63 protein-coding genes, 1 tRNA gene and 2 pseudogenes (2 of these 66 only partly in view) are annotated in these 55067 nt (G+C 57.5%); 43 read left to right on the plus strand and 23 right to left on the minus strand.

The annotated features are described in order from the left end of the window. Positions 1-595, minus strand: partial view of a hypothetical protein gene (locus N6H05_RS19450; protein ID WP_284111245.1) — the 5' portion only. 155 nt of this gene lie to the left of the window's left edge; the window shows 595 of its 750 coding nt (coding positions 1-595); it begins with the start codon at positions 593-595; its stop codon lies off the left edge, out of view. Positions 596-686: 91 nt separating this feature from the next. On the opposite strand from N6H05_RS19450, the gene N6H05_RS19455 reads away from it, so the two are divergent. From N6H05_RS19455 to N6H05_RS19575, 25 genes are all read left to right on the plus strand, one after another. Further along, positions 687-1229 (plus strand): hypothetical protein, encoded by a 543-nt coding sequence (locus N6H05_RS19455; protein WP_284111246.1) that lies wholly within the window; start codon positions 687-689, stop codon positions 1227-1229. Continuing rightward, on the plus strand, positions 1226-2602 hold the full coding sequence (locus N6H05_RS19460) for a terminase large subunit domain-containing protein (RefSeq protein WP_284111247.1): 1377 nt from the start codon (positions 1226-1228) through the stop codon (positions 2600-2602). The genes N6H05_RS19455 and N6H05_RS19460 overlap by 4 nt, the downstream gene beginning before the upstream one ends. 55 nt (positions 2603-2657) lie before the next feature. Next, positions 2658-4034: a phage portal protein gene (locus N6H05_RS19465; protein ID WP_284111248.1), complete on the plus strand. Its 1377-nt coding sequence runs from the start codon at positions 2658-2660 to the stop codon at positions 4032-4034. After that, entirely contained in the window at positions 4024-4734 is a 711-nt protein-coding gene (locus tag N6H05_RS19470; RefSeq protein WP_284111249.1) for an HK97 family phage prohead protease, read from the plus strand. The genes N6H05_RS19465 and N6H05_RS19470 overlap by 11 nt, the downstream gene beginning before the upstream one ends. A gap of 130 nt (positions 4735-4864) precedes the next feature. Then, positions 4865-6076, plus strand: coding sequence for a phage major capsid protein (locus tag N6H05_RS19475; protein ID WP_284111250.1), 1212 nt, complete (start codon positions 4865-4867; stop codon positions 6074-6076). Between the two features lie 111 nt (positions 6077-6187). Next, positions 6188-6763 (plus strand): DnaT-like ssDNA-binding protein, encoded by a 576-nt coding sequence (locus N6H05_RS19480; RefSeq protein WP_284111251.1) that lies wholly within the window; start codon positions 6188-6190, stop codon positions 6761-6763. 2 nt (positions 6764-6765) lie between these two features. Continuing rightward, the gene (locus N6H05_RS19485; protein WP_284111252.1) at positions 6766-7086 is read left to right on the plus strand and encodes a hypothetical protein; all 321 of its coding nucleotides are present in this window, start codon (positions 6766-6768) and stop codon (positions 7084-7086) included. Beyond that, positions 7083-7427: an HK97-gp10 family putative phage morphogenesis protein gene (locus N6H05_RS19490; RefSeq protein ID WP_284111253.1), complete on the plus strand. Its 345-nt coding sequence runs from the start codon at positions 7083-7085 to the stop codon at positions 7425-7427. Before N6H05_RS19485 ends, N6H05_RS19490 begins: the two co-directional genes overlap by 4 nt. Next, complete coding sequence (locus N6H05_RS19495) at positions 7424-7786, plus strand: hypothetical protein (RefSeq protein ID WP_284111254.1); 363 nt, start codon at positions 7424-7426, stop codon at positions 7784-7786. Before N6H05_RS19490 ends, N6H05_RS19495 begins: the two co-directional genes overlap by 4 nt. A 60-nt stretch (positions 7787-7846) precedes the next feature. After that, positions 7847-8326, plus strand: a complete 480-nt coding sequence (locus N6H05_RS19500) for a phage tail tube protein (protein WP_284111256.1) — start codon at positions 7847-7849, stop codon at positions 8324-8326. Positions 8327-8399: 73 nt separating this feature from the next. Beyond that, a complete protein-coding gene (locus tag N6H05_RS19505) occupies positions 8400-8822 on the plus strand; it encodes a hypothetical protein (RefSeq protein ID WP_284111257.1) in 423 nt (140 codons plus the stop codon). A gap of 68 nt (positions 8823-8890) precedes the next feature. After that, positions 8891-9055, plus strand: a complete 165-nt coding sequence (locus tag N6H05_RS19510; protein ID WP_284111258.1) for a hypothetical protein — start codon at positions 8891-8893, stop codon at positions 9053-9055. Between the two features lie 38 nt (positions 9056-9093). Further along, entirely contained in the window at positions 9094-9879 is a 786-nt protein-coding gene (locus N6H05_RS19515; RefSeq protein WP_284111259.1) for a hypothetical protein, read from the plus strand. Between the two features lie 78 nt (positions 9880-9957). Continuing rightward, complete coding sequence (locus tag N6H05_RS19520) at positions 9958-11307, plus strand: IS1380 family transposase (RefSeq protein ID WP_502958942.1); 1350 nt, start codon at positions 9958-9960, stop codon at positions 11305-11307. Positions 11308-11548: 241 nt separating this feature from the next. Next, positions 11549-13762, plus strand: a complete 2214-nt coding sequence (locus N6H05_RS19525; RefSeq protein WP_284111260.1) for a hypothetical protein — start codon at positions 11549-11551, stop codon at positions 13760-13762. Continuing rightward, positions 13759-14094, plus strand: a complete 336-nt coding sequence (locus N6H05_RS19530; RefSeq protein WP_284111261.1) for a hypothetical protein — start codon at positions 13759-13761, stop codon at positions 14092-14094. Before N6H05_RS19525 ends, N6H05_RS19530 begins: the two co-directional genes overlap by 4 nt. Positions 14095-14611: 517 nt before the next feature. Further along, complete coding sequence (locus N6H05_RS19535) at positions 14612-15121, plus strand: phage minor tail protein L (protein WP_284111262.1); 510 nt, start codon at positions 14612-14614, stop codon at positions 15119-15121. A gap of 7 nt (positions 15122-15128) precedes the next feature. After that, entirely contained in the window at positions 15129-15914 is a 786-nt protein-coding gene (locus N6H05_RS19540; RefSeq protein WP_284111263.1) for an NlpC/P60 family protein, read from the plus strand. Continuing rightward, a complete protein-coding gene (gpJ, locus tag N6H05_RS19545) occupies positions 15904-18855 on the plus strand; it encodes a TipJ family phage tail tip protein (protein ID WP_284111264.1) in 2952 nt (983 codons plus the stop codon). The genes N6H05_RS19540 and gpJ overlap by 11 nt, the downstream gene beginning before the upstream one ends. A gap of 3 nt (positions 18856-18858) precedes the next feature. Beyond that, a complete protein-coding gene (locus N6H05_RS19550) occupies positions 18859-20871 on the plus strand; it encodes a phage tail tip fiber protein (RefSeq protein ID WP_284111266.1) in 2013 nt (670 codons plus the stop codon). After that, a complete protein-coding gene (locus N6H05_RS19555) occupies positions 20871-21239 on the plus strand; it encodes a hypothetical protein (RefSeq protein WP_284111267.1) in 369 nt (122 codons plus the stop codon). Before N6H05_RS19550 ends, N6H05_RS19555 begins: the two co-directional genes overlap by 1 nt. Continuing rightward, on the plus strand, positions 21236-21391 hold the full coding sequence (locus N6H05_RS19560; RefSeq protein WP_161626747.1) for a hypothetical protein: 156 nt from the start codon (positions 21236-21238) through the stop codon (positions 21389-21391). The genes N6H05_RS19555 and N6H05_RS19560 overlap by 4 nt, the downstream gene beginning before the upstream one ends. A gap of 32 nt (positions 21392-21423) precedes the next feature. Then, a complete protein-coding gene (locus tag N6H05_RS19565) occupies positions 21424-25266 on the plus strand; it encodes a hypothetical protein (RefSeq protein ID WP_284111268.1) in 3843 nt (1280 codons plus the stop codon). Positions 25267-25995: 729 nt separating this feature from the next. Then, the gene (locus N6H05_RS19570; RefSeq protein WP_284111269.1) at positions 25996-26979 is read left to right on the plus strand and encodes a collagen-like domain-containing protein; all 984 of its coding nucleotides are present in this window, start codon (positions 25996-25998) and stop codon (positions 26977-26979) included. Positions 26980-27046: 67 nt separating this feature from the next. Next, positions 27047-27454 (plus strand): hypothetical protein, encoded by a 408-nt coding sequence (locus N6H05_RS19575; protein ID WP_284111271.1) that lies wholly within the window; start codon positions 27047-27049, stop codon positions 27452-27454. Here N6H05_RS19575 and N6H05_RS19580 read toward each other — a convergent pair. Then, positions 27451-27873 carry a hypothetical protein gene (locus N6H05_RS19580; RefSeq protein ID WP_284111272.1) on the minus strand — a complete coding sequence of 141 codons (423 nt, stop codon included), beginning with the start codon at positions 27871-27873 and terminating at the stop codon, positions 27451-27453. The two genes, N6H05_RS19575 and N6H05_RS19580, sit on opposite strands and share 4 nt — an antisense overlap. Positions 27874-28524: 651 nt before the next feature. On the opposite strand from N6H05_RS19580, the gene N6H05_RS19585 reads away from it, so the two are divergent. From N6H05_RS19585 to N6H05_RS19595, 3 genes are all read left to right on the plus strand, one after another. Continuing rightward, on the plus strand, positions 28525-29376 hold the full coding sequence (locus N6H05_RS19585) for a hypothetical protein (RefSeq protein WP_284111273.1): 852 nt from the start codon (positions 28525-28527) through the stop codon (positions 29374-29376). Between the two features lie 134 nt (positions 29377-29510). Continuing rightward, positions 29511-29798 (plus strand): hypothetical protein, encoded by a 288-nt coding sequence (locus N6H05_RS19590; protein WP_021227442.1) that lies wholly within the window; start codon positions 29511-29513, stop codon positions 29796-29798. 227 nt (positions 29799-30025) lie between these two features. After that, the gene (locus N6H05_RS19595) at positions 30026-30700 is read left to right on the plus strand and encodes a hypothetical protein (RefSeq protein ID WP_284111274.1); all 675 of its coding nucleotides are present in this window, start codon (positions 30026-30028) and stop codon (positions 30698-30700) included. A gap of 51 nt (positions 30701-30751) precedes the next feature. On the opposite strand, the gene N6H05_RS19600 is transcribed toward N6H05_RS19595, so the two are convergent. From N6H05_RS19600 to N6H05_RS19610, 3 genes are all read right to left on the minus strand, one after another. Further along, positions 30752-30925, minus strand: a complete 174-nt coding sequence (locus N6H05_RS19600) for a hypothetical protein (RefSeq protein WP_284111276.1) — start codon at positions 30923-30925, stop codon at positions 30752-30754. Between the two features lie 13 nt (positions 30926-30938). Next, a complete protein-coding gene (locus N6H05_RS19605) occupies positions 30939-31346 on the minus strand; it encodes a lysozyme (RefSeq protein ID WP_284111277.1) in 408 nt (135 codons plus the stop codon). Positions 31347-31439: 93 nt separating this feature from the next. Beyond that, complete coding sequence (locus tag N6H05_RS19610) at positions 31440-31802, minus strand: DUF2958 domain-containing protein (protein ID WP_284111278.1); 363 nt, start codon at positions 31800-31802, stop codon at positions 31440-31442. Between the two features lie 319 nt (positions 31803-32121). Between N6H05_RS19610 and N6H05_RS19615 the strand changes: the two genes are divergently transcribed. The 3 genes from N6H05_RS19615 to N6H05_RS19625 are packed head-to-tail and all read left to right on the plus strand — an operon-like array spanning position 32122 to position 33242. Further along, the gene (locus N6H05_RS19615) at positions 32122-32292 is read left to right on the plus strand and encodes a hypothetical protein (RefSeq protein WP_284111279.1); all 171 of its coding nucleotides are present in this window, start codon (positions 32122-32124) and stop codon (positions 32290-32292) included. Positions 32293-32304: 12 nt separating this feature from the next. Further along, positions 32305-32991: a hypothetical protein gene (locus N6H05_RS19620; protein ID WP_284111280.1), complete on the plus strand. Its 687-nt coding sequence runs from the start codon at positions 32305-32307 to the stop codon at positions 32989-32991. A gap of 59 nt (positions 32992-33050) precedes the next feature. Next, complete coding sequence (locus tag N6H05_RS19625; protein ID WP_284111281.1) at positions 33051-33242, plus strand: DUF6771 family protein; 192 nt, start codon at positions 33051-33053, stop codon at positions 33240-33242. Between the two features lie 21 nt (positions 33243-33263). On the opposite strand, the gene N6H05_RS19630 is transcribed toward N6H05_RS19625, so the two are convergent. Next, complete coding sequence (locus N6H05_RS19630; RefSeq protein WP_284111282.1) at positions 33264-34094, minus strand: TIR domain-containing protein; 831 nt, start codon at positions 34092-34094, stop codon at positions 33264-33266. Between the two features lie 209 nt (positions 34095-34303). On the opposite strand from N6H05_RS19630, the gene N6H05_RS19635 reads away from it, so the two are divergent. Next, positions 34304-35128 (plus strand): IS5 family transposase, encoded by an 825-nt coding sequence (locus N6H05_RS19635; RefSeq protein WP_284110047.1) that lies wholly within the window; start codon positions 34304-34306, stop codon positions 35126-35128. Between the two features lie 93 nt (positions 35129-35221). Here N6H05_RS19635 and N6H05_RS19640 read toward each other — a convergent pair. Then, positions 35222-35833: pseudogene (locus tag N6H05_RS19640) on the minus strand (phage portal protein); the annotation flags it as partial. 169 nt (positions 35834-36002) lie between these two features. Here N6H05_RS19640 and N6H05_RS19645 point away from each other — a divergent pair. Then, on the plus strand, positions 36003-36617 hold the full coding sequence (locus tag N6H05_RS19645; protein WP_284111283.1) for an energy transducer TonB: 615 nt from the start codon (positions 36003-36005) through the stop codon (positions 36615-36617). Between the two features lie 236 nt (positions 36618-36853). Further along, positions 36854-37576, plus strand: a complete 723-nt coding sequence (locus N6H05_RS19650; RefSeq protein WP_284111284.1) for a tetratricopeptide repeat protein — start codon at positions 36854-36856, stop codon at positions 37574-37576. 60 nt (positions 37577-37636) lie between these two features. Here the strand turns inward: N6H05_RS19650 and N6H05_RS19655 are convergent, their stop codons facing one another. From N6H05_RS19655 to N6H05_RS19700, 10 genes are all read right to left on the minus strand, one after another. Next, positions 37637-37975 (minus strand): hypothetical protein, encoded by a 339-nt coding sequence (locus tag N6H05_RS19655; protein WP_188084443.1) that lies wholly within the window; start codon positions 37973-37975, stop codon positions 37637-37639. 134 nt (positions 37976-38109) lie between these two features. After that, a complete protein-coding gene (locus N6H05_RS19660; RefSeq protein WP_284111286.1) occupies positions 38110-38538 on the minus strand; it encodes a nitroreductase family protein in 429 nt (142 codons plus the stop codon). Continuing rightward, a complete protein-coding gene (locus tag N6H05_RS19665) occupies positions 38535-38741 on the minus strand; it encodes a nitroreductase family protein (RefSeq protein WP_284111287.1) in 207 nt (68 codons plus the stop codon). Before N6H05_RS19665 ends, N6H05_RS19660 begins: the two co-directional genes overlap by 4 nt. 423 nt (positions 38742-39164) lie before the next feature. Further along, on the minus strand, positions 39165-39626 hold the full coding sequence (locus N6H05_RS19670; protein ID WP_284111288.1) for a hypothetical protein: 462 nt from the start codon (positions 39624-39626) through the stop codon (positions 39165-39167). A 132-nt stretch (positions 39627-39758) separates the two neighbouring features. After that, positions 39759-41066: a DNA-packaging protein gene (locus N6H05_RS19675; RefSeq protein ID WP_284114277.1), complete on the minus strand. Its 1308-nt coding sequence runs from the start codon at positions 41064-41066 to the stop codon at positions 39759-39761. A gap of 174 nt (positions 41067-41240) precedes the next feature. Further along, positions 41241-42557 (minus strand): M28 family peptidase, encoded by a 1317-nt coding sequence (locus N6H05_RS19680; RefSeq protein WP_284111289.1) that lies wholly within the window; start codon positions 42555-42557, stop codon positions 41241-41243. A gap of 55 nt (positions 42558-42612) precedes the next feature. Continuing rightward, positions 42613-42819: a hypothetical protein gene (locus N6H05_RS19685; protein ID WP_284111291.1), complete on the minus strand. Its 207-nt coding sequence runs from the start codon at positions 42817-42819 to the stop codon at positions 42613-42615. Continuing rightward, complete coding sequence (locus N6H05_RS19690) at positions 42816-43385, minus strand: hypothetical protein (protein ID WP_284111292.1); 570 nt, start codon at positions 43383-43385, stop codon at positions 42816-42818. Before N6H05_RS19690 ends, N6H05_RS19685 begins: the two co-directional genes overlap by 4 nt. A gap of 27 nt (positions 43386-43412) precedes the next feature. After that, on the minus strand, positions 43413-43751 hold the full coding sequence (locus N6H05_RS19695; RefSeq protein WP_284111293.1) for a hypothetical protein: 339 nt from the start codon (positions 43749-43751) through the stop codon (positions 43413-43415). 185 nt (positions 43752-43936) lie between these two features. Continuing rightward, complete coding sequence (locus N6H05_RS19700) at positions 43937-44344, minus strand: hypothetical protein (protein ID WP_284111294.1); 408 nt, start codon at positions 44342-44344, stop codon at positions 43937-43939. Between the two features lie 191 nt (positions 44345-44535). On the opposite strand from N6H05_RS19700, the gene N6H05_RS19705 reads away from it, so the two are divergent. Then, a complete protein-coding gene (locus N6H05_RS19705; RefSeq protein ID WP_284111295.1) occupies positions 44536-45231 on the plus strand; it encodes a hypothetical protein in 696 nt (231 codons plus the stop codon). Positions 45232-45519: 288 nt separating this feature from the next. Here the strand turns inward: N6H05_RS19705 and N6H05_RS28315 are convergent. The 3 genes and pseudogenes from N6H05_RS28315 to N6H05_RS19725 form a co-directional block, all read right to left on the minus strand. Beyond that, positions 45520-46310: pseudogene (locus N6H05_RS28315) on the minus strand (IS5 family transposase). Positions 46311-46531: 221 nt separating this feature from the next. Then, the gene (locus N6H05_RS19720; protein WP_284111296.1) at positions 46532-47173 is read right to left on the minus strand and encodes a glutathione S-transferase family protein; all 642 of its coding nucleotides are present in this window, start codon (positions 47171-47173) and stop codon (positions 46532-46534) included. 118 nt (positions 47174-47291) lie between these two features. Further along, complete coding sequence (locus N6H05_RS19725; protein WP_284111297.1) at positions 47292-47744, minus strand: DUF6265 family protein; 453 nt, start codon at positions 47742-47744, stop codon at positions 47292-47294. 101 nt (positions 47745-47845) lie between these two features. Here N6H05_RS19725 and N6H05_RS19730 point away from each other — a divergent pair, with 101 nt between their 5' ends. The 4 genes from N6H05_RS19730 to N6H05_RS19745 all read left to right on the plus strand — a co-directional run bounded on the left by N6H05_RS19730 (position 47846) and on the right by N6H05_RS19745 (position 50534). Continuing rightward, positions 47846-48838: an agmatine deiminase family protein gene (locus tag N6H05_RS19730; protein WP_284111298.1), complete on the plus strand. Its 993-nt coding sequence runs from the start codon at positions 47846-47848 to the stop codon at positions 48836-48838. 88 nt (positions 48839-48926) lie between these two features. Further along, positions 48927-49259: a DUF2501 domain-containing protein gene (locus N6H05_RS19735; protein ID WP_284111299.1), complete on the plus strand. Its 333-nt coding sequence runs from the start codon at positions 48927-48929 to the stop codon at positions 49257-49259. A gap of 68 nt (positions 49260-49327) precedes the next feature. Next, positions 49328-50176 (plus strand): N-carbamoylputrescine amidase, encoded by an 849-nt coding sequence (gene aguB / locus N6H05_RS19740; protein WP_284111300.1) that lies wholly within the window; start codon positions 49328-49330, stop codon positions 50174-50176. A 31-nt stretch (positions 50177-50207) separates the two neighbouring features. Then, a complete protein-coding gene (locus tag N6H05_RS19745; protein ID WP_284111301.1) occupies positions 50208-50534 on the plus strand; it encodes a YnfA family protein in 327 nt (108 codons plus the stop codon). Here N6H05_RS19745 and N6H05_RS19750 read toward each other — a convergent pair. Then, entirely contained in the window at positions 50531-51196 is a 666-nt protein-coding gene (locus tag N6H05_RS19750) for a uracil-DNA glycosylase (protein ID WP_284111302.1), read from the minus strand. The two genes, N6H05_RS19745 and N6H05_RS19750, sit on opposite strands and share 4 nt — an antisense overlap. 23 nt (positions 51197-51219) lie before the next feature. Between N6H05_RS19750 and folK the strand changes: the two genes are divergently transcribed. Then, positions 51220-51729, plus strand: a complete 510-nt coding sequence (gene folK / locus N6H05_RS19755) for a 2-amino-4-hydroxy-6-hydroxymethyldihydropteridine diphosphokinase (RefSeq protein ID WP_284111303.1) — start codon at positions 51220-51222, stop codon at positions 51727-51729. A gap of 41 nt (positions 51730-51770) precedes the next feature. Continuing rightward, a tRNA-Lys gene (locus tag N6H05_RS19760) sits at positions 51771-51846 on the plus strand. A gap of 381 nt (positions 51847-52227) precedes the next feature. On the opposite strand, the gene N6H05_RS19765 is transcribed toward N6H05_RS19760, so the two are convergent. Next, a complete protein-coding gene (locus N6H05_RS19765) occupies positions 52228-52545 on the minus strand; it encodes a 2Fe-2S iron-sulfur cluster-binding protein (RefSeq protein WP_284111304.1) in 318 nt (105 codons plus the stop codon). A 24-nt stretch (positions 52546-52569) separates the two neighbouring features. Beyond that, a complete protein-coding gene (locus N6H05_RS19770; RefSeq protein ID WP_284111305.1) occupies positions 52570-54036 on the minus strand; it encodes a phosphotransferase family protein in 1467 nt (488 codons plus the stop codon). A 208-nt stretch (positions 54037-54244) separates the two neighbouring features. Between N6H05_RS19770 and N6H05_RS19775 the strand changes: the two genes are divergently transcribed. Then, positions 54245-54475, plus strand: coding sequence for a biotin/lipoyl-containing protein (locus N6H05_RS19775; RefSeq protein WP_284111307.1), 231 nt, complete (start codon positions 54245-54247; stop codon positions 54473-54475). A gap of 65 nt (positions 54476-54540) precedes the next feature. After that, on the plus strand, positions 54541-55067 hold the 5' portion of the coding sequence (kce, locus tag N6H05_RS19780; protein ID WP_284111308.1) for a 3,5-dioxohexanoate:acetyl-CoA acetone transferase. It continues 406 nt past the right edge of the window; only the first 527 of its 933 coding nucleotides appear in the window; it begins with the start codon at positions 54541-54543; the stop codon falls past the right edge of the window.

Consider the following 55067-nt stretch of genomic DNA (forward strand, 5'->3'; position numbering starts at 1 on the left):
GGGCTATGCCAGCTTCATAGAACACATTGGGATTTTTGCCCGTGAAGTCGCACACCACAATATGAGAACGGAAAATTAGGCTGAAAATGTCCTGTATGAGAACTGAGTGGTCCCAGATGTCTTTCGCGCGCTGTGCGCGGAAACCTGTTTTTATGCAGGCGTCGTTGATGGCTTCAAAGACAGGCTCCATTGCGCTGGTAAATGGACACATCACCGCAACGAGGTCACGTTCGAGGCCACTGTCAGGCAATTCAAAAACGCTGGGGTGGAAGATCACTGGCCGCGACTTGCTGGGCGCTGTGGACACGTTGATACCTTCAATTTCGTAGCGATCGCCAACAAATTCCTCAATGATCGCTAGGTTATCAATGTCACGCTCAACGATGGTGTTGAGGACCGTATGGGCGCAGCCCTCGTAATCCTCGTCGCCAAAACTCAGAGATCGCAATAGCCGTGGATGGCCTGTCACCGTATCAAGGGAAGCCGTGTGCGCGCCTAAGGTCTGCCAGTCTCCGTGAGTGAATTCCTTTACGATGACCTTCGCAATCGAAAGAAGGCGTTTGCGGTCGTTAGTCGATAACCCCTGATTAAACACAGTCCCACCCGTCTGAAATAACCTGTCGCACGGTGTCTAACGGCAAGTGCCTCGTCATTCCAGTAAGATGGCTGGTCCCGCTAAATACGGGATGAGTGACAAAGACGACCCCCGCGCCATTGAGCGCCGCGCCCTACGAAACAGCCCAAAATCGCCCCTCTCAGCGCCATATGAGCGCGATCCCCTCCACACATACATTGAGGACGAGGAAAGCGGCAGAGAGCTTATCAGCGCAATTCTGGAAGACCCTGTTGCGCCAGCCGTTCCCCATGTGCGCCTACATACGCCGTCAGCGTGGAAGAACGAGGCTGAGGATATTGTCGTGTCAGTCCGCAAGAAGATCAAAGCGGCCTATGTCAGCGGCATCAGCCGTGAGGAATTTGCTGAGAGGCATGTCGAAACCAGCTTGGATATCGCCCTCATGGAACTGCTCTACGGGGACATGAAGAGCAAGGACCGTGCAGCCAATGCGATCAAGGTCGAAGAAGCTATCCTCAAAAAATATGAAGCTGAAGAGAAGCGCATTCAGCACCTTGAGAAGATGGAATTGGCTCAGGCTAAGACGCTTACCAAAGCGCTGAACGTCATAGACCTACAGATTGAGCAGATGAACAAGGAGAAACCTATCGAGTGAATTTATTAGAACAACGTAAGAAAGTTAAGAAGTGGATCAAAGCGCAGATATTCAACGGCCTTGATGGTCAAGCGATCATAGCAGCCGCCTTGCGGCTCTCATCAGACCTACATCAAGCCGTCCTATACGAACTACAAGACCCAGCTTTTACCCTGCGACCAAAGCAGGAAATGCCAGATGGCGACTGGTATATTTGGTTCCTCCGCACTGGACGCGGCTTTGGCAAAAACCATGCGGCATCAGCCGCGATCAATAAGCTGGCTCGCTATGTTTTTCCCGGTCAACAGGGTCTCATAGTCGCCGCCACCCACAAGGACTTTTACGCCACCATCTTCAATGGGCCATCTGGCTTGAAAGCGCTGGCCGCACCTGATTTCCAGCCGGTCTACAGTGAACGAAAGCTGGAAGTGCAATGGCCTAACGGCTCAACCGCCGTGGTCCGCACTGGTGACAACCCAGAAGATATCCGTGGTCTGTCCGTGCCGTGGGCATATGCCGACGAGCTTATCAAATGGCCAAAGGGCGAAGTCAGTTGGGGGAACATACAAAACTGCGTCCGTGAAGGCGCAAACCCCAAGATCATCCTCACTTCCACCCCGCTGCGTGGCGCTGAATGGCTCAAGAAGGTGGAAGAGCTACCAGATACCATCGTCACCACAGGTGGCAGCAGCGAGAACAAGAACCTCCCAGCGACATTCTTCCGTGGTCAACGTGCAAACCTCTCAGACAAGAAATTCGCGGAAGAGGCACAGGGCGAATGGGTCGGAGCAGACGAGTTCCTTTGGACCAAAGAGGAACTGGAGTTTGTCACCCGCGATCCTCAGGTGTCATTGCGCGCCTTCGCTGAGACAATGGACGAGCGCATGATTTCCATCGACCCTTCTGGCGGTGGCCGCGATGAAAACGGCATTATCCTGCTTGGCCGCAAAGGCGACGATCTTTGGGTGCTGGGCGACTTCTCATGCAAAGGGAAAGCATCTGTATGGCGTGAAGAGGTCATCCATGTTTGGCGCACCTATTGCCATGCTGGCGACCGCGTTCTTGTCGAAACCAACGCAAACCAAGGCATCGACGAATATCTGATGGATGGCGAACCCCAAATGTGGGTTGAGGGCATCCAGCAAACGGCCAAAGCCAGCAAGAAGGACCGCGCAGAGCAGGCGCAGGCATTATACGAGCAAGGCCGTGTCCAGCACTTTGGTCGCTTTCCTGAACTTATGCAGCAGATGGTGGACTTCTATGACGTCCTCCTTGATCGCAATGCATCACCTGACCGTGTTGACGCTCTCTCCACTGGCTTGCGTGAGATAGCCAAGCCACGCGCATTCATTGGCCTTGGCTTCTCAATCCCCAATGTCAGGTTCCGAGTCTAAGCGAAGCACCAACCAATCACTTAGCTAAATACTGGAAAATATATTCCGGGACTAAATGATGGGTTTATTCGACTTTATAAAAGGCGGTGCTGATGACTTCATAAAACGAAATATCGAAGCGGTATCATCTGAGCAGAAAAGCTATGATTATGCCGCTTTCGAGCTACAGAATGATCTAGCATACGACATATCAGCGCTGTTTTCACCAGCCAGCACGAAACCAAACTGGACCAAAGCCAGCAACTTCGCGGATCGCGCCAACAAGTTCTATTTCCAATGCTCTGTTAGCCGCGCCTGCATCGAAAAGCGCGCTCAAGGTATCGCAAACATCGACCTGCTTGTGACGGGCAAGGCCAGCACCAAAAAGCTGCTGCAATCCCCCAATCCAACCGACAAGACCCTCTCAAACGCCCTGCGCGTATGGGAAACCAGCCTGTCGATCGGCGGCGACCTCTACCTGTTCTATGACCTCAGGAACCCGTTTGAGCCGTATATATGGGCATTGAGGCAGGATCTCGTTTCCAACAATGTGAAGAAGCAGCAATACGAGTATCGCCCCGCCAGATTGAGCGGCAAAGATACGCCGCCGCAGCTTATCTTCCAATATGACTCCCTTGGAAACACTATCCGCTGCCTCGAACTGAACGGCACCAGCTACAAAGGCGTTGACGGCTATCTCCAGCGCATTGCGCACCATAACCCGCTGTCAGCCACAGAAGGCGCAGGAGCAGGCGACAGTGCGCTTCGTTCTGTCGATATTTGGCTCATCATCGAGGAATTGATTGCCACCAAGTTTGGCAACGGCGGCGCAAAGGGCGGCCTCATCACTGCGCCTACCATCAGGACGCAGAAGGATATGGCTGACGCTCAGCATTTCCTTTCCCAGCTTAATGACCAGAAAAACATCAATGTGCTGGCCAACGGCATGGAGTTCGTCAGCACCCAGCTCACCTTTGGCGAACTTGACGTTATCAACGTCCGTGCTGCGCAGGCCGCGTCCATCCAAGATGCATTCAAGGTTCCTGGGGTTCTGCTGAACAGCACCACGCAGACGACCTACGCAAACATGCGCGCAGGCGACAAGATATTCTACCGCACATTCATTGGCCCAGAAGCCCATTGGCTCGTCGGCCAGCTTGAGTGGGGCATCCGCAAATACATCGACGCCACCGCCACGCTGAAGGTCGATGAAACGCAGATCGACCACATACAGGACGATCAGCTTCAAATGGCCAAGGACATGGCTTCCATGGGCTGTTTCACGGCCAATGAAGTGCGCGCCATCTTGGGCAAGCCGCCCGTTGATGATGGCAACGAGCTTATGAAGCCAATTGCTGCGCAGAATGGTCAGCCAGAGGAAAAGCCCAAAGGGCCAGTAGGTTTCAACGCAGATTCAGGAGACAGAGGAGACGCAAACACGAATGACAAATGATATCAGGTTTAAGGAGTTTAGAATTGACTCCTTTGATGCAGAGAAAGGAATTGTAGAAGGTTACGCAAGCAAGTTTGGCAACGTCGATCAGGTTGGTGACGTTGTTGAGAAAGGCGCTTTTACAAAGAGCATCCAGCAAGGCGCTAGTCGCGTCCGCTTCCTATGGCAGCATAACAAACAAGAACCAATCGGCGTAATCCAAGAGATACGCGAGGATGACCACGGCCTTTATATCAAGGCTGAGTTTGCCAACACGCAACGCGCTCAAGAGACCCGCGAACTTATGAAAATGGGTGCGCTGGATTCCTTCTCCATTGGCTACCGCGTCCCCAAGGACAAGATCGTCGTGGAGCAGACCAAAGAGGGTCAAATCCAGCGATTGAAGGAAATCCACCTCTTTGAGGTCAGTGTCGTCACGTTCCCATGCAACGTGGAAGCGCGCCTGACAGGCATCAAGAGCAGCTTGGAAGGCCGCTTTGCGGACCTGCCCCTAGAGCAGCAGAAATCCGTCTCAGACTATATCGAATTCCTCGTCGCCAAGCAGATGGATGACGCAGCGAATGACGATGACATTGCCGTCGTTGAGCCTGAGGCAGAGCCAGAATTGTCGCTCAACGAGCCAGAAAGCGAAGCTGCCAAGGCGGCAGCGGAAGCCGTGCAGAGCGAATTGGACCGCCTGTTCGCGATCCTGCGCAAATAACGGCAACTCTGAACCAGCCTAATAAATAACTCGTAGCCCACTCATTAGCTGAGCAGGGAGAAGGACTCTTATGTGAACAGCCAAGCGCATTCCTTGGGTCAACTAAAAAATAATAAGGAGAGACTCAAGAATGAGCGATTTAACACCTGAACAAATCAAGGCTCTCACTGATAGCGTTGAAGCGCTACGCACTGAGACAGAAAGCAACATCAAATCAAGTGATGCTGTTACACAAGAGAAAATCAGCAAGATCGAAGCATCTGTTTCAGATTTGCTTGCTGCTAAAAATGCACCAAACGTCGATTCCATCGAAGAATCAGCAGATTTGGTTAAAGAAGCAATCGGCATGTGGTTCAAACATGGTGACGAAGTGCTTCAACGTGGCGAAGGCCGTGACATGCTTATCAAAGCAGTTGGCGACCAAGTTTCCCTTACCGTTGCCACAGAAGGCGGTAACGTGCTTCCAAAGATATTTGGCGGTTTGATCGACACCCTGTTGCGCCAATCAAGCCCATTGCGTGGCGTTTCCCGCGTCATCCAATCAGGTATGAACTACGTTCAACCAATCAAATTCAACGGCGGCACTGCTGCAACCAGAGCTGAATTTGGCGCGATCCATCAGACTGTTGCTCCACAATTCGACACCATCACCTTCACCAACTTTGAAGTGAATGCTGAAGAAAAGGCGACCCATTGGGCGCATGAAGGCGATGCAATCATCAACTTGGTTGACGTTATCACTTCAGACGTTGTTTCAGCTATCGCGGAAAAAGAGTCAGAGTTGTTCCTTGTTGGCATGACTCAAAACCCACTCGCAACCGGCGGAACTATCCGTAATGGCTTGCTCTCACAAACCAAATTGGTGACTGGCGTGAATGAACGCACCTCAGTTTTGGGTTCATTGGCAGGCGTTGAAACTGCATCAGCTACAGAAATAGACTTCACCGATTTTGCAACCGCACGTTCAACCTTGGCAAACCGCTACAACGGCACTTGGATGTTCGGCAAGCAAACCGAATTGGCTTTGATGACCCTCAAGGACTTGGATGGCCGTTATATCTGGTCAATGGGCGACGTGAAGAGCGGCACCACTGGCGCTATCTTTGGCGACAGCTATGTCATTTCAGACTTCATCCCAACCTTCGCAGATGGCGAAGACGTGCCATTCGCAGTGTATGGCGATTTCAGCCGTGGCTATGTCATTGCTGACGCAAGCCCGCTTCGCTGGACCGTCGATAACCTCACTGACAAGGTGTTCGTGAAATATCTCGCACGTCGCAGAACTTCATCCTCAGTGGTTGATTTCGGCGCATTGCGTGGCCTCTACAAAAAGGCAGCTTAATCCCTCAGGATAGCAAGGAAACAGGGGCTTTGGAGGCAACTTCAAAGCCCTTTTCCGTGAGCAGCAGGCGCGTCCGCTAAATACTGGAAACAGTCACAGGAACGCGCGGGGATGCCTATCGAAACCACAGGAACCAACCAAAATTCATATCTCACCATCGCAGAGGCAAATGCCATTCTGCTCTCCGTCCATGCCAGCTTTATGGAGGTCGGCACTCAGCTAGACCCCAATACGGATGAGCCATATCTCATCGAAGCTGCCCGCGATTTGGACCAGCTATTCGCGTGGGCAGGCCGTCCAGCAACACCAGACCAAAACCTAGCATGGCCGCGCAAGGGCGTCATTCGACCTGGCTATAGGCAGATGGGCGAACCTCAGTGGAGCATTCCAGCCTCTGACGAGGATTTCTTGCTCTACAAGATCATGTTCCTGTCAGGCTCCAGCGCCGCGCCAACCATCCCAGACGATGTTGTGCCATTGGAGATTAGGGAGGCGCAGGCACTTATCGCCGCGCTGCGCAAAAACGGCTCCAACCTTGTCTCAGATACCCAAGGCGATGCCCAAGGGCTGCAACTGCCGGGCGGATTGAAAATCGCCTACGTCAACGCGATCCGCGAAGCTGCTGATATCCATAAGCGCACTGCTCAATTCGGCGCGTTCGTTGGACAGCCAATTGTGGGGGCATAATCATGGCCCTGCAAAAGACGATCCTCAACGCTATCAAACGCAACGGCAAACCTGCAACAGTCACTTGGCAAGCCAGCACCGCATTGGATCAACGTGCGCCAAAGAAAGGCACTGTCGAGACATATGCCTACGAGGCGACCGTCAAAGTCGTCACTCAGGCTGGTGCCACTGCATATGAGAAGCGCATCTACCTGCCTGCTTTAGACCGCTCCATCGTGGGCGCGACGATCACCATCGGCTCTGCCAGTTGGAAGGTCATCACAGCCAACGTCTATGAGGCTGGATCACGCGGCGCATTGATGCAGGAGGCGTCCGTGAAATGACGATCAAGCGCATCGACGTGATGATCCGCCGCGCCAAGGATATCAGGACAGCAATGGAGCAGGATGCCTTCATGGGCGCTGCTGAGGATTGGGTAGAGCAAGACGTTGTTCCTGCTGCCCGTTCCATTGCTCCTGTGGCCTCAGGCGAGTTTCGTGACTCTATCGGCGGCGCGGTGAACCAAAACCAGATCAGCATCTACGCAGATGCTCCACACTCAAAATGGGTGGAGGAAGGCACCAGCAAGATGCCTGCCCGTCCAACGATCAAGCCAGCCATTCAGAAAATGCGCTCCAAGCTGCTCGCTCGTGTCCGCGCAAAGCTCAGGGAGATGACCAAATGACCTTAGACGATTTTACCACAACCATAGCGGACGCGATCAAGGCCGACCCTGAGTTTCGTTCAATGAACATGCCGTTTCATCTGGGCATTCCGCCTGCGGATCAGGTGGGCAAACCTATGGTGCCGTGCGTCACTTTGGACGGCCTTCTTTGCATTGATGACAAGCTAGGCTCTTGGACTGGAAACCTGAACCTATGGGGCGATGATATGTCGCTCTCATTCCTGAAACTAAGTCAGCGCTTCTTATGCATCCTTGATCGAACAGGTGTTGTTCAAACAAGCGGATTTCTAAGCAGACCTGAACCTGAGAATGCAATCAACCGCTCACTCTACCCAGTGAGATTCTACATTACCGCCTAATATAAACGGCTTTCTGGCTTCTCCATAAATAATCGAAAGCATAATATGGAGGATTCCAGAATGGCCTTATTCAAAGGTAAGAACTTAAAGTTATTCATTGCAAATGTAGCATCGCCAGAGGATGACGCTGATTATGTGATGGTCGGAACTGAAAACGAAATCACAATCGGCATTAAGTCAGACGTGGAAAGCTACAACACAAAATCATATGACGTTGTAAAGGATGCAGGCCCACGTCAGGTCACAATCAAAGGGACTGCTGAAACAGTCGTTGAGAACGATCCTGGCCACAATGCCTTGCTCGCTGCCGATGGTGAAACTGTGCGCTTCCAAGTCCGTGACGTTAGCGGACGTGCGAAGGAGAATATCTCAGCAGGCAACGACCCGCTCGATAAAATCTACATCGAAGGCGCATTCCTCGTCTCAGAAACTGAGGAAAAAGCATCCGCGACAGGCTTGGTTGAATTTACCTTCACCCTCGAAAGCTCAGGCACTTACGAACGCAATTTGCCAGCAAGAGCATACGAACCGGGCGCATAAGCTAAATACGTGAGCAGAGGGCGGCACTGGATTCCTCCTTGTCGCCCTCCAATAACAATAAGGATGCTCACGTATGAATTTTAAAGACCGTATTGGCGCAGCCACATTCTCATTGAGAGATAAAGAGAGTGGCAAAACCTACACGATGAAACTGCAAGCGAACTTCATCAATCTCAAGAAGTTTGAAGCCGCGACAGGCACCGACAATCCTCTCTACTATGCAGCAATCAACGCAAATCAGATGACTGCACCAGTGGAAATTCTATTCAATTTCATGATCGACTTTTATGATGCGGAACAGCCATCCAAGTCTCTCAAGGACCAGATGGACCGCGACAATATCATGGGTTGGCTCAAAGGCGCTGATGATCTCAATGAAGAAGCGCTGAAAGAACTCCAAAATGCCATCTGCACCATAATGGGCGTTGAGTATGAAAAGCTACTCGCTGAGGCTGAGAAGAAATCTAAAAAAAAGGCGGACGACGAAGCAGCTTAACGTCAGGCAGTGACATTGCCTACACGACGCTGATTGAACTTGGCATCCAGCCCAGTGAAATCTGGGACATGACTATCGTTGAATACCTGATGATCGTTCTCCGCAAATCAGAACTCATGGAAGACGCAGAGAATGAGAGATTGGGTATTACCGACTTTGGCGATGATTTAGCCGCCCTAGATGCCGCCTTTGCTAAAGCTGAGGCAGATGCCGCGAAAGCCGCATCGAAATAGCGCTTCCATAAATAAGAGAAAAAGGAGCGCGCTTATAGGTGGCAGAAGACAGGTTAGAGTTTAATTTGGATGGTGATGCCTCAGGTGCCATCCGACAGCTAAATCAATTCATATCAGCAGCGGAAGGAGCCGAAAGACGGGCTTCCACTGCTTCCAACACAATCCGCAATGCGCTCGGCTCGATCAACAATGTTAGGGTCAGAGCCGCATTCCTTGGCAATCTGCCTACTGAATCTCAGCAGGCGACCACGGCGCTCAACGGCACCCGTCAGGCGCTCCAATCCATCACTGGCATTAGGCCGCAGTCTGACCCGCTAGGCTCACTTCCAGAGGATGCCCGCGAAGCACAGGCGGAATTAGCCCGCCTTCGTCGTGAACTTGAGCAGATTAGAAGCCAGCGCATTGGCAATCCGCTCGGCGATATAAACCCAGCACCAGTTAACCGCGCTAGTGGCGCATTAGGCACTCTCCGCACCAATGCCGTGGATGCTGCTGCCAGCATGAACCCGCTTGGCGGGTCTATCATGTCCCTTGGCTCAGGTGCCGTTGCGGGCGCTACTCTTGCTGTTGGCGCGGCCATTGTTGGTGTTGGTGCTGCTGCACTCAGCGCTGGCGCAAAGGTCGAATCCTACAAGGCCAGCCTAACCACTGTTGTTGGTGATGCTGATCGCGCTGGCGTGGCGTTTCAGGCGCTTGCCCGCTTTGCGCAGGACACTCCGTTTTCCTTGGACCAAGCCATTGAGGGCTTCGTCAAGCTGAAGGCGCTGGGCCTAACCCGTCTTATTCACCGACGGGGGCCTGAAGGGTTGGCGGGAGTGGCATAAGCCTCTGATCTGAATTAGGAACTGGGTGTCTACGCCGGCCCTGCTGCAGGGCAGAAAATGCCACAGGCCACACCCGCCATGAAAGACGATATCGCAACTTCATTCCGATTCCCAGCGGTCGGCGGGAAGAAGATCACAGCCGCGTTTGACGGTGGCCGACTGACCTCGGACGGCGGCGTTCTGCTGCTTGCGCAGGCCGAGCGCGCGATGGGGCTCTGCCGGCGGCTTGCGGGTTGCATTGCCGATCCGCGTGACCCGACGCGGGTGATCCATCGCCTCGATGACATCCTACGTGCCCGGGTGTTCGCGATCGCGTGCGGCTATGAAGATGCCGATGATCTCGACGCCCTGCGCGACGATCCGGGCTTCCGCCTGGCGCTGGGCAAGTTGCCGGGATCGGGCGCGGGGCTTGCCAGCCAACCGACGATGAGCCGCTGGGAGAATGCTCCGACCACGCGTGAGCTGGCCAGGATGATGGCCGAGATGATCGGCGTCTACTGCGCCAGCTATCCGGCTCCACCAGTGGCGGTGACGCTGGACATCGATGACACCTGCGATGTCGTGCACGGCTATCAGCAGTTGTCCTTCTGGAACGGGCATCACGGTGAGCGCTGCTTCCTGCCGATCCATGTGTACGACACCGCGACCGGTCGTCCGGTCGCGATGCTGCTGCGCACCGGTAAGACGCCGTCAGGCGCCGAAGCTGCCGGCCACATCCGGCGCCTGGTGCGTCATATCCGCCGGTACTGGCCAGAAACGCACATCACCTTCCGCGGCGACGGGCATTATGGCCGCCCCGAAGTCATGGCCTTCTGCGAGGCCCACCGCGTCGATTACGTGTTCGGCTTGCCGACCAATGCCGCGCTACGTGCTGATCCGGTCATCGTTGCCATCGCAGACGCCTGCGCGGTCAAGCGGGCCACGGCCCAGTATCCGGTCCTGCGCAACTATGCCGAGACGCACTACGGCGCAAAGAGCTGGAACTGCCAGCGCCGCGTCGTCGCCCGGATCGAGGCCAGCACGCTGGGCATGGATATCCGCTACGTCGTCACCTCGCTGACCGAAGGCTCGGCCGAGCATATCTACGACACGCTTTACTGCGCGCGCGGCCAAGCCGAAAACCTGATCAAGCGCCACAAGGCTCAACTCGCCAGCGATCGCACCTCGTGCCGCTCAGCCAATGCCAATCAAATGCGCCTCATCCTACACACCGCCGCCTACTGGCTGTTGTGGCGCGTCCAGCAGGCGATCCCCAAGACCACCGCGCTGGCCACGGCCGAGTTCGCAACGCTACGCTTGCGGCTGCTCAAGGTGGCTGCCCGCGTCATCGAAACCTCCTCGCGTATCCGTCTCGCCTTCGCGTCAGCCTGCCCGGAGGCCGACGTGTTCAAAGCAATCGCCACCAGTCTCCGGCCAGCACCGACATAGCCAGTGCGGCAGTGCCGCCGAAAGCCCGAGCCCTCGTCCATCAACCTCGAAAAGCCCTTTGCTCCTGCTGCGGTGAAAAACGCCGGCGCTGGCGCTCGCCCAGATCACGCGGCAACCGACCCACCAAACCCGAAATACCCCAGTGCAGCGGGCTCATGAATAAGCCGGGCTAACTCCATCTGAGGCTGCTCTCACCAGCTACGGCAACACCGCCGCAGCCATGGGCAAAGACCTCAATCAGATGATCGAGGCTGTCGCTGACGCATCCACGGGCGAGTTTGAACGCCTCAAGGAATTCGGCATCAAATCCAAGCAGGAAGGTGACAAGGTAAAGTTCACTTTCCAAGGCGTCACCACTGAGGTTTCCAAGAACGCCGCTGACATTGAAAAATACCTACAGGGCATTGGTAACAACCAGTTCGCGGGCGCAATGGAGCGCCAGACGGCGACATTGGCAGGCGCATGGGCTGGCTTAACTGACCAGATTTTCCTCGCGTTCGCTGCCATAGGCGAAGGTGATTTCAGCAAGTCTATTGCTGATATCGTCAATGGGCTGACCACTGGCTTGGCGTCCGCAACGCCTATGTTGCAGGGCATTGGCTCCGTTTTCGGCGGCATCGTTGATATCGCCTCTGAGCTTGTCTCAGGCATCATCAGTGTGTTCGATGCATTCAGCGGTGGCGATGAAAGCCTCACGCTGCTTCAAACCCTAAGCCTGACATTCAATCTCGTCGGTGAAGCCGCATCAGTCGTAGCCACATTGATTGGCGAGTATTTCGGCGCACTTAGTTCCGTCATCAGCACGGTAGTTAGCACCGTTCAAAGCCTCTTTGGTGGTTTGTGGGATTGGCTCGGCCTGTCGAGCATCCAGTCCACGCAATCTATGGGACAGGCTTTCATGGGTATCTTGCGAGCCGTCAGGGTTGTCGCATTAGATATTCCCAAGCTGTTCAGGGCGGCTTTCGCGTCCGTTACAGGCATATTCCAAGAGATTGGTGGCCGTATTGCGTCATTCCTCAGCGGCAATTTCACCGCGTTCGACGGCGTGGGTGCTGCACTGCAAAGGCAGATGGGCATTGCCAGCAGCGCGATCAAAGAGACGGCGGCAGAAGCAGCGAAGGTCTATAGCGATGCCCGCGCCAATCAGGCGGCGTTGGATCGCATGTCAGGCCGCAACAAGGGCAAGACTGCCAGCCTAGATAGCGTCGGCGCGACACCGACACCGACAACCAAAGATACCCCTGCCAGCGATGCAGCATCCAAGAAGCAGAAGGCAGCGGATGACGCAGCCAAGAAGGCGAAGAAGGAAGCCGAAGAGGCAGCGAAAAAATACAACGACACCATCCGCGCGCTGAACGACAGCATATTGCAGTTGAGCGAAACGGAGGAAGAGAAGGCAGTCAGGGACGCATTGGTCCGTGCTGGCCTCCCACGCGACATATCCTTGACCAACGAAAAGGCCGCAGCCGTGGTCAAGCTGGTGAAAGCCCTGCAGGGTGGCCAGCAATCGAAGGGAATGCGCGACGAACTCACGGCGCTTGAGCAGAAATACAACGACATGCGCCTCAGCGAAGAGGACTTGTATGTCGCAGAGGCTCGCCGCCGTGCTGGCATCAAAGACGGGCAAAACCTCACTACTAGTGAGATTAAGGCGTTCGATGACAAGACCCGCGCCATCTACCGTCAGATTGAAGCCCTCAAGGCAGTCGACAAACTCAAGCAGTTGGACAAGTCGATTGGGCAGGAGGAGCAAGATACAAAGCTACAGCTTCTTGAACAGGTAAATCCAAATCAGGCTCAGCAGCAACGCGACGTTGCACAGATTCAGCAACGCGCTCAGGCATTGCGTGATGAAGCAAAAGCATCTGGCGCTTCAAATGAGGAAATCCAAAAGCGCATTGAACGTATCAATGCCTTGGAGCAATCCCAGCTTGAGAATGTCAGCATCACGGCCCAGCTTGAACAGGCTGACCAGTTGCAGGGCGTCCTATCGAACATATGGGAAGACCCGCAACGTGCGATGCAGGACTTCTTCCAGAGCTTCCTACAGAACATAGCTAAAGCCATCATCCAGTCCGTCATATTGGGCGATAAGATGAACTCGCTTGGCGGCAGCGGCGGCATAGGCGGCTTGCTCACTGGCGCGATTACAGGCGCACTTGGCTTTGGTGGTTTCCGCGCTGGCGGTGGCTCAGTCAACGGCGGCACAGCCTATATGGTTGGTGAGCGTGGGCGCGAGTTATTCGTGCCGAACTCTGCTGGCAGGATCGTCAACAGCCGCGATTTGGGCGCGATGGGCGGCAGCAGCGTGTCAGTCGGCGGCACCTCAATAAATATCTACGGCACGGCAAACGACAATAGCGTCCAGCAGATGAAGTCGCAGTTGGATGCCTACAAGCGTGACATTCGCAATGAGATCAGAACGGAATTGAGCAGGAGCAAGCGTATTGGATGACAGCATTACCACAACAAGGATATTTGATAGTTCCGATTGATTGGCAAGGTTCAGTTAAAAAGATCAGCATGGAAACGGGTGCGCTCAAAATGAGTGGCACCGTTGGTATCAGGCCATGGACTGAATCAGCTAACCTCACTTGGATTTTGCCAAAAGCTGATGCCTTGGCTTTGCTCAATGAACTGAAAGCAGGCTTCTTCAATGCAGTGTATCAATACACCTGCAACATTAGGGGCGAAATCAATCTGCGCCCTACGGAAAGCTATGCCATCCAAGAGCGTGAAGATGGCAGGAACCTCATCACATTCAGCATGGGATTTGATGTCGTATAAAATAAATAGCTGACAAAAAATGCTGCTCGCGGATCACAACTCCCAGCAGCACTAACAGAAGGAACCTGTCAGCTATGACTATTTATGTCACGAAATTATACAAGTCCGAGTATCAAGCTCTTAACAACGCCAAAGGCAGATGCCATCGCACGAACCATCCTCAATACCAAGACTACGGTGCCAGAGGAATTTCTGTTTGCGATGAATGGCGCGGCAAAAACGGCTTTGCGAACTTCCTTGATAGCATTGGGCCTAAACCATCCCCTGATCTCACTTTAGAGCGCATCGACAACGATAAAGGCTATGAGCCAGACAATGTAAGATGGGCTACAAAGTCAGAACAGCGTCGCAATCAACGCAAAAGACGCCCCATATCAAACCAGACGAGAGACAGACTAAGAAGTGCCCTCACTGGCAGACCTTCCCCCTTGAGAGGCAGAAAACAAAGTCCTGAATTAATTGCGAAGAGGTTTGCGAGCCGCAGAAGGGCGTGATGTAGCTTTCTCATAAATACAGTATGAGTAATCTACATAAATCGACCTTCAACCAGCTTGTCGAGTTTCTGGAAATCGACCTCACGGCCTTTGGCGATCAGCCATATTATTTCTGCAACAGCAGCACCTATGCGGGGGCAACGCCTGTTCAGGGCTTAGTCGCTTGGGACAATAGGCAATGGGTTCCAGTGCCGTTCGTATCGTCAGGCTGGCAGGATGGTGGTGAAAATCTCGTCCGTCCGTCGATCAGCATCCCAGACGTAAACGGCCAGCTTTACGTGACGCTGCGCCAATATGAATTTGCCACAGGGGCGCCAGTGACCCGCTATCAGGCGCTCTATCAGGACGTTGTTTCAGGCAATCCATATGCGGCGTTCAGCGAGGCGCGCTATCTGCTCAACTCAGCATCAGGCAATGGCAGACAGCTTGATATCGAACTGGCGACGCACGTTGATTTCCAAATCGCCAAAATCCCCAGCTTCAAGATGACCCGCGAGCATTACCCAGGATTAGGATCGCAGTTGCTTCGCTAAATATGTGATGAAGCACCTCATCACAGACGCGCAATGGGCCGCGATCAGGCCCGTTTTCCTCAAAGCATATCCGCGTGAAGCAGTCGTTGCCATTTGGGATGACGGCACATGGGAAGAGATAGCCAACATCGCGGACGGCGTTGATGGCGCATTTGAGTTCAAGCTGTCGCATGAGGATCAAGCCAGACTGCTCAAGCGCAGGCCGCGGCTGTTTCTGCATAGCCATCCCAACGGCAACCCAGAGCCTAGCGACAGGGACACAGAGAGCCAGATTGCTACCGGCTGGAATTGGGGAATTGTCGCAGTGCGCGGCAATCCTGATACTCGCCCTGTCAGCGTCTATGACGCGGCGTTCCCTGAGATATGGGGACCAGATGCCCCACAGGGCGCATTGCTTGGCAGATCGTTTCTTTGGGGCGTTCGCGACTGCTGGACGCTTTGCATGGACTGGTATGCAGCGCACGGCATCAAGCTAGATCCCATTCCGCGAGTGAGGCAACCGGGCGCACACCATCATCATGCGCGTGGGCAAGATCCGTTTGCATATTGGCCACCGCATTTGGGCTTCAAGCGGATCGAACGCCATGAGCGCCGATATGGCGACTTAGCCCTGATGCACTGGCGCAGCGCAACGGCGAACCACTGCGCCATCTATCTGGGTGAAGCCACATACCTGCATCAGCCAAACATGAAGCTGAGCGAGCAATGGATAATGAACAATGAGGAATCGCTGCTGTCACGTTGGGCAGTCAGCTTCTGGAGACATAAGGAGAGACTGATGGATGCTAGTTAAGGTTCATCTACACGGCGTATTCAAGGACAAGATGCCTGACGGGCATAAGCGAGCAAAGACATTCTACGTCAATCGCATCAAAGACGTTTTCGACTTCCTAGAGCAATATTACCCAATCAAGCAGCAATTGGATATCACGCCAGCCATGGTGTGTGTCGGCCCTACGCTGGCCAAAGCGACCAGCCTCAGCCGCGATCAGCTTCATGGATGGAAAGTCCGCGACGGCGCAGTGATCCATATCGCGCCATTCATCAGCGGCCATGAAATCACCACTGCCATGCTCGTCACGGCTCTCGTCACGACTGCCGTTAGTGTCGGCATCAGCCTGCTTATGAGCCTGCTGTTTCCACCAACCCAGACCAAGAACGATAAGCGTAAATCCGCGCTCTACGAAAACGGCCTCAATACCAATGAGGAAGGCGTGGTGCTGCCATATGTGGCGGGCGACAGCGTTCTTTGCGGCTTCAACGTCATTGAGACGAGCGTTGATATAACCAACTCAGGCGGTGCCAACACCAGCGGCAGCGCCTTAGCCGCGCTCATCGAGCAGAAGACCGGCAGCACATATCTGGACGTGTCAGGCAAAGGCGATGCCAGCGGCACATCAGTCTATGATCCCGGCGAAGGCGGATATATCGCTGAGGTTGTGCAGGGTGAAAAAGGCGGCGGCAAGACCATCGCCAACACCACGTTTTCAGATGCCACATTGCGGGTTCTTGCGGCCTACGGCGCTGGCGAAACAGGCGGCATCGTTGGGTCTACATGGGAGGATAAAGAGAAGAATATCCTCATCAACGAAGTGCCGTTGCGTGATCGCGGCACAGGGGCGCGAAACTACAAGGGCGTTAGCTGGACGGAACGCCGTGGCATCGAGGGTCAGACCGCATCACCGATAACACCGGGCGTCACCAACGTCTTTGATGCTGCCGTTGAACTGCGAAAGCTCAATACCGCCGGCACACAGATTTATATCACCAACACTGTCACAGACAGCCAAGTGGACAGCGCAAAGCTGCGCATCCGCTACAATGCGCTTCTCTACACCAGCAAAAAGGGAAGCCAGAAAACCACGGACTGCACCGTCGGCGCTGAGGTGAAGCTGGCCAATGACACAGTTTGGCAGCCAGCAGGCACATGGAGGATTCAGGAAAAGAGCAGCGATCCTATCGACCGCCAATTCGCCATCTATGCGCCAGCGGGTGCGAAAGATGATGCCTTGCCTTGGATGTTCCGCGTTTTCCGCGTCACTGAAGACAGCCAGGACGATAGGCTACAGAACGACACGGCTTTCCGTGGATGGGAAGAAGTCAGGAATATCGAACTTGCCTATGACGGCAGCGGCGGTGAGGTTCCAACAGCGCTGTTTGGCGCAGCGATCGACCTCGCGCAGTTCGACGCGAATTCATGGCCTGAGATTGCGCTGATATGCGCTGGGCAGAAAGTCCGCGTCCCAGACAATTACGATCCAGTCACCCGCACATATAGCGGCGTTTGGAACGGCGCGTGGAAATATGGCGTTACCAGCAATCCAGTCTGGCATTGGTATGAGTTGGCCACGAATGCCGCAATTGCCTGCGGTGTCCCTGAGAGTTTTTTCAATCCGTTCTCGCTCTACCAGTGCGCCCAATATTGCGACCAGACAGTCAATGGCCGCCCGCGCTTTTCGCTCAACAAGCAGTTCGTGGACGAGCAGGAAGGATGGCAGGCGCTCAGGGAATTGGCGCAGTCATTCCGCGCCGTGCCATATTTTGCAGGCTCTCAAATCATATTGGCGCAGGACCGTCCACAGACTGCCGTGGACCATTTCGTCAACAACGCCGTCATCAAGGATGGCCTGTTCCGCTATAAAAGCACCAAGACCCAAGAGCGCATCAACGAGACGTTCGTTGAGTATGACAACATGGACGACTACGGCAGGAAGGCGCTTGTCGTGTATCGCGATGACGCGGCCATTGCCCGCAATCGCACCCTGAACCTGTCGAACAACGGCATCGTCTCCAACAGGGTCTACAAGATCGGCTGCACCAACAAGCAGGAAGCATATGACTATGCGCGCCTGCTGACATTCATCAGCCAGCGAGAGCATGAGACGGTCGAATTCGATACGATGCTGGCCGCCGCTGCATATGTGCCGGGCCAACTGATCGAAATCCACGACTGGAACCTGTCAGGCTTAGCGCCAACAGGTCGCGTTGAACTGGTCACGCCGACCTATGCGCGGATGGACAACGCCATCACCTTGAAAGCGAACACCAGTTACGAGGCGCGCATTTACGTGGGCGACAATGGCATGAGCGTTCGCCCTGTTGCCATCCAAACCGCTGACACGCTGACCGCTGATATTCCGTTCGACACGACCGACCTTGAAGCTGGAACGCCAATCAGCATCATTGAGACGACAGCCACAGGCATCAAGCCAAGAGTGTTCCGCATCATCGACATTAAAGAAAGCGGCATGGCTTCCTACACAGTCACCGCCCAGCTTCATATCGAAGGCAAATATGCTTGGCTTGATAGCAATGTGCCTGTCCCAGATATTCCATGGTCACAGATTCCGCTCAATATTCCGCAACCAACTGGATTGAAAGCGAGCAACAATAGCTGGGTTGATGATCTAACAGGCGTCCACCATGAGATTAACCTGTCATGGGACGCAGTGAATGTCCTTCCTGTAGGCGAGAACCTTGGGCAGCAAATTCCGATCAATGGCTATGTCGTTGAAGTGATGCGACCAAACACCAGCGTTTGGGAACGTATCTACAATGGCAACAGCACATTCTGCACCATGCAAGATGCACAGCCAGGAACATACACGTTCAGCGTCAGAGCAATAAATATCCTGAATAGGTCAGGAGAGGCCGCATTGCTCAAACATGATTTCACATATGGCGAAGGCCAAGAAGGGCAAGTGCTTCCTCCCGTTTTCGTGGGGTTCGATTAAGGAGTGGCAACAGTAGAGTTTACAGGACATGACCTGACGGTCAGATTTGAGGAAAACCCACAGAATGGACGAGAATTTCGCTACCGCGTCAGATACGAATGTGCGGCTGACACGGTTGTCCATTTCGTGGATGCAGAGAACGCGGCCCAATATACCAAGCCTGACGGGATGCGCGGCTATAAGGACGTTCTCACCTTTGAAGAGAACCTAAAGGCTGGGCTTACTCGCTCGCCCAAGGTGTTTCTTTCCACCCAAGACGGCGCAGGCAACTGGTCCGCTGAGTTGGAAATCGACGCCTTGAACCCTGCGCCAGACGTGCCGCCTATGACGTGGTTCAACGGCTATGACATGGTGCGCTTCAATTTCCTCAAGCCTGATGACACGGATTGGGCTGGCTTTTGTGTATGGGCAGATACGCAATCGCCAGTCCGCAAGGATCAGATTACGTCCAAATATCTCGGCCCTAACAATGAGGTGTCGCTGAGCCTGCTGCCTGACACAGACTATTTCATAACCTATGCCGCATATGATGCTTTTGGCACTGATCTTCTCAACGAAGCTACGGTGCAGCTTCATACCCTGAGCGAAGAAAGCATATTGCTGCCGACCTTGAGCGAGCAGTTGGAGCATCTTTCCGCGCTACAGGTGAAAAGCAGCACGGCCTTTCTCAAGGTGGCCAGCGCATATTCAAACAACAACCATCGCGCCATTGAGGAACTGAAAACCTCAATCGAGGATGGGACGCTGGTATCATCCAAAATCCTCATTCTGGAAACTCGCGTCGATGATGCTGAGAGCATCCTTCAGCTTGAGCAGGAAACACGGGCAAATGCCGACGATGCGATAAGCCAGCAGGTGCTTTTGATGGGCGCTCGCGTGGGTGATGCAGAGACGGCAATCTCACAGGAGTTGATTGCCAGAGCCAACGCGGACGAGGCGTTGACTGAAATGAATACCCAGCTTGCCAGCCGCATTGACGACAACGAGGCACAGTTCAATGACAAGATACAGAACCTTGTCGATGCTGATGGCGCATTGTCCCAGCGCATCACCGATCAGTCAGCCGTCTGGAACAGCGATATAGACGGCAAAATCACCGCCGCGTCGCAGAGCATCACGACAGCATATGCAGATGCAGACGGCGCGCTGTCTGAGCGTATCGACAGCCTATCAGCGCAAATGGGCGATGATGGTTGGATGGCCGCAATTGAGGAAGTTAGCCGCACTATAGCTGATGGCGACGGCGCGCTAGGCGAGCGAATAGACCAGATTACGGCTGGCTATGATGACCAGTTCGTTTCCATCCAGCAGAGCATGTCCGCACAGGGCAGCACAGTGGACGGATTAAGCGCCCAATATACCCTTCGCATCAACAATGCTGGCCGTGTGTCAGGCTTTGGCTTGGCAAGCGATCCTAATGGCAACAGCGAGATGGCCTTCTTGGCTGACCGTTTCCTTATCGCTCATGCGGGCGGCGCGGAATACCCATTTGAGGTGGTAGCTGGGCAAGTCAGGATCAAAGAAGCTGTCATTGAGAGAGCGACCATCAAAGGCGCGCAGATTGATGATTTGTCCGTCAACACCCTGAAAATCGCAGGCGGTGCTATCACGGCAAACCAAGTCGCCACAGCGGCGGATGCCTATGTGCTGGCCAACGGATCAGCCGATTTCATCACCACAGGATTTATGACCATAGGCGATGGCGTCTTTGGCTCAGGCACAATCGACGTGTCGTTCACCATCGACGCGACCCTGCAATATGACGCCTCATGCCAAGTGCTGCTCTACACTGACATAGGCAGCGGCTGGGTGCTGAATAAGCAAATCACCTTGGGTATCTCGACCGACAACGGAAATACCTACAGCCGCTATTTTGGTCAGGTCAGCACTGTAGTTGATGGCCCTCAGGTTCGCGTCTTGGCTCGTTGCGTCTCAGGGGCATTTACGCCGCGTTCCGTGGCCAGAAACTTCTATGTGAGGGATATCGTAATGACATTGAACGGAGCCAAGAGATAATGGCGACAGCATATTTTAATGAAGCGGGATCGCTTATCTGCCTGATCGACGGCGAATGTCAGGCGCCAGAGGATGCAGCACATTCAGCCAATGTGGCTGACGGCACGAACCCCAACGACATATATTTCGATGCCGCTGAAATGACGGTCAATCTGAAAGCTGAATTGCCAATCTCAGTGGCGTTCAACCATGTCGGGAATATCCCGTCTGGTGCGACCATCATGTTTGGCGACAATCATATCACCGTTGATGATGGCACATTGGAGTTTGATGCGGACGTATTTGAGACGGTCCTTATCTACGTGGATCATCCACGACATAAAGCAGCATATTTTGAGGTTCCAACAGGACCATTGGAGGGGGAATGAAGGTAAACATCAAGAAGGGATTTTCAGAAGCGAGACGCGCAGCATATCCTTCAATCGAAGAGCAATTAGATACTCTCTATCATGGCGGCTACGATGCTTGGAAAGCGTCGATTGACGAGGTGAAGAACCGCATACCTAAACAGCAAAAATAAATACTCCTGTATAAACAGGAGAAAACCACCGCATGGCTTGGTATAAGATTGGGACGATTAATCTAACAAATGGCTCAGACATTGTAACAGGGAACGGAACCAACTTCCCTAACAGCATCAGAAAGGGTGACGCCCTTCAAATCGGAAATTCGCTGTATGAGTTAGATGGCGTGGTCAATTCCACGCAAATGAAGCTGACCAAGCCATATGCAGGTTCGACCTCTTCCAACACCTCATATGCGATTATCCCGACGCAGACCAATGTGCAGGACTTGAACAGCAACGTCCTCGATCTCATCGACATAGCCAGCGACATAATCGAAAACGGCGTTGAAGGTGGCGATAGCGCCTATGAAACAGCCGTCAAAAACGGATTTGTTGGCACCCAAGCGGAATGGCTGGAAAGCCTCAAAGGCACAGACGGGCGCGACGGTTCACAGGTTGGCTTGGGCGCGATCGTCAACTTGAACGAGTATAGCGGCCAGCCAGCAGGCGGCAGCGGCATCAGCGTCATTGTTCCAGTCGCAGCAGGCGACCCGCCAATGAACCTGACGCAATCCGCTCAGGTTATCATTCCTAGCGGCACACCAGACGCGGGCATTGCGATTTGGGCGAAGACCACCACATCAGGCATTGCCGTGGTTTTGGGCCTCGTAAATGCCCCTGAGCCACAGCCAGGCGGTAGTGACGAAGAACTGGATTTGTCAGGGTCAGGCACAGTTTACGGCGATCCCGGCACTATTTTCCCATTGGGCATCTATCTCGCAGGCAGCACCGCGAATTTCTCGCTTACCGTGCCGTCAGGTTTTCCCCTTGCCATTGAGCGCCGCAACGAAATTACAGTGCCGGTTGCCAGCCAGTGGACAATCTCAAGCGCTGGTTCGCCATGGCCAGTCAGCGGAGATGCCGTTGGATCGTCCAACGTCATCTACAAGCGCGTCTACTCAGGTTCAGGCGGCGCGTCGTCTGATAACAGCAGCATGGTTGGCGGGCGTCTGCGCCTCATGAGGCATATCCATCTTATCACTGATCCGCTGGCATTGTCGTTCAAGCAGACCACGAACGACGGCACTACGCAGACCCCAGCCAGCATCAGACTGACGTTCTCAGGCATCGTGAATGAGGAGTATCCGATCCTAGCGACCCTGTATGATTACATGGTTGGCGAATTCACATTGCGCCGTCACTGGTCAGGCAGTGCGACCCTTGCCGTGACAGTTGGCCGTGGCAGCTCGTCCACGCAGGTTGTCAGCGATGACGATCCTGCTTTTGCGGCTGGATCGCTCAAAACATGGTCAGTCGAATTCATCGACAATGTGGGCGGCGCTGGTGGCTCGATCCGCTTTTATGCTGATGGCGTCCAGATAGGCGCAGACAAGCCATGCGAAGTGAAGTTGCGCATAACCCCAGCCATGGCGCTGGAGTGCAATTCCTCAGGCAACAATACCTCAGACAGCGTGAACAACCTCGACGTTGCATATATCAGCGTTGGCTTTGGTAAGCCTGTGGTCGAAAGCACCTACGAAACTGCCACGAGCGGCGCGATCACTGCGGCCGATTTGGAAATGCTCTGCGTCGATGCTCGCAGCTTCTCAACGGCACAGGCACCCGTCACCGTCAGCTATCAAGCGGCGGGACAAAACGCATTCAATATGGAAGTCGTCGTTGGCGAAATGACATTGCCTGCTGGCCGCGCATACAAGGCCGTCCTTGAAGATTGGTCCAGCGGCGAAGGCGTTGCCCATCCAAATGAGTTGGTGATGACCAAACCAGCGGCGCAAAACTGCCGCTTTGAGGATGCTGACCTATACAGCGCACAAGCGCCGTGGACTGAGGTTCTACCAAAGGGAGCCGTGCCAAACATCAATGGCATAAACTACTATTGCGAAGGCATCCGCATGGGAACCTATGTGCAGTTCCAATTCGGCTATGATTGGGACACCACCCAAATGCCTGCAAATCCGTTTGGCGATCCGCAAGGCAAAGACAGCTACATGGTGCCGCATAAATGGCTGATCTACGACAACGCAGGCACATTGCTTGGCCGCGTTGAGCAGCCAAATGGCCAGCCTTTGAACACCACAGCTACAGGCGTTTCTTGGAGCGGGTCACTTGATGGTCGCGGCAATCCAATGGTGACTGCGGCTAACAAATGGTATCCGAAAGGAACGGTCCGCTCAGGCGTTATCTGGCGCTCACACGCAGAGCCGCCAGCTTATACCCAGCAGGAGATTTGGAGCCGCGTTCCTACCTATGACATTGCCGTGCCATTTGCTTCTCAGGGCGGTGCATCAGTCAACGGCGGCGACTTGCGCGCAGGGACAGGCGAACAGCTAAACGGCTTTGCGAACTATCGCTGGATGCCTTGGGAGAGCAGCACCTACAACGACCTCGTTACGGCTGGCACCAACACACTCAATCCGTGGAAATATGGCTCTGACCAAAACGGCATGGTTCCCAACGCCAATACATGGCTGAAATATACCCCGTTCAATCAGATGGGCCGTTCACCAATTACAGGTCCGGGCGGTGTCCGTGATGATCGTCAGATTATGCCTGAGCCTGTTGCTCGCTATGCGCGCGACGTGACCTCAAAGCGTCTCCACGATAACAGAGACATGAAGCAAATCGCTTTGGATTATCTGACTGGCTATGCGTCTGATCCATTCCACTGCTTTGAAAATGGACGCCTGACGCCGCTCTACAAGGGCGATGCGCGCCGCAATATCACGTTGCGAAATCACTATTATGGCGGTGGCGAGAGCGGCACTCCAGCAGAGCAAGCCTATTACATTCAGGGCGGTCGCCCATATGAGTTCGTCACGGCGAACAATCCGCTGCGCGTCCAAGTGCCATATGGTGGCGTTGCTTCCGACAAGCCATATTTTGGCACCAACCAGATTGACCAAGACCACGCCCACCAATTCCCACATTGGGGATCGCTCATGTGGCAATCGCCTGAGTTTGCGATGCTGGGCCACAAGTTTGGCGATCAGGCGCGTCTCTATCTGAATTGGATTTTGAACAACGGCTGGGGTGAAGCTGGCGAGTTCGCATCACGCGGCGCTGCATGGAAATATATGCACGCGGCAATCGCATGGAAAACCGCATCCAGCAATTCCAGCAGGCTCTATAGCCGCGCTGATATCCTTGATTGGGTCGTGTTCGACTTTGAGGGCTTTTACGACAATTTCTATGCCAGCGAAGTTGGATTCCTGAACCCGCCAACGAACATCAGCGGCGGCGGCAACAATGCCATGTTTGCAGGCGCTCAGCGCTTTGGTCCGTGCCTATGGAACGACGATTACGGCGTTTGGCAGCATGACTTCATGATTGGCTATTGGACCAGTGCGCTCCATGCCGCTGAGAAGATCGGCTTCAACGATGCGCTCAGAGCGGCATCTGACAAGGCCGAAGCTGTCGTGAACTGGCTCATCACCATGCATCAAAAGCGCGCCACTGGCAGGCTCAATGGCGGCATGAACATCAATTCCTATGAGATTGATTACACCGTGCCGCTTTGGACGCCTGCAATGATATCGTCGGCTGGTGGCGTAGCTGCAAACCTGCCTCAGACTTATTCCGCTATCGCAACGGCCCAAGGTTCAAATGCGGCCTTTAGTTGGGATAGCTGGAACAACAATGGCTCTGCCAGTTCGCGTGATGGTCAGGCGATGGACCAGCTTTTGGCAGCACCGTCATTGCTCCGCGACATGGGCAGAACGGACAGCGCCTTGGTTCAAGCTGAGACGAATGCGCTCGCATATCGCCAAAGCAAGATCACCAGCGAAACCGCAAAGGGCGCTGCGACTGCTGGCAGCACATGGTTCCAATACCATCAAACAACCAACAATCCGCCATACAAGGCTAACTAAGGAGACTGCCTATAGTGCTACATTTGAGACATTATCCAGAGGAGCCAGATGGCGTTGTGGTCCTCCGCAAACTGCATATCATCAAGGATAAAGACCTTGACGGAAACCCTGTTGAGCGAACCGTCACTGATGCCCATTTTAAGATCGCCGTTGAGGGCAATGAGATTGTGAATCTCAGCTTAGGAGATGGGATCACATGGGACGGAACAACGCAGTCGCTTTCGTTGGTTCTTAAAAACAGCGATCTAAGCGATATCACGTCATCAACTGATGGCGATTACCAATATTATATAACCTTAGAGACTGGCAGGATCATAACCCTGTTCGCAGGACGCACATATATGGAGAGAAGCCTATAAGATGAAAAACAATGAAGTTAGGATTGTTGAACAAGCCGACGAAACAACAATCATCGAGATAAACGAATTAGGCGGCCTCACTGTAGAAGGCACACAGGGGCCAGCAGGTCCGCAAGGCCCACAGGGCGCAGTCGGCCCGCAAGGCCCAGTTGGTCCTCAAGGCGATACTGGCCAACGCGGCATACAGGGATTGCAAGGCATACAAGGGCAGACAGGCCCAGCAGGTGCAATAGGCGCTCAGGGTCCAAAGGGTGATACAGGCCCAGCGGGGCCAGTAGGTCCGCAAGGCCCACAGGGCTTGCAAGGTATTCAAGGTCCGCAGGGGCCAGCAGGTGCAACCGGCCCATCTGGATTGCCAGGAACGCCCGGCATGAATGGTGACAGCGTTTCAGACGCGACCATTGATCCAGACGGGACGCTGATAATCACGCTCACCAATGGCTACACCATTGAAGCAGGCAATGTGGCCAGCGATGTTGCTGCATTGGTCCCGTTGGGCGGTTCAACCGGTCAAATCCTATCGAAGATCGACGGCACTGACTTCAATACGCAATGGATCAACGCTCCGTCAGGTTCAGGCGGCAGCGGAGAGGTAGGCCCAGCGGGTCCAAAGGGTGATACTGGTGACACAGGCCCAGCAGGCCCAAAAGGTGACACCGGCGATACAGGACTACAGGGGCCAGAAGGACCGCAAGGACCAAAGGGCGACACTGGTGAGACAGGGCCGCAAGGGCCAGCAGGCAGTGGCGGCGGTACAAGCGCGCCTTGGTATTTCGATCCTCCGTTAGCGAGTTCGCTGACCTTGCTCAGCGGTGATGCAACCAATCTTGCAATTGCTGACGATGCTGACGTTGGGTTGATGGTGAAAAGCGGCCCTGCGCCTGCATCTGGCGACATTAGCCGCATCGCATATAGGACATTGACCAACAAAGCGGCGGATTGGGACGTTTTCATCCACGCGCCAATCACCATGAACGATGCTGCTTACCAAAAGGCCGGTTTGATCCTCATGGACAGCATCAGCGGCAGGCAAGTCCTTATTGGCCAGAACAACGAATATTCGCCATTTGGCGTGATCTATTTTGCCAGCCTGACCAGTTATGGCGGCGGCTTGGATATGCATAATTTCTCGCTGCAACCGACATTCTATCGCGCATCGTGCGTTGGTTCGACGTTGACCTATTATGTCAGCCATGATGGCAAAAACTGGCTTCAAGTCGGGCAAACGGGCGTGACAGACTATCTTAGCAACCGTCCTGACCGCATTGGCATCGGCTATAACATTGCCAGCAATCCGTCGCTTCAATCCATCATGACAGTGGATTGCTTCAAGCTAACAGGTCCAGCAGTTTAACCCATTGTAATATTAGGCCCATTCTCTGTTCCAATTAAATACTGGAAACAGGGAGGGCCGCAATGGCATGACGAATGAAACGCATAGCACAACGAAGCTCGAAACTCAGGTTGTTGTGCAACCAAAGACCACCGCGCTCTCGCCATATGACTCAGCCCTAAGCCTAATGCCTTTCCTGCTGTTTTTGGGTGCTTTGTTCGCCATCATAAAGGGTGGCGCTTGGATGAAGGATCGCACCGCGAAGGAAGTTCAGGATTTTACCCAGATAGGGAACAGGTTGGACGAACTGGAAAAGGACGTGAAAGGCATGTCATCCCTGTCTGTCTCGCTCCACGATCACGAACGGCGCATCACCGTCATTGAGACGGACTATCGACATATCAACACAACGCTGGACGAATTGAAGGTGGGCATCAAACAGCTAAACGACAATGTGCTGGATTTGGCTCAGCGCTTGCCCCGCAAAGAGGCTTAAATCCCTCTGACTTGGTAACGAACGCGGCCAACGAACTCCTGCTTTGGAAAGCCCTCAAGGCGCGGATTGGTCGCCGCTGTTGTCTCGCTGCCGCCTTCCATATCCAAGAACCCCATACGGCATAGCCAGTTCAGTTCTTTGCCCACCATCTGCCATTCTGACCGTTCGATTAGGGTGTCTAAATCTGCGTCCTTCTTGGCATATTGCTGGAACACATAGCGTAGGCGGCGCAGTGCCATGCCGTCAGTGAAGCCGCTGCCGTCCAAATCCAGTATGGCTTGCTCTACGGCCTCTGGCGTCGATCCCAGCTTTTTAGCGAAATGGCTGAGCTGCTTGTCGTTCTTGAAGCCCTGATAGAAGCCTGCGCGGACGAACAGGTCTATGAGTTGGTGGGGCTGGTGCGTGGGGATGGTCTTCATCCAGTATTTATGGATTTCGCCCCGCCGCAAAATGGCGCGATTTCCATCGTTTACGATTTGGCAGGGTGACATTGTTACTTTGTTACCCAATCAAAGTAACACCAAAGTAACGCCATAGTGACATCATAGTGACACCAAAGTAACATCAGGGTGACAAATTGCCCTGAAAACCCTAGTATTTCTGCGGGTTTCCGAGGCTTATAATGATATAATAATATAAAATAAAATAATGGCGAAGGCTCAAGTTACTCGCCTTCTTCTTCCATTTTCTTTTTCAGCACATACACGACCTTACAGGTCGCATAAAATAAATTCGTAACGAATTTGCGTTGGATTTTTTCATCTTCGTTCAATCACTCGCATTAGGCCATTCGCAGATTAGCTGCTCACGGCCTAATTAGCTCGCCCACTGGAAAGCACATGACAGCATTAGGCTTCGCCAGTTCGCCATAAATGGAAGTGGCCCCGCGCGATTTTAAAATAGACTTCCGTATCGAGAGTAATTTACAATAAAATACTAAATAATATTGGGCGGTAGTTACGTCTTAAATTCCACAAATCCTATAGCAAGCTGCCGCCCATAGGATTTGAATTTGAGACAAGATGCAGTGGAATGCATCTTTAAAGGGCAATGCTATAGGAAAAACATAAATGACGAAAACACCATCTTGGATTGCTCTATCTCAGCAAATCCTATCCAAAGAAACAAATTCAAAGGGCGGCGGCGTAACTCGCAAGGCAATCACTCAGTATCGCGATCAACTGCTTAATGGCAAAGCGCTCACTGAGAAGCAGGCGCAGCATTTCATCCAGACCATCAATATGCAGCTTGGCTTGGACCTTGACGTAAATCAGCCTGTCCAGATCAGCAGGAAAGTCCGCTCAGACTGGCGCAAAAAGATCGGCGTCCAAACCACCACTACCATATCGAATGATCCTGAGGCGCTATGGGCGGCCTTGGTTGAACACTATGGTAGCTGGGAGGCAGTATCACACGCGGCAATTGACCGCCTTGAGCGCGAGAATGGCTCTGTAAAACCTCAGGCAGCAGCGCAGCCGCAAGCGGCGTTGGATCGCACGTCAGGCGTCACGGCCAGCGTTTGGGACAACGCCAGCGGCACAACTGGCAATCTCGATTACAAAGACGGCACCAAGGAACACCTCGTTTTCGACGGCAAGCTCAAGAAGGTTATGAAGAAGCTGGCTGATGCCCATGACGGCGAGTTGGCGGAAAAGGTGCTTGAAAGGATCGCTGTCGCCACTGACGGTTTGGAAAGCCGCTTCGCATTTGAATACAGCCCAATCTTCGCTGCTGGCGATCCAAAGGCGAAAAAGGCACCTGCAACTGCTCAGTGTATCGTGATGAAATCCACGCCGCTGGCTGGTGGTGCGCCAGAATTTTCCCTGATCGGCATCAATGGTCCTGCAATCCCATTCGTGAAGCAGCAGAATTATAGGCCATCAGGCAAGCAACCAGATATAAAGGCGTTTATTCCGAAATGACGGGATTTTGACGCTTTGGACTAAATAGATATGTCGAAGACGTTACCATATCTAAGACAATAGGCATTTACTATCTCCGTGGAACCTCGTTGGATTAAACCAGCGGGGTTTCATATTGCCTGATAAATACCTGTATGTTCCAGAATCTCAAAGACAGGATCAAGAAGGTTATCAGTGCCTTGAAGCCGCTGGCTGATAATGACGGCATTGCGACCGGAATTATGAGGTGGGTGCGACCTTGTGCGTTCTTCCTTCTCGTCGCGCTCTTTGTGGTTGGCTGGTTCAACACCGCCACTTTGCTGGCGTATGCAGGCGCATTGGCCGCGTTCCCTCAGGATTTTTGGAACGTCGTGTTCATCATCCTTGGCAGCATCGCAGGCAGCAAAGGCATGGCTGACATTGGGAAGCTGATAAAAAGATGAAGATACGCAAACTGATATTCCGCATTGCAGAGGACCATCAACACCTTGAAACGATCATGAAGCTGTTGGCAGAGCCATATCCAGTGCCATTCGTGACGGAACTTGAGGAAGAGATACTGAGGGGTTTCTACAAGAAACAGGGCTAAGAACGCCTGAAATCACGCCTGTCGATAAATATCCTTGAAAGCGAGGCGCTTTGCCGCGTTTGTTAAATAGGATATTTTCAAATGAAAACACTACTCACAGGCTTCAAGGCCACAACTGAAATCAGACCATCATTAGATATTGAAGCTAACCAAAACGAGATACGTCAAGCTATCCAGTCGGTATGCGACCTGCTTCCACATGACGCATCGCTGCCAGCTTATTGGTCCATGACTGCATATGACCCAGCAGGAAAGCATAACCACCAGAGCGTCCAAGCCCTAACTGGCGTCGTCCTTGAATATGAAAAGCGCTACGAGGTCGAATTGCTCAATGCCCTCAAGCAGATGCCGTGGCATTTCCTGATTGTCGAAACTGAGCGCAAAAGCGGCCAGTTCGTCAGCGTCTTTTTCCCCTTGGGATTTGAGCCAGACGTGAACCGCTTCATGCGTATCGCAGGCGTCTTAGTGCAGCAGCTTGCCGTCTATGGGCTGAGCAAGGGCAGCGGCACCCCAACATTCCTTGTGAAGCTCGTTGGAGGGCAGACAGTGCTGGAACATGCAGGCCCAGCTATTGGCCTCAGCTTCATCAGCGAAACGCGCGACGTGGAAGCGAACGGCGCGATACAGGCATTTCAGGGGCCAAAGCCTGTCGCTCAACGCCCTGCGCTTGTCGCGGCACTACCTGCCAAGCAAACCAAGGAGAAGCAGATTGCAGCGCATTTCAGAATGCTCGCCAACCTCTTTGACCCAGAATAACTTTCACGACGAAGCCCGCTCCTGACACGACAGTTGCGGGCTTTCTGTTGGCTATATACGTGCGCCATCATAAAGTGCGGCAAGCGAATTGCTATCCCAACAAGTAGAGACTTCTCCTGTCTCTTCGTCTTGATGATAGGCCAATCCAAACAGGCCATCAATGAAGCAAGCCCTGATGCTACCAAACGTGCGCCATTCAATCAGTATGCTGATTTTCTTTTCCATCGTTATGTTATCTTTATCGTTGAAGGAACAGCGCAGTCTCAGCCGCACGGCGTTTCACTAGCCCCTTTAGGACTTTCCCAGCCGCTTTGTTCCAGCGAGCAAATTGACCGGCAGCACCATCATAATCGCCTTCGTTGAGCAGGCGCCGCAAAGTGGATTCTTTGAGGCTTTGAGCGCCCAGATTATAGGTGAAGCTGACAAGCGCCCCTAACTGGTTTGCAGTGAGTGGCACTTTGACGAGGGCGAGAACCTGACGTTCAAATGCGTCGTATTCCTCAATCAGCCAAGCGTCGGCCTGCGCCTGTGAGCAGGTATCGCCTGCCTTGACCTTCGTGGTTCTGCCGTAGCCTATCGTCCATATGCCAGCAGGGCATTTGTAGGCTTTGAGTTTGCATCCTTCATATTGCTTGATGAGCGCCAAGCCTGCGCGTTGCGATGTATTTTCCATCGCATATTTAGCAGAATGGAAAGCCCCGCAGATTGCTCTACGGGGCTTCACTAGTAGTGGGGCGGATTAGGCTTTTATGCGTCCCTGACTGCGCGCCTCCGCCGCATACTGAGACAGCGATTGGGTTGGGACAAAGGTAACGTCCTGCTCAATGCCAACGGCACCGCCGAGCATCTTAATTTCTGCCAGTTCATCTAGGCTGACATATCCAAGCTCAGGCGTACCAAAGCCCAAATCGCATAGGCCAAATGCCAAGCCGTCCTCGTCGCATTCCGTGAGTAGCCACGTTGCCGCGCCGCAGGGATTGAACAGCTTGCAGATAGGGATGAAGTCGATTTCGCCGTCAGTGCCTTTTAGCGGCTGCTGCTGATCCCAATTCGCCCGCAAGCGCTGGAATGTAGCCTCTTGGATCATCTTCTTGAACGTCATTGTTGGCTCCTTTGTTTGTTGCCAACAGACGATCAATAGGTCTTATCATTGGAAGTCGATACAAAAAGGCATGGCAGATATCGACTTCAAGGTTCGTTAGTTCAGGCTGACATTCTAACTTTAAGGAGAATGTTATGTTTAAGCCATGGGAGAAATGGATTTTGCTTTTTGGCGCGATAATCGCAGTAAGTGATCTGTATGAGATTGTGACATATGATGCACGGGATGGTGCGGCAATCATCGCGCAAAAGTAGGCTTTTTATATCGACGCCTTGAACGACCTGTTTAGATGGATTGGCAGTTACAAAGGAACTGCACCATGCAACAGCTTATTCAAGACGTGACGGAATATCTCGATATTGATCCTCGCTTTTGGAACAAGGATGAAGGCGAGTTTGAATATGACGGCGAGCAGGTGTTTTTTCGCAAGCTGTCAGATAGCGTCCTTCTCTTCGTTGACGGGGTTGTGTGGGAAGCGCCTCGCGTGTGATGATACGCCACGATGGCAAAAAAACCTGAGATACCCAAGCGCCTAGCCGCCCGCATTCGTGGCGCTCAGGAGAAAGTGCGGCAAGCTCGCCTTGCGATCAAAGCAGACGAGTTCAATGGGCGTCAGATTTCCAGCCGCTTAGACGAGTATGACAGCGATCCTCACGGATTTGCTTCGCGCCATTATGGGCGGAACGGCTTTGATAGCTATCCCGTCCAAACCAACATCAGTCACAACCGCGAACGCATAGGTTACATAGAAAGCCGTCGTGAGCAGCGCATCACTGATCTGGCTGAGGCAGAAGCCAACCTAGAGCGGGTAGAGGCAGAAGTGCTGGCAGAGGTTCGTTCGATGCGCCCAACTTCTGGACGGGTGCCTTGGCCTCGCCGCCTCCCTAGCTTTGCAAACTACAAGGAAGAGGTCACTCGCGAGCTTGCCCAGCTTCGTGAAGAGCATATCCGCTATCTTGAAGACGTTCAGGCGCAATATGAGCGCGAAGTCGCTGAGATTGAAGCTGATGCTGAACGTGACCGTGCTTCCTTTGCCTTAGAGCGCCAAATTGCGCTCAGTAGGATGACCCCAGAAGAGCGCGCCCGCGATACGGCTGCGACCAAAGCGATCACAGATGGCCTTAAATCAGGCAAGTTCACGGTTATGGACATAATCGACCATCTGAAAGCCCAGCAGAAAGCGGGCTGAACCCACAGCTTATCGCAACGCTCTTGCCATTCGTTCTCCATTTGTTCCATGATTGGTGCATGGAACGACTCGACCGACAGCAGCTATCAGAGGCCATCCTTCATGCCCCTGCGTGGGCGCGTGTTGGCATCACCATGCCTGACGAGGAAATGAGGGAGAAAGCCGCCACAGAGCTTGCCAACTCCATCCTTGAGCGGCTTTCTGATTATCCCGCGATCCCAGACCCAAACCAACTAAGTCTGTTCAAGTGAGGTTAGCGCTGATCGCGCTGCTTACCACGCTCGATTGGCATCAAAGTCCAACCCCGCAGCTTTCATTTCTTGAACCAGCTTCATCTTCCAGCCGCCATTTGCGTCGAGGTCTGAATAGATTACGCCGTATAGGTCTGACGGCATTTCCACATCGCCTTTGCGAAGAAGGCATGTTTTGCCGCGACCGAGCTTTCCCGCAAAGTATCCCAATTCAAAAATGACATTCTGACGAGCGCGAGAGCCTTGCACTGGCTGCGCTTTACCCGCGCCTAAATCGTCGGGTGTCAGCAGGATCACCGCAAAGCCAACTTGCTCAGCATAATCCTCAAATTTCTCAATGATCGTCCGACCTTGATCTGGCTGCTCATGCAATATGATCGCCTTTAATCCCAGCTTTTCGAGGAAACGTGCTAACTGCTCCTTGGCAGTTTCATCGTGTCCATGGACAACAAACACGTCGTTCGACGGAATTGTATTTGATGGTAGCTCAATAGCGTTACCGCGTTGCGCCTGTTCGCTGATATCCTCTTCGAGGGTTCTAATGGCTTCCCCTAAAAGCGCACGAGCCGCTTCAGCTTTTCTCGCAGTCGCGTCCTGATATTCGGAAAGAGGCGTTCTTGATCCAACGGTGAATACCATAGGAGACCAGCGCAGGCTCGCCGCACTGGAAAATCGTCGAAAATCAGATGTATTATCGCCAAATGTCTTGGCAAGCGCTCGTTCGATTGAGGTTTCCAAAGCTCTCAATTCAGGTGGATGTTCCTCCACCATATTTCGGGCATTGAAGGCGTTTAACTCTTCTAGCCTTTTCGTTAGCCGAGCCACGCCTTCATGCATGTCTGCGAGGCTCATGTTTACATTTGGTGCTAGGTCAGACGCTCCTGCCTTGGTTGGTCGCTTTGCCAATTTCTACACTCCAAACACAATATATTCTCAGTGACTTACCTTTAGATCATTCCGCTATCGTTCTCACTTGGGCAAGACATAAATGCTGTTAGAGGCTGTTTGGGAAATCGGCGGCAGGGGTTGTCATAGGCGTATCTGCGTGATTCAGGCTCTGGATGTGGACGCAGCAGAGCCGGGGGCGGATGGCCCAGATTGCGAAGAAGACGAAGCGTTATCCCAGTGACCTGACCGATGAGGAATGGGATCGCCTTGCGCCGTTGATGCCCAAGCCGGGTCGTCGAGGCCGTCCCCGCGAGGTGGATTTCCGCGAAGTGATCAACGCGGTCCGCTATCTGGTGCGATCGGGGTGTGGTTGGCGGATGCTGCCGATCCATTTTGGCGCCTGGCAGACGGTCTATGGCTGGTTTCGGGAGCTGGCACGCAGGTTCCTGTTCCAGACGATCCACGACATCGAATTGATGTTGGACCGAGAACGTGAGGGGCGAGAAGCCAGCCCCAGTGCGGCGGTCATCGACAGCCAGTCGGTCAAGGCGCCTTCCGCAGAAAAGCGCGGTTTTGACGCAGGCAAGAAGATCGTCGGTCGCAAGCGGCATATCGCAGTCGACACCGATGGACGCTTGCTGATGGTCAACCTCACTACCGCCGATATCTCCGATAGTGCAGGCGCTCAGGCGATCCTCGATGGCATCCGCAAGCGCTGGCCGTGGGTGAAGCATCTCTTTGCCGATGGCGCCTATGATCGCCTCAAGCTCATGGACAAGGCCAGCTACCTCGACTTTGTCGTGCAGGTCATCCGTCGAAGCGATCGCCAGCAGGGCTTCAAGGTGCTTCCGCGCCGCTGGGTCGTCGAACGCACCTTCGGATGGATGACCCGATGGCGCCGTCTGGTCCGCGACTACGAAAAGCGCATCGACGTCTCACAGGCGATGATCCTCGTCGCCATGGGTGGAAACCTACTACGCCGAAACGCTCATCCCTGATTTTCCAAACGGACTCTTAGGAGACGCTCCCTCTACCTATCGCGCCTGGGCGTAACCCTCATAACAGCGCGAAAATCGGTGTATAACTGCCACCACTTGCGCGGCATTGTGGATCGCCACTGCCCCCGCCGCCGCGCCGACACAGCCCAGGCCATAATGATCGTCGAGCGGATGGAGCGCGCGGATGTGGAGCAGGCTGGTCCGCCCCGCGCCATCCTCGGGCGACAGCCGGGTCACGCTCTCGCCCACGCGATAGAGATAGGCCGCCGGCCAGCCGCGCGCATCCGCCTCCACGCTCACCCGCTCGGGCCGCAGCGCGAACAGCTCGGCCGGCATCCCGTCCGCGCCCGCAATCACCTGGACATAGCCATTGCCGTGCAGCAGCACATGGCTCGCCAGCGTCTCGATCAGGCCCTGTCCCGCCGACGCCCGCGCCACCAGCGCCCCGATCCGCGCCACCGCCCCGGCATCCATCCCGGCATCCACCCCGCCGACCTTCAACGCGCACGCCCCGGCCCCTTCGGACACCAGCCGCATCGCCCGCTGCGCCACCGGATTGTCGATCACCCCGGCGCGCAGCTGCGCCTCATAGCTGGCCGGCCATTCGCCCAGCGCGACCGCGCCCGATCCCCACGCCCGCGCCAGCACCGGCCGCCCCTCCTCTCCGGCTTCTCCCGCCGCCGCCTTCATCCCGAACCATTTCATCCGAACATCCCCCTATGCAAAAAATCCTCGCCCCTTCGGGGAGAGGATAGGGAAGGCCCGCGGCGCCAGCCGCCTGCCAAAAGCTGGAAAGCGGCGACCAGCCGCCTACCGGAACTTGGAGAGGGGCCCCGCCCTTTACAAAAGCCGGGCGGCGATCAAATCTGCGCCCATGCCCCTCGCACCGATCCTGCTCATACTCGCCCAGGCCAGCGGGCCGGCCGCCACGCCCCTCGTTCTGCCGACGACCCAGGATTATGCGCTCGTCGCCCTGCCGCCCGCATCGACCGGTGCCGCCACCGTCCGCATCACGCGCCGCACCGGCAGCGAGCAGCTGGATTGCACCCCCTCGGCCATTGTCGGCGGCACCGCCATCGCCGTGGCAAGCTGCCGGCTCGCCATGATGAAGATGGGCTGGATGGCAGCGATGAAGGACAGAAACGGCCTGGACGGGACGATCCCGGTCGTCCGCCTGTTCTGGGAGCCGGCACCATCGACTTTCCAGGGCGACATGGGCGGCGCCACGCCGATCGCCCTCGACGGCAAGGCGCCGATCGCAAGCGACCCGGACAAGGCAGCGACCGGGCTGCAAAGCGATTATACCGTCCGGCTCGACGCCACCGGCCGCCCCCGATCCTGTCGCATCACTCGATCATCCGGCACGCGCCGATATGACGACACCGCCTGCCTCGTGGCGATGGGCCAGCGCTATCTGCCGGCGCTCGACGACCAGGGCCGACCAAGGGAAACCGAGGTAAAATCCTGGGTTCGGTTCACGGATCGATAAAGGGCCGGCGCCCCCTCCGCTTCGGCGCATCCCTTAGGCAAAAATCCTCGCCCCTTTGAGGAGAGAATAGTGGAGGCCCGCGGCGCCAGCCGCCTGCCAAAAGCTGGAAAGCGGCGCCCAGCCGCCTACCGGAACTTGGAGAGGGGCAGTTGATCCACCCAAAATATTGCCGCCCTGTTTCCAGTGCCGCCCCATCCTGCTAATCAGTCGCAATATCTGACCTAGAGACCATCTCCATGACCGCCCCCTCACCCCTCCTGTCCCAGACCGCCGACCAGATGCGCGCGCAACTCGCCGCCTCGCCGCAGGCCGCCGCCGCGCTGATCCGCGCCGGCGCCGATGCCGGCCTGCCCGACGCCCAGGCCTATTATGGCCAGTTGCTGCTTGACGGTCGGGGCGTCGCCGCCGACCCGGCCGAAGCCTTCCGCCAGTTCGGCCTGGCCGCCGCCTCGGGCCATGTGATGGCGATCAACATGGTCGGCCGCTGCCATGAAAAGGGCTGGGGCACGCCGGTCGATCCGGTTGCGGCCGCCGCCTGCTATCGCCGCGCGGCCGAAGCGGGCCTCGACTGGGGCATGTACAACTGGGGCAGCGCGCTCGGCCTCGGCGCGGGCGTGGCCCAGGATGAACTGGCGGCGCTCGGCTGGTTCCAGAAGGCCGCCGCGCTCGGCCATGCCAAGTCGATCAATTTCCTCGGCGCCTTTCATGAGGAAGGCCGCCTCCTCCCCCGCGACATGGACCGCGCCGGCGAATGCTATCGCATCGCGGCGGAAGGCGGCGATTTTCGCGGCCAGTTCAACCATGGCCGGCTGCTGGCCGACGCCGGCGACATCGCCGCCGCCGCCCACTGGATGCAGACCGCCGCGACCAGCGCCACCCCGGCCTTCCGCGCCATGATGCGCGACCATCTCGTCGCCTCGCCCCACGCCGCCCTGCGCGTGCTGGCCGCCGGCCTCTGACCATATCCACGAAAAAGGGCGCGGAAATCCGCGCCCCTTTCGTCCGGCCTCACGCCCGGATCATTTGTTCCGCCGCAGCACCTCGTCGCAGCGGGAATTGGTGCCCGATCCCTTGCCGATGATCCGGCCCGCCGCCGCCCCGCCGGCGCCGGCCAGCACCGTCTCGCCCACGCCGCCGCCGGCGATGATGCTCGCGCCCGCGCCCACGCCCGCGCCGATCGCGGTGCCCTTGTCGCGGCCCTTCTTGCCCTGGAGCAGGCAATAGCGCACATCGTCGCGATCGCGCGGATTGGCCCGCGCCACCCGCGCCCGGTCCTTGCTGTTCAGGCTTGCCGCCAGCACCGGGGTTGCCACCATCGTAACAGCGGCCACCGCCGCGATCATCCTGACCATCTTCATGTCCGTCACTCCTGATCGGTGCGAAACGAAGCAGGAGAGCGCCTTGTTCCGGCGCCCGTCCTCCTTGTTCACAGCCCCATATAGGGGCCGTCACGGACCGCCGCCTATTGCGGTTAATCCCTATCCCGGCGCCATCAATCGATGCGCGAGATGAAGTCGGCAGCCGGGCGGCGCACCTTCTTCAGATTGACCAGCCAGTCGCCCTCGTCCGCGCGATAGCCCAGCGGCATGATCACCACCGAGCGCAGGCCGCGCGCCCGCAGGTCCAGTATCTCGTCCAGCGCAGCGGGGTCAAAGCCCTCCATCGGCGTCGCGTCCACCTCTTCAAAGGCGGCGGCGGTCAGCGCGATGCCAAGGCCCACATAGGCCTGGCGCGCGGCATGTTCGAAATTGGTCTGGGCGTCACGCTGCGGATAGGTGTTGAGCAGCATCTGGCGATAGGCTTCCCAGCCCTCGTTGCGGAAACCGCGCTCGTCATTGACCAGGTCGAACATGCCGTTGATCCGGTCGGCGGTATAATTGTCCCAGGCGGCAAAGACGACCAGATGCGACGCGTCGGTCACCTGCGCCTGGTCCCAGGCGATCGCCGGATCTTCGCCCGCAAATCCTTGTTGGTGACGACGATCACCTCGAACTGCTGCAACCCGCTCGACGTCGGCGCCAGCCGCACCGCCTCCAGGATGCGCTCCACCTTGTCCTCGGCCACCACCTTGTCCGGGTTCATCTTCTTGGTGGCATAACGCCAGTTCAGACGGTCGATCAGCATGAGAAATCCTTATATTGCAACGGCGCCAGCCTAAGCCCGGCCCATGACGCTTCGATGTAGCGCCCGCGCGCATGGAAATAAAGGTATCATATTGAAACCAAATATTGTGCCACGCATCCATGGCCTATTCCGCCCCGGCATGGAGAAGATGGTCTGAAAGCCACCATCGCCCGTCATTGCGAGCGCAGCGAAGCAATCCATCTCGCGCCGGCGGATTGCTTCGCTACGCTCGCAATGACGATGGCGGGCTTTGACGGCTAACGACCATTTGCGGCGGTAAAATCCTCCCCTGCAAGGGGAGGGGGACCACGCAGTGGTGGAGGGGTGTCGCCCTATCGAGAGCCCCCCTCCGTCTTGCCTTCGGCCATCCACCTCCCCTTGCAGGGGAGGATGGTCTTGAAGCGACCACAAGCGGACATTCAGTCAATCAACATCAAAAGGATTATCGAGAGTTTGCACAAGGATTTCGGCAGGAACGCAAGAGCTGCCCATGCGCTCCACGAATTTTGATGCTAGCCAACTTTCGTTGCCACCGCCGCCCTCCGCTTCGACTACTAAGGTTGCGAACTCAGCAGCAGTTACGAAGCCCTTGGACGGTAGCAGGTCTGTAACATGGACTGTAGGCCTGCCGCAGTAGCCTCCCATTACACAGATGTCTCGGAGCAAGAGATCGAAAGCATTGGGTTCCACAATCTCCACTTCCCGATCATCGCTGTGACACCAGAACTCGATGGTTCGTTCACCCATATAGGCGAACGTTCGGTCAACTATGCCCGCCTCGAATGAGTACCGAACGCCGATGCGAGCAAGCGGCGAAATCTCGTACCTTACCTCGCCGGGCTCTAGGATAAAAATAATAGGCTCGTCGAAACGATTTTCGAACACGGATATCGGCATCGTCACCGAGTACCATAGGAGAGGCTCCGGATGGAAAGGGGAATGTCCGCTACCCACCCATTCCTCCTTCTCCGCGCCTCCGCGCGAAAATCAATCACGCAGCACGCTCCGCCCATCCCCTCAAAGCCCCCTGACCCGCGCCTCGCCCCTGGCCCCCAGCATCAGCTCGCTCAGCCCCCAGACCAGCGCATCCGCCCGATCGGGCGAGCGCCCCGGCCCGACATAGCCACCGCCCGCCAGCAGCCCGCACATCTGGTCCTCCAGCTCCGGGAAGGCCCCGCGATGCGCCACCCGCCCGGCCTCATAGAGCGCCGCCACCGGCTCGGCCCGCGCCGCCTTGCCCCGGCTGGCATGGACCAGCCGCAGCGGCAGCGCCTCCTGCGCCGCGCGCAGCACGCTCGCCACCATGTCGCCGCCATTATTGGCCTCGGCCACCACCCGGTCGGCGCCATGGCCCTGCGCCGCCTGCGCTACCGCCCGCGCCCAGCCTTCGGGCGAGCAGCCCGTAACGCTTGCGTCGGCGATCACATAGCCGCGCCCGTCCCCGCCCAGCGCGACCACGACGATGCCGCACGCATCGCCGCCCGCCGTCGCCGGCGGATCGACCGCCACCACCACCCGCGTCAGCGCCCCCGGCACATGCCGCACCCGGCACGCCTCCAGCGCCGCGCGGGTCCACAGCGCCCCTTCCGCCTCCTCGATCAGTTCGCCGTCCAGTTCCTGCCGCCCCAGCCGCGTGCCACCATAAAGCCGCGTCACATCGTCGACAAAGCCGGCCGCCAGATGCGCTGCATTGTCCGCCGTCCGCCCCCGCGTCAGCACCACATCGGCGCCCTCTCTTGCCACCAGCGCCCGCACCAGCGGCACCGGGCGCGGCGTCGTCGTCGCCACCACGCGGGGATCGCGGCCCAGCCGCATCGCCATCATCATATTGTCCCAGGCCGCCTGCCCACCCGGCCATTTGCCGATCTCGTCGGTCCAGCCATGGCTGAACTGCGGCCCGCGCAGGCTTTCCGGCTCGGCCGCGCCGAACAGGCGCGCCTGCGCGCCATTGGGCCAGGTCAGCGTGCGCAGCGCCGGGGCATAGGCCGGCCTTGCCCACCAGGGCGCCACCGCCAGCACCCCGCTCGCCCCCTCCACCATCACACTGCGCGCCTCGCCCAGGGTCGCGCCGACCAACGCGATCCGCGCCTCGGGATCGCCCTCGGCAATGGCGCGCACCCATTCCGCCCCGGCCCGCGTCTTGCCGAAACCGCGCCCCGCCATCATCAGCCAGATGCGCCAGTCGCCCGCCGGGGCGAGTTGCGCCGGCCGCGCCAGGAAATGCCAGTCCCACCCCAGCCGCTCGGCGGCATCGTCGCTCAGCCAGCGCGCCAGTTCGGGCCAGACCGCCGCCTGCTCGACCCAGTCGCAATCGGCCATCCGCATCCCCGCCCCCTCCGCTTCTTCGTCATTCCCGCGAAGGCGGGAATCCATCTCCCGACCCTGCCTCGCGCAGGAGCCGGCACCATGAAGCCGCCCGCCCCCAAACCACGCGCAACAAAAAAGGCCGCCCGCAGGCGGCCTTCCAAAAAATCTCCGCGTCTCCGCGCGAACCAAATCCTATTTACGCGGCGCCATCCCGCCGAAGGTCACCAGGCTCTCGGCCCCGTCCTTGGCCACCGCCGCGACGCCGATGAAATGATCGTCGACCACAATGTCCTTCAGCACCGTCTGCGTGCCGCCGGTCACGACCCGGCTGTCGCTCCAGTCCTGCTTGTCGGCGCGCCGCCAATAGACCTTGTAAGCCGCAGCCCCCGGCACCGCGTCCCAGAAGACCCGCGTGTCCATCGACAGAGCGCCATCGAGCGATACCGTCGCCGGCGCCGCCGGCGCATCGGCCAGCCGCCGCAGCGTCGCGACATTGAGCGCCGTCACCTTAGCCAGATAGGGAAAGTCCATGCCCTCGACCGTGTCGCCATAGACCCGGCCATTTTCGGTGCGCAGATCCTGATGCTGCCGGTCATAATTTTCGATCCCCACCGAAAAGCGCACCGCCGGAAAGCCCAGGTCGAGGAAGGGCGAATGGTCGCCGCCGCGCCCGAACCGGTCGAACCGCCGCACCGCCAGCACTTCAAGGCCAATCTTGGGATCGGCCTGCGCAATGCCGTCGATCGCCTTGGCCAGCGCCCGCGACGGGCCGTCATCCTCACCGCCGATCGCCCGGCGCGTCATATTGGCCTTTTCATCGTCGCCCGCGCGAATCCCCTCGGAAAACACCCGAACCCGGTCGGCGACCACCTGACCATTCTGCCCAACGGTATTGCCGACAATATCATTGTTCAGCATCGCCCGCACATGCCAGCCGCGCGCCTTGGCCGTGCTGGCAAGCAGCTTGCCACCCCACAGCCCCTGTTCCTCGCCCGACAGCAGCGCATAGACGATCGTGCCGTTGAACTTCTGCCCGGCCAGCACCCGCGCCGCCTCGATCACCAGCGCCGTGCCCGACGCATTGTCATTGGCGCCCGGCGCATCGCTGCTGATATTCATGACATCGGTCACGCGGCTGTCGATATGGCCCGCGACGATCACCACCTCGTTGGGATCACCCGTGCCCTTCTGGATCGCCAGCACGTCGACCACCTCGACGCCGTCGGGCGCGCGCGGCCCGGTGAAGCGATCCGCCACCGTCTCGACGGTCAGACAGCCGCCACAACCCTTGCCGATCTTCTCGAACTCGGCCTTGCCCCAGGCCCGCGCCGCGCCGATCCCGCGCCTGGGGTCGGTCGCGCTCGACAGCGTATGGCGCGTGCCGAAGCTCACCAGTTTCTCCACGCTCGCCTTCAATCGCGCCGCATCGGGCGCAGAAGGCGCGGCGGGGGCCGCCAGCACTGGGGTTGCAAGAGCCGAAGCGGCGGCGAGCAGGATGATCTTCTTCATGGGGCGAGTGTCTTACCTGCCTGCACCGCCCTGTAAAGCGGCGCGACCCAACCGATCAGCGCGCCCCGCTTTCTTCCCGCCCGCGCGAAACCACCGCCGCCATCAGCGGCAGCACCAGCATCGGCAGCGCCGCCATCGCCTTCGCCGCCCACGGATGCGCGACCAGCCATCCCATCATCAGCGCGACCAGCGCCGTCCCGCTCCAGAACAAGGCCGCGCACAAGGCCAGGCTGGCAAGGACAATCCCGACCCGCACCGTCATTCCTCCACCACCCGCTGCGCCGCGATCACCGCCGGATCGCTGTCGATCGCGTGCAGATAGGCGGTGCGCTCGGCGGTCCCGCGCTTCAGCTTCGCCAGCCCGCGCGCCTGCTCCGGCGTCAGCATGATCCGCACATAGCCGCGCTCGACCAGGCACTGGTCCAGCGCCGCCTGCAATTGCGCGCGCACGTCGCTGCGCGTCATCGCCTGATATTTCGCGCCGAAATTCACCGTCCGCCGCGCCACATTGGCCGCGTCATGATGCATGCCGATATTCGCCGCCGCCATCAGCGGGCTGGCGTCGCCATCGCCGCCATAGGTCCGCAGGATCATCGCCAGGTCGACCATGCTCAGCGCATCCAGCGCCTGCGCCGTCTCCGGCCGCACCGTCACCGTCCTGTTCCGCGTCGCCTCCGCGCAGGCCCCCGCATCGCCGGCATAGTCGGCCAGCGACACGCCCGCCTTGGCCCAGCTTGTCGGCGGCGCGCCGCGCGCGCCCGCGTGCAGCAGCATCGCCATCGGCGCCACCAGCATCAGCGCCATCCTGCTCCGGGTCACACGCAGCATCCTCGCCTCCTCAGCCCCAATGCCGGTTCAGTGCCGCGCCTTCGCCCAGCGCCCGATCATCCAGATATGCAGCGCATGGATCGCCACCATGCCCGTCGCGATCGCCAGCAGCACCGGGATCACCAGCCCCTCCTGTCCTGCGCGCGGCGGCACCCACAAAGCCATCGCGCCGATGACCAGGATCAGCATCGTCCCCAGCACCGGCGTGAAGGCCAGCGCCACGGCCCGCGGCGCATGCCAGCTCACCGTCCCGGTCAGCGTCCATTGCATCGGCAGCCGGTCGATCGCCCGGAACCGCCGATCGGCGCGCAGCGACAGCGCGATCATCGCCCCCACCGCCGCCAACAGGATCAGCCCAACCAGCATCGCCCGATCTCCAAAGCCCGATCTCCAAAACCGCGCCCCGATCCTACCAGAAGAACCGCGCACCAGCAAAAGCCGACGGTGAAGGGCGAGCCTCGATTATCGCCCGCCCTTGCTTCGCTACGCTGGCAATGACGATGTTGAATTTGGACGGCTAACGAGCAGTTTCGGACTGTTCTCCCTCCCGTTTACGTGAGGGGAGTGGCACATTTTTTGTCAGACTTGAGGCGTTTCATTTTCTTGATTTTTACAAAAATGAACTGACTTCCCTCCCATGGCTGCATGGATGACGGCCGCCGGGGCGCAAGGAAACCCTGCCCAATAACGCGAAAGCAAATCGTTTCGTCATAACCAGATGTCATCATCTGACGTACAGGTGCAAAGTAGAATTCCTGCCATTTCTCTTCCTTTATCTGAAAATCCATGACTTGCAGGCCTGAATTTTTATCCGGGATAAAGTGCGGGTATTCCCAATGCGCATTTAGATGGCCATCAACCGCCAGCAGTCTTTTGGGATCATCCAAATTTTGACTGGCAGCAGGCGAAGCTGTGGAAACTACGATCAGGCATAAGCTGCGTGTAATGGGATTGATCATAAGGGAAGGCTGACAGTGATTTCCCTTGTTCGCAATTGTGCAATTGTGTCGAATGATTTTTTACAGCACAGCGTCAGCTGTTTCCGGTCAACTCTCCAAAAGCTGACATTCCGCTTCCCACCCATCCCGGCCATTTGACGGGCACCGAATGTGTCCACAAGGCCTAATGTTCCCCCATGGGCGGTCCTGCGATGCTGACGAAAATCAATGGATTGATGTTGGCGGAGGCATTTGCGCCGGCGCATCGCTCCATGGCTCTGTCGGCCGGGGAAGCGGCGGTTCGGGCGCTGACAAGTCGACAATGGACGGAGCGATTTGCGGTCCAGGCTGAAGGACAGGGCGTGCTGATTCCGGCGCGCCTCTATTTTGCGACTGACCGGCTGCGATTGAGCAAGGGCGATCCGGCCTGGGGTTTGGCGCGCGCGTTGCAGACGCGCAGCAGCGATGGCTTCCTGCGCCAGGCTGCCGCGCGCGATCTGATCGGCGATTTTCAGCCCTGGGCCGCCCCGTTCATCGTCGCGCTGATCGGCGAATATATCGTGGAGATACTGGAAGACATAGCGGCCGGTCTCACGCCGGACATGACCCTGGCGCTGGCCGCTTTCATTGCTGAAAACCCGGCCTATTGGCGGACGACCAAGTGCCGCGTGATGAGCTATTGGGACGCCTATTATCGACATGGTGGCTATGACATGCCCGTCATGGATGTGCCCCTCATGGAAGAGCCAAGTTATTGGGGCCGGGTGAAGCGCCGCATGCTGCGCTATTGGAATGTCGGCCATCGATATGATCGCGGCAATGGGATGCACCGCAGCTATCGACGGGACGAATATATCGGTTTCAAGCTGATCGATCGCCTCGACCGGGCCGTGGCTGGCCAGGCCTGACGATGGAGGCGAGGGGGCGTTCTGGCGGCGAGGCTCTCTGCAGGCTTTCGTGAGAAGAATGAAGCGCCCCGGCGCAAGCCTGTCCCGAGCGTCCTATCGGAACGCCTGGCGCCATTTGATCCCGCGAGCGACGGTTATGGGTGTTAGCGGAATGGCTGCTTCCGGGTATGAAAGCGGCAAAAGCGGACCTTTTCGGGTGGAAAGCCGATGGTCGGCTGTCATTGTGATGATGGCGTAAAGCGGACATACTTGAAGCTAGCGTAATATCGGCGAGGAATTCGACCAGTGCTAGGTTTCGTGGACAAAGGGTATCCATTGCAGGGCTGAGACGAGATTGACGAAGCCGAGGTAGGACTCTTTGGTTTTGTCGTATCGAGTTGCGATACGCCGCCAGTTCTTGAGTTTGTTGAAGAGGCGTTCGACAAGATTGCGCCAACGGTATTTTTCGCGATCGTGTGGGATTGGATCGCGCCGATTGCTTTTGGCGGGAATGACAGCCTCAACGTCAGCATTGGCCAATTCCTCGCGGATGGCATCTGCATCGTAGCCCTTGTCCGCCAACAATGCCTCGATCTTATGAGCAATCAAACGGAACAGCGGGCCAAAGCCTTGGATATCGTGGCTCTGGCCCGGCGTCAGGACAAAGCCGAGCGGTCGGCCTTTGGCATCGCAGCGGGCGTGGAGCTTTGTGCTGAATCCGCCTCGCGATCGGCCAAGCGCCTCGGTTTCCTGAGTCCCTTTTTTATGCCGACGGCACAATGATGTGCTCGGACCACGGTGCTGTCGATCATGTCCGCAGTGGCATCACGAGCCACCATTTCGCCCAGTGTCTCGAGCATCGCCTCGAACACCCCGGTCGTAACCCAGCGCCGGTAGCGGCGGAAAACGCTGTTCCACTTGCCATATTCATCCGGCAAGTGGCGCCATTGCGAACCTGTGCGGGCGATCCACATCATGCCTTCGAAATACAGCCGGTTGTCCTGTGCTGGACGACAGCCACGACCACGCTCAGATGGCAGTAATGTGCCGATGATCCCCCACTCGTCCTCCGTCAGCCCAATACGCTCGCCCAACGCCACCTCCAAAAGGCAGCCTTGAATCAACGCCCGATCCTGCTGTCAACCTTTGTCCACGAAACCTAGAAGACCCAGCTCCAAAAGCCGCCCTCGAAAACCCTGCCGTCCACAGCCCAGCCGATCCATCATGCCACCACCGACCGACGCCGGCGAGTCGCAATTATCGACTTTCCCCTTCTCTGCCCGATCATCGTGACGATGTCAAGCAGAATGTTCCATATGGGTTACGCAACCTTCCCCAGCATCCGCGCCTCCAGCGCCATCGCCGCGGCAAAGCTCGGCCGCGCCCGCAGCCCGTCGAGCCAGGCCCTCACCCTGGGCCAGCGGCCGTCCTTCAACCCGTTGCTGCAATAGCAGACATTGATCAGCGGACAGGCCACCGCAATGTCGGCCAAAGTGAAGCGATCCTCCACCAGCCAGCCGCTGTCGGGCAGAACCGCCTCCAGATAATCATAGATGCCCGGCATCTTCTCCGCCTCTGCCCGGTCGGCACGGGCCGGGTCATGCGGCATGTCGAGCAGCTTGCCGACCACCCGGTTGAAGAAGATGTCGACGCCCACCGGCTGGGCGATGGTGTCGGCAAATTCCTCATACCATATCGTCCGCGCCCGCGCCTTCGCCTCGATAGGTATCAGGTTCGGCTCGGGATGCAGCGCATCCATATAGGTTATGATTGCGGTCGAATCGCTGATCGCGAAGTCGCCATCGACCAAGGCCGGGATCTTGCCGAAGGGGGACGCCCGCTCGAACGCCTCGCCGCCCTTGCCGAACCCGGCCGGCCGCACCTCGACATCGATCCCCTTTTCCGCTGCAAAGACAATGACCTTGCGCACAAAGGGCGACGGCCGCGCGCCATAGATGATCATGCACCCACTCCTGCTTTTCTGGTGGTGGAGCGCCGACCCTGCCAGATAAGTCCCATAATGCAACGATATTAATCGCCCCACCGTCAGGCGCGCACTCCGCTTCTGGTCGCAATCCCTTTCACTGCCCCGCCGGGGCATAGGTCCAGTTCTGGGCGTTGCTGCCGTCCATCATCGCCGTTTCGGCCATCAGCAGCCGGCCTTCGCGCCAGTAGCGGATGCGCTGGGGATAATCATGGTCGGGATTGGCGAAGCTGATGTCGCGCACCCCCTGCTCCAGCACGGGGAAGATCGTCTCCTTGCCGCCCTCTGGCGCCGCATGCAGCGTCAGCGTTCCGTCCGCCGCGCGCACGATCCGCATCACTTCCCAGCTTTGCAGGCTTTCGCCCCGCCCGTTGCGCCCCATGCCGATCATCACCCCGCCGCGCGGCAGCGACCAGAGTTCCTCGGTCCAGCGGTCGCCCCGTTCCTGCTGCCATTCGCCGGTCAGCCACTCGGGCAGGTCCGCCGCCCGCGCCAGCGGCGCCCCGCCCAGCATCAGTGCCGCCAGCATGATCGATACGCTCTTCTTCACCCGCTACACCCTCTGTCCAGACCCGCGACCCTGCGCTATGGAGCGCGCAACATCTCTCCCGCTATCTCGGACCGGCCAGCGCGCCGGGCAAGGACAAATCTATGACTTTTCGTATGCCTGCCGAATGGGCGCCGCACGACTGGACCTGGATCGGCTTCCCGACCAACCCGGACGAATGGCCCGGCGCCTTTGACGGTGCCCGCCGCCAGATCGCCGATTTCGCCAGTGCGCTCCATGCCGATGGCAAGAGCGAAGATGTGCGCCTGGTCGTCGCGAATGAGGCGGATGCCGACGCTGCGCGTGCGCTGGTCGCGCCGGGTGTCACCATCGCCGTCCACAATCTGGGCGACGTATGGCTGCGCGACACCGCGCCGATCGCCGTGCTGAACGGCGTGACCGGGGAGCGCGCGCTGGTCGATTTCGGCTTCAACGGCTGGGGCGGCAAATATCAGATGCCCGGTGACGAGGATATCGGCGCGCGCCTGGCCGCAACCACCGGCATGGCGACCTCGACCCAGAATTGGGTGTTCGAGGGCGGCGCGATCGACACTGACGGCACCGGCCTGTTCGTGACGACCGAGCAATGCCTGCTCAACCCCAACCGCAACCCGGACCTTGATCGCGGCAAGATCGAGACGCTGCTGGCCGGCGCGCTCGGCCTGTCCGACATGCTGTGGCTGGGCGATGGGCTGCTCAACGACCATACCGACGGCCATGTCGACAATCTTGCCCGTTTCGTCGCGCCGGGCAAGCTGGCGCTGCCGATCGCGACCACGCCCGACGATCCCAACACCGCCATCTACGCCGACGCCCGCGCCCGCGCCAAGGCGCATGGCGTCGACGTGGTCGACATCCCCTCGCCCGGCCTGGTACTGGTCGATGGCGAAGCGATCCCGGCCAGCTACATGAATTTCTATGTCGGCAATGCCGCCGTCATCGTCCCCATCTATGGCCAGCCCAATGATCAGGCGGCGCTCGACGCCTTCGCCCCCTTCTTTCCGGGGCGTCAGATCATCGGCCTGCGCAGCGACGCGATCCTGTCGGGCGGCGGCAGCTTCCATTGCTGCAGCCAGCAGATGCCCTCGCTGATCTAGGGGTTAGTCCCCGTTGCGGGGATGCGCATGCGGGCGCAATTTCCGGGCCGGGCGGCGCAGCGTCGCCCGGCTTCAGGAGCATTGCCCCATGTTTCGTCCGATCCTTGCCACTTCACTGATCCTGCTGGGCGCCAGCGCCGGCATCGCCCAATTGCCCAGCATCGTCGGCATGGGCGCTGAAAACGCCGCTGGCGTACTGGGCTATTGCGTCAAGAACCGCCTCGTCGACGCGACAAGCGCCAATGCCATGCTGGACAAGCTGAACAAGAAACCGGGCGTCAAAGGCTCGGGCGCGTTCAAGTCCGGCGAGAGCGGTATCATCCATGCCGGCAAGAAGGACATTTCGCTCGGCAGCCTGAAGGGCGATGCCAAGGGCAAGATGTGTTCCATGGTGCTCAAGCAATCGGCTTCCCTGCTGTAGGCGCTTCGCGGTAGCGCGGCGGCGCCATAGCCCCTATATCGCGCGGCGAACCCATCATGGAGTGATGAATGACCCGCGTGACCGTCGCCGCCCTGCAGCTCGCCTTTTCGGACGACATGGCTGACAATATCGCCATGGTCGCCGATCATGTGACCAAGGCCGCCGCCCGCGGCGCGAAGATCATCCTGCCGCCCGAGCTGTTCGAGGGCCATTATTTCTGTCGGGTCGAGGACGAAGCCCTGTTCGACCGCGCCCAGCCGACCGACCAGCACCCCGCCGTGCAGGAAATGCGCAAGCTGGCCAAGGATCTGGGCGTCTATATCCCGACCAGCTATTTCGAACGCGACGGCCATCATTATTACAACTCGCTCGCCATGATCGATGATGAGGGCGAGATCATGGGCGTCTATCGCAAGAGCCACATCCCCGACGGTCCGGGCTATGAGGAAAAATATTATTTCCGCCCCGGCAATAGCGGGTTCAAGGTGTGGCCGACCAAATATGGAACCGTGGGCGTCGGCATCTGCTGGGACCAATGGTATCCCGAAACCGCGCGCTGCATGGCGCTGATGGGCGCCGAAATGCTGTTCTACCCGACCGCGATCGGCTCCGAACCCTATGATGCGGAGCTGGACACCAGCCGCATGTGGCGCCGCGCGATGATCGGCCATGCCGTCAGCAACTGCATGCCGGTGATCGCCGCCAACCGCATCGGCGAGGAAGAGGGCCAGAAATTCTACGGCCACAGCTTCATCAGCGATGAATGGGGCGACTATCTCGCTGATGCTGACGCGAAGGACAACGGCGCGCTGGTCGCCACGCTGGACCTTGCCAAGGCGAAGATCCACCGCGCCGGCATGGGCTTCTTCCGTGATCGCCGCCCCGAACTTTACGGCCGCATCGCGCAGGATATCTGATGGCGCCCGCTGCCCGGACCCGGATCGGCTGATGCCCTCTATCCTGGTCTATATCGCCGCCGCACTGGCCGAAATCGCCGGCTGCTTCGCCTTCTGGGCCTGGCTGCGGATGGACAAGTCGATGCTGTGGCTGATCCCCGGCACGGGGTCGCTGCTGCTCTTCGCCTGGCTGCTGACCCTGGTCGATGCGGCGGCGGCCGGCCGCACCTATGCGGCCTATGGCGGCGTCTATATCAGTTCGGCCCTGCTCTGGCTCTGGCTGGTCGAAGGCGTGCGACCGGACCGATGGGACATGGCCGGCGTGGCGCTCAGCCTGGTCGGCGCGGGCGTCATCCTGTTCGGCCCGCACCGCGCCTAATTGGCGGACGTCAGCCCCGCCAGTTCCACCGCCCGCGCAAATACCGCCTCGAACATCTCCGCCGTCAGCCGGTTGGTATTCTGGTTGTAGCGCGAACAATGATAGCTATCGATCAGCATCCGCCCGTCGGGCATGCGATGCTCCGCGCCATGGGCAAAGCGCGCCTTGGGCAGCTTGCCACCAAGCACCTTCACCGCCGACTGATGCGCGATCTCGCCCAGCGCCACGAAGGTCCGCGCCCGCGGCAGTTGCGCCACGCCGTCAGCCAAAAACGGCCGACAGGCATGCACCTCGGCCGGCACCGGCTTGTTCTGCGGCGGCAGGCAACGGACCGAATTGATGATGATCGCATCGCGCAGTTCCAGCCCGTCATCGGCCCGCGCCTCATAATTGCCCTGCGCCAGGCCGAACTTCTTGAGCGTCGCGAAGAACAGTTCGCCCGCGACATCGCCGGTGAAGGGCCGGCCTGTGCGGTTCGCCCCCTGCTTGCCCGGCGCCAGGCCGATGATGCCGATCCGCGCCATCGGGTCGCCAAAGGCGGGCACCGGCGCGTTCCACCAGTCGGGATGTTCCGCCCGGCATTCCGCGCGCAGCGCAACCAAGCGCGGACAAAGTGGGCAGTCGCGGGGCGGTTCGCTTGAAAGGGGGCTTTGCAGGATCATGGCGCTCAGATAGGCGCTGCACCATGCCGGACACAAGCCGCCACCTTTATGCGCTCTCGATCGGCTCGAACCGGCCGCTCTCCGCCCCGCTGACGCCGCCGCGCCTGCTGGCCGAAGCGGTGCGACGGATCGGCGCGCTGGGCGATGTGGTCGCCCTGTCCCCGACGATCGAGACGCCGCCGCTCGGCCCCTCGCGCCGCCGTTTCGCCAATGCCGCGCTGCTGGTCGACAGCGCCCTGCCCCCGCCCGCCATGCTGGCCGCGCTGCAGGGCATCGAGACCGGCCTTGGCCGCCGCCGCTTCCAGCGCTGGGGCGCGCGCCGGCTCGACATCGACATCATCCTCTGGTCGGGCGGACACTGGCGCAGCCGCGACCTCACCATCCCCCACCCCGCCTTTGCCCAGCGCGACTTCGTCCTGCGCCCGCTCAGCGCCATCGCGCCCGAGTGGAAATGCCCGCCTTCCGGGCAGAGCGTGCGGCATCTGCACGCGCTTTTGCGAAAAGCATCCTATCATCGTGCCACAAGAGGTTGACCAGCCGCCCGCACGCCACTAGTGCGAGCGGTCTCGACAGGGGGTCCATAGCTCAGTCGGTAGAGCAACTGACTTTTAATCAGTAGGTCGCTGGTTCGAACCCAGCTGGACTCACCATTTTTAACCTGCAATCAGATACTTAACGCACTTCACTTTACAAGATCGAGGTGCGGTCGGCTCTGAACGTGTACAAAAGTGTGCGCTGGCACCTCAGACTTTTCAGACACATAACCCTTGGGCTTTGTGTCACCAAAAATCAGAAGGTCGGAATATAGCCTGAGATGTTGCACTGACATTTGGGCATATCGCCTGACCAGAACCTCGGACTTCCAGCCGCCCAACTCCCGAAGTACCCAAAGTTTTTTTACAAAAGACGATGACTGTGGGGCCGTTTTGCGCGCCCCCTTCGATGATGGCTCGTGCATGAACTGAGCATAGGCAAGCCAAGCATAACGACAAATCTCTGGCCCAGGACGCCTATTCTACACGTCGATCCTCTCAGTCTTCGGGGGCGATCCGGATCGTCATTCCATCCAGTTCGGCGGACATAATGATCTGGCAGGATAGCCGACTGTCGGAATCCCGATGATCGGAGCTATCGAGGAGATCATTTTCATCGTCGCTCATGGCGGAGATTGCGGCCGGAAACTTCGGATCGACATAGACATGGCAGGTCGCGCAGGAGCAGCAGCCACCGCATAACGCCAGCAGTTCGTCAAAGCCGTTGTCGCGCAAAATCTCCATGATGGACAGGCCGGAGGTGGCCTCGACCATCCGCTCCTCCCCGGAGCGATTGACGACTATCAGGCTGGGCATCGATATTTCTCCTGCGGGATAGGCTCAGGCGGCCAGTTCGGCTTCGATCAGCGCTCGGGCGCCTTGTAGGAATGGCGGCACATGCAAATAAGGCAGAATGGCGAGCTTCAAGTCATCGGCCAGGCCCGATATCAGCCGCGTCGAAAGGATATTGGCGCCACTCGCGTTGCGGACATAGGCCCATACACCATAGAAGCGCAGCGTTTCGGGGCTGACATATTTGCCGCCTGCCGCCTGATAGCGGGCCATGAAGCGCTGCCAGTCGAGCGACGGACCGACGGTAACGTTGACATAGCCCAGTTCCTCGGCCGGATCGCCGATATGCGCGAATTCCCAGTCGACCAGTGCGGTCATCTGCCCGTCTTCGATCAGGAAATTATGAAAGCCGATATCGCCATGGATCAGGCGAGGCGTGCCGGAACTGTCGGGGATATTGTCGAGCAGCCAGCCATAAAGTGCTACCAGAGCTGGCGACGGCGTATGCTGTTCGCGCAGGTAGAAATCATACCAGTTGCGGATATAGCGTTCGACGCAATCGCGCAGCGGCAGGTCCCACAGTTCGGTGCGGATCGTATCGGTGAGGTCGCCGAGTTTCCGCAACGGCTCGATCGCGTGCAATTGCGCCATCTTGTCCGCCAATATATCGGCCAGGTCCTCCGGGATCGCCGATTGCGCGCCAAAGAAATTGCCGGCGACCTTGCCCCCGGCCTTGCGCATGACGATGAAATGGCCACCGGGCAGCAGCGGATGATCGGTATCCAGCCACAAGGCTTCGGGGGCGGGAAAGCCCTGTTCAAACGCGGCGCGAATGACCGGATATTCGCGGTGGATGAGATGGCAGGAGGTATCCAGCCCGGCATTTTCGCCAATGTCGCGCCGGATGACATATTCGCCCGACAGGCTTTGCCCTTCCACCGCGAAGATCGTGGTCTGCTTGCCGAAGCCGCCGGAAATGGGATGCAGGTCGGTAACGACGAGACCGGGATCGTCGAACCGGTCGCGCAGATAGGCCGTCAGCTTTTCGCGCGTAATCTCGGTCGCATTCTCGTCGATCGCGCCGACGGACTTGCCGATCTGGGCCTGCCGATCGGCCGTTTCCCAATCGACCAGGGTCCGCAGCAGCGCCAGCCGCCAATCCGCCGGCACATTGGCGGCATTGGCGTTCTGGACCGCGCGCTGGGCACTGGCCAATGCGGCGGTCCATTGCGCCTCCAGCCCGGCCAGTTCGTCCATGTCTTGCGCCTGCGCGATCACACGGCGCGTTTCAGTCGCGTCGATCAATTCGCCCAGCCCGTCGAGCGTCTGCGCCAACTGGCGAAATTGCCCGCGGACATGCGCCACGCCGCCGGCTTCGCGCGCCTGCATCAGGCCCAGCGCATGCGCCACCGATTGCGCTGCCGATCCGTCGATCCCGCTATCCGCCAGCAGTGGTAGCAAGCGCGCAAATTCGATCCGGGCAGCATCCAGCAGGCGATTGGCGGGAATCAGCATAATCTCTCCATCGGCGGCATCCTTTGCATATTTGGACGCTTGCATATCATAATCATATATACGCATATCAATGCCGAGAGCAACGCCGGGAATGAAGCCGGCAGGCCCGACGCAATTTGCTGGACGAATCCAGTAAGCTAGATTACTTATTAGGTCGCAAGCTTACATTTGGCGGGCGCAGAACCGCCACACAGGAAGGGATCTGACAATGGCCACGCAAATCATCCTGCCCAAATTGGGCTTCTCGATGAACGAGGGCATGCTGGCCGAGTGGATGGTCGTCGACGGCGGCGAAGCAAAGGCGGGCGAACCGCTGTTCGCTTTGGAAAGCGACAAGTCGACCCAGGAGGTGGAAGCCCCCGTCTCGGGCACGCTGCGTATCTTCAAGCAGCCCGGCGAGACCTATGAAGTGGGCACTATCCTGGGCGAAATCGAATAGCCGCCCGCGCCGCCGCAATCATATCAGAAGAATAACGGGAGGGGCGTGTCAGGCGCCGGAACAACATGAAGCGTACCGACAAGGTCATCATCACCTGCGCCGTGACCGGCTCCATCCACACCCCCACCATGTCGCCGCACCTGCCGATCACGCCGGACGAAATTGCAGCGGAGGCGATCGCAGCGGCGGAGGCCGGCGCGGCGATGCTGCACCTGCACGCCCGCAACCCACAGACCGGTCAACCGAGCCAGGACCCCGAACTGTTCCGCCAGTTCCTGCCGCGCATCAAACAGTCGACCGACGCGATCCTGAACATCACCACCGGCGGCGGCCTGGGCATGAGCCTGGACGACCGGCTGGCTCCGGCCCGGACCTTCCAGCCCGAAGTCTGCTCGATGAACATGGGATCGGTGAACTTCAACATCTCCGGCGCGGGGGCGAAGATCAGCGACTGGCAGCATGATTGGGAAAAGCCCTATCTGGACATGACCAAGGATTTCATCCTGTCCAACACCTTTGCCCAGATCGAACGGGCGATGACCCTGCTCGCCGAACAAGGCACAAGGTTCGAGTTTGAATGCTATGATGTCGG

The organism is Sphingobium sp. WTD-1 (assembly GCF_030128825.1).
Classification (GTDB): Bacteria; Pseudomonadota; Alphaproteobacteria; order Sphingomonadales; family Sphingomonadaceae; genus Sphingobium.

Excerpts from the sequence above, each read along its gene's own strand:
- folK (WP_284111303.1), top strand. The coding sequence starts at position 51,220 with ATGCCGGACACAAGCCGCCACCTTTATGCGCTCTCGATCGGCTCGAAC.
- N6H05_RS19685 (WP_284111291.1), bottom strand. The coding sequence starts at position 42,819 with ATGACGGTGCGGGTCGGGATTGTCCTTGCCAGCCTGGCCTTGTGCGCG.
- N6H05_RS19665 (WP_284111287.1), bottom strand. The coding sequence starts at position 38,741 with ATGCTGATCGACCGTCTGAACTGGCGTTATGCCACCAAGAAGATGAAC.
- N6H05_RS19680 (WP_284111289.1), bottom strand. The coding sequence starts at position 42,557 with ATGAAGAAGATCATCCTGCTCGCCGCCGCTTCGGCTCTTGCAACCCCA.
- N6H05_RS19650 (WP_284111284.1), top strand. The coding sequence starts at position 36,854 with ATGACCGCCCCCTCACCCCTCCTGTCCCAGACCGCCGACCAGATGCGC.
- N6H05_RS19770 (WP_284111305.1), bottom strand. The coding sequence starts at position 54,036 with ATGCTGATTCCCGCCAATCGCCTGCTGGATGCTGCCCGGATCGAATTT.
- N6H05_RS19700 (WP_284111294.1), bottom strand. The coding sequence starts at position 44,344 with ATGATCAATCCCATTACACGCAGCTTATGCCTGATCGTAGTTTCCACA.
- N6H05_RS19720 (WP_284111296.1), bottom strand. The coding sequence starts at position 47,173 with ATGATCATCTATGGCGCGCGGCCGTCGCCCTTTGTGCGCAAGGTCATT.
- N6H05_RS19535 (WP_284111262.1), top strand. The coding sequence starts at position 14,612 with ATGAGTAATCTACATAAATCGACCTTCAACCAGCTTGTCGAGTTTCTG.
- N6H05_RS19610 (WP_284111278.1), bottom strand. The coding sequence starts at position 31,802 with ATGACGTTCAAGAAGATGATCCAAGAGGCTACATTCCAGCGCTTGCGG.
- N6H05_RS19470 (WP_284111249.1), top strand. The coding sequence starts at position 4,024 with ATGACAAATGATATCAGGTTTAAGGAGTTTAGAATTGACTCCTTTGAT.
- N6H05_RS19560 (WP_161626747.1), top strand. The coding sequence starts at position 21,236 with ATGAAGGTAAACATCAAGAAGGGATTTTCAGAAGCGAGACGCGCAGCA.
- N6H05_RS19495 (WP_284111254.1), top strand. The coding sequence starts at position 7,424 with ATGACCTTAGACGATTTTACCACAACCATAGCGGACGCGATCAAGGCC.
- N6H05_RS19555 (WP_284111267.1), top strand. The coding sequence starts at position 20,871 with ATGGCGACAGCATATTTTAATGAAGCGGGATCGCTTATCTGCCTGATC.
- N6H05_RS19635 (WP_284110047.1), top strand. The coding sequence starts at position 34,304 with ATGTGGACGCAGCAGAGCCGGGGGCGGATGGCCCAGATTGCGAAGAAG.
- N6H05_RS19485 (WP_284111252.1), top strand. The coding sequence starts at position 6,766 with ATGGCCCTGCAAAAGACGATCCTCAACGCTATCAAACGCAACGGCAAA.
- N6H05_RS19750 (WP_284111302.1), bottom strand. The coding sequence starts at position 51,196 with ATGATCCTGCAAAGCCCCCTTTCAAGCGAACCGCCCCGCGACTGCCCA.
- N6H05_RS19585 (WP_284111273.1), top strand. The coding sequence starts at position 28,525 with ATGACGAAAACACCATCTTGGATTGCTCTATCTCAGCAAATCCTATCC.
- N6H05_RS19475 (WP_284111250.1), top strand. The coding sequence starts at position 4,865 with ATGAGCGATTTAACACCTGAACAAATCAAGGCTCTCACTGATAGCGTT.
- gpJ (WP_284111264.1), top strand. The coding sequence starts at position 15,904 with ATGCTAGTTAAGGTTCATCTACACGGCGTATTCAAGGACAAGATGCCT.
- aguB (WP_284111300.1), top strand. The coding sequence starts at position 49,328 with ATGACCCGCGTGACCGTCGCCGCCCTGCAGCTCGCCTTTTCGGACGAC.
- N6H05_RS19575 (WP_284111271.1), top strand. The coding sequence starts at position 27,047 with ATGACGAATGAAACGCATAGCACAACGAAGCTCGAAACTCAGGTTGTT.
- N6H05_RS19465 (WP_284111248.1), top strand. The coding sequence starts at position 2,658 with ATGATGGGTTTATTCGACTTTATAAAAGGCGGTGCTGATGACTTCATA.
- N6H05_RS19675 (WP_284114277.1), bottom strand. The coding sequence starts at position 41,066 with ATGCGGATGGCCGATTGCGACTGGGTCGAGCAGGCGGCGGTCTGGCCC.
- N6H05_RS19625 (WP_284111281.1), top strand. The coding sequence starts at position 33,051 with ATGGAACGACTCGACCGACAGCAGCTATCAGAGGCCATCCTTCATGCC.
- N6H05_RS19505 (WP_284111257.1), top strand. The coding sequence starts at position 8,400 with ATGAATTTTAAAGACCGTATTGGCGCAGCCACATTCTCATTGAGAGAT.
- N6H05_RS19775 (WP_284111307.1), top strand. The coding sequence starts at position 54,245 with ATGGCCACGCAAATCATCCTGCCCAAATTGGGCTTCTCGATGAACGAG.
- N6H05_RS19595 (WP_284111274.1), top strand. The coding sequence starts at position 30,026 with ATGAAAACACTACTCACAGGCTTCAAGGCCACAACTGAAATCAGACCA.
- N6H05_RS19570 (WP_284111269.1), top strand. The coding sequence starts at position 25,996 with ATGAATGGTGACAGCGTTTCAGACGCGACCATTGATCCAGACGGGACG.
- N6H05_RS19600 (WP_284111276.1), bottom strand. The coding sequence starts at position 30,925 with ATGGAAAAGAAAATCAGCATACTGATTGAATGGCGCACGTTTGGTAGC.
- N6H05_RS19735 (WP_284111299.1), top strand. The coding sequence starts at position 48,927 with ATGTTTCGTCCGATCCTTGCCACTTCACTGATCCTGCTGGGCGCCAGC.
- N6H05_RS19540 (WP_284111263.1), top strand. The coding sequence starts at position 15,129 with ATGAAGCACCTCATCACAGACGCGCAATGGGCCGCGATCAGGCCCGTT.
- N6H05_RS19615 (WP_284111279.1), top strand. The coding sequence starts at position 32,122 with ATGCAACAGCTTATTCAAGACGTGACGGAATATCTCGATATTGATCCT.
- N6H05_RS19705 (WP_284111295.1), top strand. The coding sequence starts at position 44,536 with ATGCTGACGAAAATCAATGGATTGATGTTGGCGGAGGCATTTGCGCCG.
- N6H05_RS19620 (WP_284111280.1), top strand. The coding sequence starts at position 32,305 with ATGGCAAAAAAACCTGAGATACCCAAGCGCCTAGCCGCCCGCATTCGT.
- N6H05_RS19655 (WP_188084443.1), bottom strand. The coding sequence starts at position 37,975 with ATGAAGATGGTCAGGATGATCGCGGCGGTGGCCGCTGTTACGATGGTG.
- N6H05_RS19510 (WP_284111258.1), top strand. The coding sequence starts at position 8,891 with ATGACTATCGTTGAATACCTGATGATCGTTCTCCGCAAATCAGAACTC.
- N6H05_RS19480 (WP_284111251.1), top strand. The coding sequence starts at position 6,188 with ATGCCTATCGAAACCACAGGAACCAACCAAAATTCATATCTCACCATC.
- N6H05_RS19500 (WP_284111256.1), top strand. The coding sequence starts at position 7,847 with ATGGCCTTATTCAAAGGTAAGAACTTAAAGTTATTCATTGCAAATGTA.
- N6H05_RS19580 (WP_284111272.1), bottom strand. The coding sequence starts at position 27,873 with ATGAAGACCATCCCCACGCACCAGCCCCACCAACTCATAGACCTGTTC.
- N6H05_RS19525 (WP_284111260.1), top strand. The coding sequence starts at position 11,549 with ATGATCGAGGCTGTCGCTGACGCATCCACGGGCGAGTTTGAACGCCTC.
- N6H05_RS19565 (WP_284111268.1), top strand. The coding sequence starts at position 21,424 with ATGGCTTGGTATAAGATTGGGACGATTAATCTAACAAATGGCTCAGAC.
- N6H05_RS19490 (WP_284111253.1), top strand. The coding sequence starts at position 7,083 with ATGACGATCAAGCGCATCGACGTGATGATCCGCCGCGCCAAGGATATC.
- N6H05_RS19590 (WP_021227442.1), top strand. The coding sequence starts at position 29,511 with ATGTTCCAGAATCTCAAAGACAGGATCAAGAAGGTTATCAGTGCCTTG.
- N6H05_RS19645 (WP_284111283.1), top strand. The coding sequence starts at position 36,003 with ATGCCCCTCGCACCGATCCTGCTCATACTCGCCCAGGCCAGCGGGCCG.
- N6H05_RS19690 (WP_284111292.1), bottom strand. The coding sequence starts at position 43,385 with ATGCTGCGTGTGACCCGGAGCAGGATGGCGCTGATGCTGGTGGCGCCG.
- N6H05_RS19455 (WP_284111246.1), top strand. The coding sequence starts at position 687 with ATGAGTGACAAAGACGACCCCCGCGCCATTGAGCGCCGCGCCCTACGA.
- N6H05_RS19520 (WP_502958942.1), top strand. The coding sequence starts at position 9,958 with ATGAAAGACGATATCGCAACTTCATTCCGATTCCCAGCGGTCGGCGGG.
- N6H05_RS19730 (WP_284111298.1), top strand. The coding sequence starts at position 47,846 with ATGACTTTTCGTATGCCTGCCGAATGGGCGCCGCACGACTGGACCTGG.
- N6H05_RS19630 (WP_284111282.1), bottom strand. The coding sequence starts at position 34,094 with ATGAGCCTCGCAGACATGCATGAAGGCGTGGCTCGGCTAACGAAAAGG.
- N6H05_RS19695 (WP_284111293.1), bottom strand. The coding sequence starts at position 43,751 with ATGCTGGTTGGGCTGATCCTGTTGGCGGCGGTGGGGGCGATGATCGCG.
- N6H05_RS19745 (WP_284111301.1), top strand. The coding sequence starts at position 50,208 with ATGCCCTCTATCCTGGTCTATATCGCCGCCGCACTGGCCGAAATCGCC.
- N6H05_RS19530 (WP_284111261.1), top strand. The coding sequence starts at position 13,759 with ATGACAGCATTACCACAACAAGGATATTTGATAGTTCCGATTGATTGG.
- N6H05_RS19765 (WP_284111304.1), bottom strand. The coding sequence starts at position 52,545 with ATGCCCAGCCTGATAGTCGTCAATCGCTCCGGGGAGGAGCGGATGGTC.